Source organism: Nocardioides flavescens (assembly GCF_009823805.1).
Taxonomy (GTDB): domain Bacteria; phylum Actinomycetota; class Actinomycetes; order Propionibacteriales; family Nocardioidaceae; genus Nocardioides; species Nocardioides flavescens.
Genome location: NZ_WUEK01000001.1, coordinates 479904 through 537574, shown reverse-complemented (window position 1 = coordinate 537574; position 57671 = coordinate 479904). Strand labels below are relative to the sequence as shown.

51 protein-coding genes and 1 pseudogene (2 of these 52 cut by a window edge) are annotated in these 57671 nt (G+C 67.0%); 30 read left to right on the top strand and 22 right to left on the bottom strand.

What is annotated here, in order from left to right:
* Positions 1 to 57, top strand: the 3' end of a protein-coding gene (locus GRQ65_RS02595) for a hypothetical protein (protein WP_160874811.1). It extends 168 nt beyond the left edge of the window; 57 of the gene's 225 nt are visible here — the last part of the coding sequence; its start codon lies beyond the left edge, outside the window; the stop codon is at positions 55 to 57.
* Positions 58 to 349: 292 nt separating this feature from the next.
* Here GRQ65_RS02595 and GRQ65_RS02590 read toward each other — a convergent pair whose 3' ends face one another.
* The 6 genes from GRQ65_RS02590 to GRQ65_RS02565 all read right to left on the bottom strand — a co-directional run bounded on the left by GRQ65_RS02590 (position 350) and on the right by GRQ65_RS02565 (position 6585).
* Positions 350 to 1231 carry a replication-relaxation family protein gene (locus tag GRQ65_RS02590; protein ID WP_160874809.1) on the bottom strand — a complete coding sequence of 294 codons (882 nt, stop codon included), beginning with the start codon at positions 1229 to 1231 and terminating at the stop codon, positions 350 to 352.
* Positions 1232 to 1475: 244 nt separating this feature from the next.
* Positions 1476 to 3632 (bottom strand): type IV secretory system conjugative DNA transfer family protein, encoded by a 2157-nt coding sequence (locus GRQ65_RS02585; protein ID WP_160874807.1) that lies wholly within the window; start codon positions 3630 to 3632, stop codon positions 1476 to 1478.
* A gap of 323 nt (positions 3633 to 3955) precedes the next feature.
* Positions 3956 to 4585 carry an MT-A70 family methyltransferase gene (locus GRQ65_RS02580; RefSeq protein ID WP_160874805.1) on the bottom strand — a complete coding sequence of 210 codons (630 nt, stop codon included), beginning with the start codon at positions 4583 to 4585 and terminating at the stop codon, positions 3956 to 3958.
* 555 nt (positions 4586 to 5140) lie between these two features.
* A complete protein-coding gene (locus tag GRQ65_RS02575; RefSeq protein WP_160874803.1) occupies positions 5141 to 5539 on the bottom strand; it encodes a hypothetical protein in 399 nt (132 codons plus the stop codon).
* Positions 5540 to 5789: 250 nt separating this feature from the next.
* Complete coding sequence (locus tag GRQ65_RS02570) at positions 5790 to 5966, bottom strand: hypothetical protein (RefSeq protein WP_160874801.1); 177 nt, start codon at positions 5964 to 5966, stop codon at positions 5790 to 5792.
* Positions 5967 to 6282: 316 nt separating this feature from the next.
* A complete protein-coding gene (locus GRQ65_RS02565; RefSeq protein WP_160874799.1) occupies positions 6283 to 6585 on the bottom strand; it encodes a hypothetical protein in 303 nt (100 codons plus the stop codon).
* Between the two features lie 182 nt (positions 6586 to 6767).
* Here GRQ65_RS02565 and GRQ65_RS02560 point away from each other — a divergent pair, with 182 nt between their 5' ends.
* From GRQ65_RS02560 to GRQ65_RS02550, 3 genes are all read left to right on the top strand, one after another.
* Entirely contained in the window at positions 6768 to 7667 is a 900-nt protein-coding gene (locus GRQ65_RS02560) for a hypothetical protein (RefSeq protein WP_160874797.1), read from the top strand.
* 78 nt (positions 7668 to 7745) lie between these two features.
* Complete coding sequence (locus GRQ65_RS02555; RefSeq protein WP_160874795.1) at positions 7746 to 8891, top strand: hypothetical protein; 1146 nt, start codon at positions 7746 to 7748, stop codon at positions 8889 to 8891.
* Positions 8892 to 9029: 138 nt separating this feature from the next.
* Complete coding sequence (locus GRQ65_RS02550) at positions 9030 to 9272, top strand: helix-turn-helix domain-containing protein (protein ID WP_160874793.1); 243 nt, start codon at positions 9030 to 9032, stop codon at positions 9270 to 9272.
* Positions 9273 to 9641: 369 nt separating this feature from the next.
* On the opposite strand, the gene GRQ65_RS02545 is transcribed toward GRQ65_RS02550, so the two are convergent.
* From GRQ65_RS02545 to GRQ65_RS02535, 3 genes are read right to left on the bottom strand one after another with little or no spacing between them, the layout of a single operon-like run.
* Complete coding sequence (locus GRQ65_RS02545) at positions 9642 to 10490, bottom strand: DUF4186 family protein (protein WP_160874791.1); 849 nt, start codon at positions 10488 to 10490, stop codon at positions 9642 to 9644.
* Positions 10487 to 11869, bottom strand: a complete 1383-nt coding sequence (locus GRQ65_RS02540) for a helix-turn-helix domain-containing protein (RefSeq protein ID WP_160874789.1) — start codon at positions 11867 to 11869, stop codon at positions 10487 to 10489. Before GRQ65_RS02540 ends, GRQ65_RS02545 begins: the two co-directional genes overlap by 4 nt.
* Positions 11866 to 12297: a DUF6932 family protein gene (locus GRQ65_RS02535; protein WP_160874787.1), complete on the bottom strand. Its 432-nt coding sequence runs from the start codon at positions 12295 to 12297 to the stop codon at positions 11866 to 11868. The genes GRQ65_RS02540 and GRQ65_RS02535 overlap by 4 nt, the downstream gene beginning before the upstream one ends.
* 486 nt (positions 12298 to 12783) lie before the next feature.
* Between GRQ65_RS02535 and GRQ65_RS02530 the strand changes: the two genes are divergently transcribed.
* Both GRQ65_RS02530 and GRQ65_RS22425 read left to right on the top strand, forming a co-directional pair.
* Positions 12784 to 13368 carry a hypothetical protein gene (locus tag GRQ65_RS02530; protein ID WP_160874785.1) on the top strand — a complete coding sequence of 195 codons (585 nt, stop codon included), beginning with the start codon at positions 12784 to 12786 and terminating at the stop codon, positions 13366 to 13368.
* 1095 nt (positions 13369 to 14463) lie between these two features.
* Positions 14464 to 14835 (top strand): annotated as a pseudogene (locus GRQ65_RS22425) (leucine zipper domain-containing protein); the annotation flags it as partial.
* A 47-nt stretch (positions 14836 to 14882) separates the two neighbouring features.
* Here the strand turns inward: GRQ65_RS22425 and GRQ65_RS02520 are convergent.
* Positions 14883 to 15410: an AAA family ATPase gene (locus GRQ65_RS02520; RefSeq protein WP_160874781.1), complete on the bottom strand. Its 528-nt coding sequence runs from the start codon at positions 15408 to 15410 to the stop codon at positions 14883 to 14885.
* A gap of 22 nt (positions 15411 to 15432) precedes the next feature.
* Positions 15433 to 15969, bottom strand: a complete 537-nt coding sequence (locus GRQ65_RS02515; RefSeq protein WP_160874779.1) for an ASCH domain-containing protein — start codon at positions 15967 to 15969, stop codon at positions 15433 to 15435.
* 244 nt (positions 15970 to 16213) lie between these two features.
* Between GRQ65_RS02515 and GRQ65_RS02510 the strand changes: the two genes are divergently transcribed.
* Together GRQ65_RS02510 and GRQ65_RS02505 are read left to right on the top strand one after the other, a co-directional pair.
* Positions 16214 to 16624, top strand: a complete 411-nt coding sequence (locus GRQ65_RS02510; protein ID WP_160874777.1) for a hypothetical protein — start codon at positions 16214 to 16216, stop codon at positions 16622 to 16624.
* A 251-nt stretch (positions 16625 to 16875) separates the two neighbouring features.
* Positions 16876 to 17817, top strand: a complete 942-nt coding sequence (locus tag GRQ65_RS02505; protein ID WP_160874775.1) for a hypothetical protein — start codon at positions 16876 to 16878, stop codon at positions 17815 to 17817.
* Here GRQ65_RS02505 and GRQ65_RS02500 read toward each other — a convergent pair.
* Positions 17814 to 18767, bottom strand: coding sequence for a hypothetical protein (locus GRQ65_RS02500; protein WP_160874773.1), 954 nt, complete (start codon positions 18765 to 18767; stop codon positions 17814 to 17816). The genes GRQ65_RS02505 and GRQ65_RS02500 overlap by 4 nt on opposite strands.
* Before the next feature lie 105 nt (positions 18768 to 18872).
* Between GRQ65_RS02500 and GRQ65_RS02495 the strand changes: the two genes are divergently transcribed.
* The 5 genes from GRQ65_RS02495 to GRQ65_RS02475 all read left to right on the top strand — a co-directional run bounded on the left by GRQ65_RS02495 (position 18873) and on the right by GRQ65_RS02475 (position 31705).
* Positions 18873 to 19835, top strand: coding sequence for a hypothetical protein (locus GRQ65_RS02495; protein ID WP_160874771.1), 963 nt, complete (start codon positions 18873 to 18875; stop codon positions 19833 to 19835).
* Between the two features lie 10 nt (positions 19836 to 19845).
* Positions 19846 to 20514: an RES family NAD+ phosphorylase gene (locus GRQ65_RS02490; protein ID WP_160874769.1), complete on the top strand. Its 669-nt coding sequence runs from the start codon at positions 19846 to 19848 to the stop codon at positions 20512 to 20514.
* Between the two features lie 201 nt (positions 20515 to 20715).
* Positions 20716 to 21063: an Lsr2 dimerization domain-containing protein gene (locus GRQ65_RS02485; RefSeq protein WP_160874767.1), complete on the top strand. Its 348-nt coding sequence runs from the start codon at positions 20716 to 20718 to the stop codon at positions 21061 to 21063.
* Between the two features lie 1426 nt (positions 21064 to 22489).
* Positions 22490 to 31201 carry a DNRLRE domain-containing protein gene (locus tag GRQ65_RS02480; RefSeq protein ID WP_160874765.1) on the top strand — a complete coding sequence of 2904 codons (8712 nt, stop codon included), beginning with the start codon at positions 22490 to 22492 and terminating at the stop codon, positions 31199 to 31201.
* Between the two features lie 21 nt (positions 31202 to 31222).
* The gene (locus tag GRQ65_RS02475; protein WP_202387044.1) at positions 31223 to 31705 is read left to right on the top strand and encodes an Imm26 family immunity protein; all 483 of its coding nucleotides are present in this window, start codon (positions 31223 to 31225) and stop codon (positions 31703 to 31705) included.
* Between the two features lie 607 nt (positions 31706 to 32312).
* On the opposite strand, the gene GRQ65_RS02465 is transcribed toward GRQ65_RS02475, so the two are convergent.
* Together GRQ65_RS02465 and GRQ65_RS02460 are read right to left on the bottom strand one after the other, a co-directional pair.
* Entirely contained in the window at positions 32313 to 35267 is a 2955-nt protein-coding gene (locus tag GRQ65_RS02465; RefSeq protein WP_160874761.1) for an NACHT domain-containing protein, read from the bottom strand.
* 305 nt (positions 35268 to 35572) lie between these two features.
* Positions 35573 to 35788, bottom strand: coding sequence for a hypothetical protein (locus tag GRQ65_RS02460; RefSeq protein ID WP_160874759.1), 216 nt, complete (start codon positions 35786 to 35788; stop codon positions 35573 to 35575).
* 314 nt (positions 35789 to 36102) lie between these two features.
* Between GRQ65_RS02460 and GRQ65_RS02455 the strand changes: the two genes are divergently transcribed.
* The 4 genes from GRQ65_RS02455 to GRQ65_RS02440 all read left to right on the top strand — a co-directional run bounded on the left by GRQ65_RS02455 (position 36103) and on the right by GRQ65_RS02440 (position 40834).
* On the top strand, positions 36103 to 36891 hold the full coding sequence (locus GRQ65_RS02455; RefSeq protein ID WP_160874757.1) for an ATP-grasp domain-containing protein: 789 nt from the start codon (positions 36103 to 36105) through the stop codon (positions 36889 to 36891).
* A gap of 28 nt (positions 36892 to 36919) precedes the next feature.
* On the top strand, positions 36920 to 37129 hold the full coding sequence (locus GRQ65_RS02450; protein ID WP_160874755.1) for a hypothetical protein: 210 nt from the start codon (positions 36920 to 36922) through the stop codon (positions 37127 to 37129).
* 236 nt (positions 37130 to 37365) lie between these two features.
* Positions 37366 to 40461: a M14 family zinc carboxypeptidase gene (locus tag GRQ65_RS02445; protein WP_160874753.1), complete on the top strand. Its 3096-nt coding sequence runs from the start codon at positions 37366 to 37368 to the stop codon at positions 40459 to 40461.
* A 106-nt stretch (positions 40462 to 40567) separates the two neighbouring features.
* Positions 40568 to 40834, top strand: coding sequence for a hypothetical protein (locus GRQ65_RS02440; protein ID WP_160874751.1), 267 nt, complete (start codon positions 40568 to 40570; stop codon positions 40832 to 40834).
* Between the two features lie 4 nt (positions 40835 to 40838).
* Here the strand turns inward: GRQ65_RS02440 and GRQ65_RS23725 are convergent, their stop codons facing one another.
* Together GRQ65_RS23725 and GRQ65_RS02430 are read right to left on the bottom strand one after the other, a co-directional pair.
* A complete protein-coding gene (locus GRQ65_RS23725; RefSeq protein WP_160874749.1) occupies positions 40839 to 41891 on the bottom strand; it encodes a phosphatase domain-containing protein in 1053 nt (350 codons plus the stop codon).
* Positions 41892 to 41910: 19 nt separating this feature from the next.
* Positions 41911 to 42084: a hypothetical protein gene (locus GRQ65_RS02430; protein ID WP_160874747.1), complete on the bottom strand. Its 174-nt coding sequence runs from the start codon at positions 42082 to 42084 to the stop codon at positions 41911 to 41913.
* Between the two features lie 134 nt (positions 42085 to 42218).
* On the opposite strand from GRQ65_RS02430, the gene GRQ65_RS02425 reads away from it, so the two are divergent.
* The 4 genes from GRQ65_RS02425 to GRQ65_RS02410 all read left to right on the top strand — a co-directional run bounded on the left by GRQ65_RS02425 (position 42219) and on the right by GRQ65_RS02410 (position 44911).
* Entirely contained in the window at positions 42219 to 42551 is a 333-nt protein-coding gene (locus GRQ65_RS02425) for a metalloregulator ArsR/SmtB family transcription factor (protein ID WP_160874745.1), read from the top strand.
* A 40-nt stretch (positions 42552 to 42591) separates the two neighbouring features.
* Positions 42592 to 43008, top strand: coding sequence for an HIT domain-containing protein (locus GRQ65_RS02420; protein ID WP_160874743.1), 417 nt, complete (start codon positions 42592 to 42594; stop codon positions 43006 to 43008).
* A 17-nt stretch (positions 43009 to 43025) separates the two neighbouring features.
* On the top strand, positions 43026 to 43790 hold the full coding sequence (locus GRQ65_RS02415; RefSeq protein ID WP_160874741.1) for an SDR family NAD(P)-dependent oxidoreductase: 765 nt from the start codon (positions 43026 to 43028) through the stop codon (positions 43788 to 43790).
* A 95-nt stretch (positions 43791 to 43885) separates the two neighbouring features.
* A complete protein-coding gene (locus GRQ65_RS02410) occupies positions 43886 to 44911 on the top strand; it encodes a DUF3048 domain-containing protein (protein WP_160874739.1) in 1026 nt (341 codons plus the stop codon).
* Here the strand turns inward: GRQ65_RS02410 and GRQ65_RS02405 are convergent, their stop codons facing one another.
* Positions 44912 to 45598, bottom strand: a complete 687-nt coding sequence (locus tag GRQ65_RS02405; RefSeq protein WP_160874737.1) for a TetR/AcrR family transcriptional regulator — start codon at positions 45596 to 45598, stop codon at positions 44912 to 44914.
* Between the two features lie 158 nt (positions 45599 to 45756).
* Between GRQ65_RS02405 and GRQ65_RS02400 the strand changes: the two genes are divergently transcribed.
* The 4 genes from GRQ65_RS02400 (at position 45757) to GRQ65_RS02385 (ending at position 49169) form a co-directional block, all read left to right on the top strand.
* Positions 45757 to 46287: a hypothetical protein gene (locus GRQ65_RS02400; RefSeq protein WP_160874735.1), complete on the top strand. Its 531-nt coding sequence runs from the start codon at positions 45757 to 45759 to the stop codon at positions 46285 to 46287.
* A 65-nt stretch (positions 46288 to 46352) separates the two neighbouring features.
* Positions 46353 to 46919: a YqgE/AlgH family protein gene (locus GRQ65_RS02395; protein ID WP_160874733.1), complete on the top strand. Its 567-nt coding sequence runs from the start codon at positions 46353 to 46355 to the stop codon at positions 46917 to 46919.
* 157 nt (positions 46920 to 47076) lie between these two features.
* On the top strand, positions 47077 to 47355 hold the full coding sequence (locus GRQ65_RS02390; protein WP_439331840.1) for a DUF3039 domain-containing protein: 279 nt from the start codon (positions 47077 to 47079) through the stop codon (positions 47353 to 47355).
* A gap of 116 nt (positions 47356 to 47471) precedes the next feature.
* A complete protein-coding gene (locus GRQ65_RS02385) occupies positions 47472 to 49169 on the top strand; it encodes a DEAD/DEAH box helicase (RefSeq protein WP_237447637.1) in 1698 nt (565 codons plus the stop codon).
* 7 nt (positions 49170 to 49176) lie between these two features.
* Here GRQ65_RS02385 and GRQ65_RS02380 read toward each other — a convergent pair whose 3' ends face one another.
* Positions 49177 to 49647, bottom strand: coding sequence for a winged helix-turn-helix transcriptional regulator (locus tag GRQ65_RS02380; RefSeq protein ID WP_337191435.1), 471 nt, complete (start codon positions 49645 to 49647; stop codon positions 49177 to 49179).
* 54 nt (positions 49648 to 49701) lie between these two features.
* Here GRQ65_RS02380 and GRQ65_RS02375 point away from each other — a divergent pair, with 54 nt between their 5' ends.
* On the top strand, positions 49702 to 50154 hold the full coding sequence (locus GRQ65_RS02375; RefSeq protein ID WP_202387042.1) for a hotdog fold thioesterase: 453 nt from the start codon (positions 49702 to 49704) through the stop codon (positions 50152 to 50154).
* On the opposite strand, the gene GRQ65_RS02370 is transcribed toward GRQ65_RS02375, so the two are convergent.
* Positions 50147 to 50620, bottom strand: coding sequence for an Lrp/AsnC family transcriptional regulator (locus tag GRQ65_RS02370; protein WP_160874729.1), 474 nt, complete (start codon positions 50618 to 50620; stop codon positions 50147 to 50149). The genes GRQ65_RS02375 and GRQ65_RS02370 overlap by 8 nt on opposite strands.
* Before the next feature lie 82 nt (positions 50621 to 50702).
* Here GRQ65_RS02370 and hppD point away from each other — a divergent pair, with 82 nt between their 5' ends.
* Together hppD and GRQ65_RS23720 are read left to right on the top strand one after the other, a co-directional pair.
* Positions 50703 to 51926, top strand: a complete 1224-nt coding sequence (gene hppD, locus GRQ65_RS02365; protein WP_160874727.1) for a 4-hydroxyphenylpyruvate dioxygenase — start codon at positions 50703 to 50705, stop codon at positions 51924 to 51926.
* Between the two features lie 19 nt (positions 51927 to 51945).
* Positions 51946 to 52770: an RDD family protein gene (locus GRQ65_RS23720; RefSeq protein ID WP_160874725.1), complete on the top strand. Its 825-nt coding sequence runs from the start codon at positions 51946 to 51948 to the stop codon at positions 52768 to 52770.
* A gap of 23 nt (positions 52771 to 52793) precedes the next feature.
* Here GRQ65_RS23720 and GRQ65_RS02355 read toward each other — a convergent pair whose 3' ends face one another.
* The 3 genes from GRQ65_RS02355 to GRQ65_RS02345 form a co-directional block, all read right to left on the bottom strand.
* Positions 52794 to 53459 carry a slipin family protein gene (locus GRQ65_RS02355; RefSeq protein ID WP_160874723.1) on the bottom strand — a complete coding sequence of 222 codons (666 nt, stop codon included), beginning with the start codon at positions 53457 to 53459 and terminating at the stop codon, positions 52794 to 52796.
* A 311-nt stretch (positions 53460 to 53770) separates the two neighbouring features.
* Complete coding sequence (locus GRQ65_RS23715) at positions 53771 to 54982, bottom strand: MFS transporter (protein WP_337191434.1); 1212 nt, start codon at positions 54980 to 54982, stop codon at positions 53771 to 53773.
* Positions 54979 to 55428, bottom strand: coding sequence for a MarR family winged helix-turn-helix transcriptional regulator (locus tag GRQ65_RS02345; RefSeq protein ID WP_160874721.1), 450 nt, complete (start codon positions 55426 to 55428; stop codon positions 54979 to 54981). The genes GRQ65_RS23715 and GRQ65_RS02345 overlap by 4 nt, the downstream gene beginning before the upstream one ends.
* A 91-nt stretch (positions 55429 to 55519) precedes the next feature.
* Between GRQ65_RS02345 and GRQ65_RS02340 the strand changes: the two genes are divergently transcribed.
* Both GRQ65_RS02340 and GRQ65_RS02335 read left to right on the top strand, forming a co-directional pair.
* A complete protein-coding gene (locus tag GRQ65_RS02340) occupies positions 55520 to 56065 on the top strand; it encodes a DUF1697 domain-containing protein (RefSeq protein WP_202387041.1) in 546 nt (181 codons plus the stop codon).
* Positions 56066 to 56116: 51 nt separating this feature from the next.
* Positions 56117 to 57671, top strand: the 5' portion of a protein-coding gene (locus GRQ65_RS02335) for a bifunctional metallophosphatase/5'-nucleotidase (protein ID WP_160874717.1). It continues 353 nt past the right edge of the window; the window shows 1555 of its 1908 coding nt (coding positions 1-1555); it begins with the start codon at positions 56117 to 56119; its stop codon lies off the right edge, out of view.

The following is a 57671-nucleotide window of genomic DNA, read 5'->3' as shown; positions in this document are numbered from 1 at the left end:
CGCGTTCCGGTCGGCATAGCGGCCGTGGTAGCTGCCGGTGAAGTCGCGTTCGATTGACGAGGATCGGCCGGCTGATGACCTGGTCCGTAGTCGTGGACGTACTTGTCGACGCCGTCGAGGGTCAGATAGATCGCAAAGGCGGTGCCGTGACGTTGGTAGGCCCGGCTGATCGCATCGGCTGCCTCCGGACTGGGCGCGTTCTCAATGACCTCGGCGACGAAGGCGTCGGCCTTTGGGTCGGTGATGACCTCGCCGGTGGCAGCGGACTGGCCGTAGTCGAGCAGGGCTGGCCCAGTCTCGGCGCGGTGCTTCGGAGCGGGATGGTTCCGGGTGGACGGGTGTTCGTGGTTCATGGGGCTTCTCCTTCCTGCCCACCCGGCGGATTGATTGGTAGGTGGTCGCCGCGGATGACCGCGGCGTACTCATCGGCGGTGCAGACCGTGAACAGCTGCGGGTCGAGCCGGCGCTCAGAGCTCTGGGGGAGGCCCCTGCCCGGCTTGGCCCTTGTTCGGCGAACAGCGGCCCGGAGTGCGGCGGCACGGGCCTCTGTGGGGACAACCCACAGCACCGCTGGAAAGAGGCCGTGAGCGGCCTGGTAGCGGCCGCTGGCGCGGAAGGCCTCGTAGGCCTCGCACTGGCGCACGATGACCGGCAGATGCTCGCTGGCAAGGTCTGACTCGATGAAGTAATGGAACTCCTCCTCGGCCGTGACGGTCACTAAGCGAAGGTCGGGTTTGAGCCATGCCCTGGTGCCGTGCGGTGACAGCGACTGCTGCCAGCTGGCCGGCTCGGTCTCGATGTTGAGCACCTCCATTGCGCCGGTGCGTCCGGCCTCGATGGCTTGGACGGCGAGCTCGGTGACGGCCAGGGTGTGGTCGACGAAGTGTCGGGACGGCTCGCGGTAGTTTCGGCGTCTGCCGCTCGCCTCGTCGTGCAGTGCGGTCAGGAGGCGGTCTCCAGCTGGGCCGAGGAACCAGACGAAGCCAGCGGACCCGGCGCGTACGCCACCGATGCGACGGTCGAGTGACCTGAGCACCCCGAGGTCTTTGAGTCGCACCAGGCTGCGACTGCAGGCTCGAGCAGCTGCCAGCGGCGTTGGATGCGCCGCATCGAAGTGCAGTCGCTGCAGGTGCTTAGTGGTGAGCAGGCGGTACTGGTCGACGCTTCTCAGGAGGTCGTAGTCCCGCTCCAGTAGCTGGCCCTTGAGGGTGTTCACATCGAGGCGACTCACGAGCCACCTCCGTGCAGGAGGCCGCGCGCCTGTTTGCAGCCTCGATCGCCCCGCTCAGCACCCCGCGACGCGGGGTCAGTCCCCTCCCGCTGCAGGCGGGAAGTTGGTGCTGACGTGGGGAAACGGATGGGGGTTGAGGGTCGCGGTAAGACGGGCGGACGGACTGCCGTTGACCCTTGATCTTCGAGTAGATGCTCGGGGCGCATTGCTGGTGACGTGGCGGTCCGTGGCCTGTTGGTGTCGCTCATCGCTGCCTCCGCTTCCGCCCGAGCGGCGCGTCTTCGCCGCGGTCTCTCGCGCTGCCACTCGGGGCATCTGCGGTCTGTAGGCCCGGGCGCTTGGGGGGCGACGTGACGGGGTTGGCGTAGTTGGTGCGGCTGTGTTCGCGCACACGGCTGCCGAGGCCGGTCGGTGCCGGCGGCGGCAAGGTCCTGACGAGGGCCCATCCGGCGGGGGTGCCGTCGACAGTCAGATTGGCGTAGGCCTGGTACCTGCCCAGCGACATGAAGTCGAGCGCATCGAGGTCCGGGGCGCGCCTTGCGATGGCGTTCGCGTCGTCGGGGTCGAGGGGCTGGAAGACGATCTTCGACTTGGCATTGGAGTCGGCCGCTGCCCGGGTCGAAGGTGGCAACTGCGCTCGGTGCTGGTGTGCGATGTGCCAGCCAACTCCGTAGGAGCGCGAGCGGCTGAGCGCGTCGTCGATCGAGACTGGCAGGTGAAGGTACTGCTGGACCTCGTCGATGACCACCGTCGCCGGTCGGGCGCTGGGGTCGTCCTCACGAGCGCGTTCCATGGTGGCGGACCAGGTCTCGGCCACGACGAGGCTGCCAAGCAGCTGGGCGGTCTTGGGCCCGATGAGTGCTTCGTTGAGCGGCACCAGCACGATCTTGTTGCTCGTGAAGACGTCCCGCAGTCGGAACGTTGGTTGGGCTTGTCCGAGGATCGCCCGCAGCGACGGCCGTAGTAGGTACTGGCGCAGCTTGTTGAGCGGTGCGGCGATGGCCTGGGCCTGTGCCGCCGGTGACATGGCTAGGTAACTGGCCCAGAATGAGCCGAGGCCCGGATCATCCAGAACCTCCCCGATGACGGAAGCTCGGAACCGGTCGTCGGTCAGCAGCCGAGGCAGGTCCAGCAGAGTGAAGGGCGCACCGCCGTCCTCGACCCGGCCCTGGCCGACGCGGGCCAGCGTGAGGAGCGCCGAGTGGATTATGTCCTCGGTTCGTGGTCCCCAGCCGTCGTGAAACACCGCTGCCAGTACGGCGACGAGGCCGTCGACGACGACGTCGGGATCGCGGTCGCCAATGACGAGCGGGTTGAACCCCACCACCTGACCCGTCGCTGCGGCGTCGGCTGGGTCGAGGATGACCACGTCGTCGATCCGGTCCTCCGGGATAGCCCGCTCGACGATGTCCCGGATGAGCTGCCACTTCGGATCAATGACCAGCACAGCCCGCCCGGCAGCGGCGTCGGCAGCCACTAGCGAGAGCAACACCGTCGACTTCCCAACACCGGTCGGCCCGGTGGCCAGAAAATGTGCCGTGATGTCGCGGGCAGCGATCCCGACGGGCGCACCGCCGTCGCCACGACCCGGGACAGCGAACAGGCGCTCGGTTCGGCTGACACCCGTCGGTATGGGCAGTGGCTTCGGGTGGAGCGGCGCGACTCCGGGCAGATCCCGTTCGCCCAGCGGCCAGCCGAGGATGCCTGTCAGCTCGGTCGCTCCGACCCTCATGGGCAGCCAGGTCCACCACGGGGGCATCCGCGGGTCGTTCAAGCGAGCGACCGGCTCGAAGGTCAGGTCGATGTAGGTGCCGCGATCTACGGCGGTCGACAGCGCGCCCAGCACACCGCTGACCAGCCGCTGGCGTCGTTCGGGCGTGGTGGCGCTGACGCCGATTCGGATGGTCGTCTCGAACCCGTGCTGCCCGACTCGGGCATCGATCTGACTCCGTACCGGCTTCCCGGCGTTGACCTCGCCCTGCAGCACGACCTGCCAGGTCGGTTGCGTCGGGTCCGGGATGTCCTTCGGCAGGTGCTTCGGCAGCGCCCGCCGGCCGAGCACGACCTGCACGACCAGCCGTTCACCGACCTCCAGCCGCGCATCCAATGCCGAGAGCAGCGCGAGGCTCGTAACCTCGGGCCGGTCGGTCGCGAGCCCGAGCGCTCGTGGCCGGATCCGCAGGCGTACCGAGCGCTGCGCGGGTGCCCGAGAAGCACCCGCCTGCGCCGTCGACAGACCGTCGACCTCGAGGCCGGGGAGCAGATCGCGCAGCGTGCGCTGCACCCAGGTGACGTGCTCGGCCGGGGTGCCGACGAAGTGCTGGACGAGCTGCCCGGCTTCGGCGCGGGTCTCGAAAACCAGCGGCGGTGCGGCTCGATCAGCTGCCAGTCGCAGCAGCATGACGTCAACCTGCTCGGGCTTGAGCGGCCGTGGGAGGTGCAGCTGCGAGAACACCCAGCCCGATCCAGGATCGGTGGCCCGGCGCCGAGCGAGCGGTTTAGGACCGGTCATGTCGCGGCTCCGGGGGAGTGGCGTGGGCCTTGGACGTGTCTGGTGCACCTTCCGCGGACACGTCCGCTTGGGCTGCTGCCTCGGCCTGAGCGCGTGCCAGCGCCAAACCGATGTAGGCCCGCGAGAGCTTCTTGGTGTCGGGGACTTCGCGCCGCTCGCCTCGAACGCGGAGTCGACGGTCCTCTTGCCGGACGCGGTCGGTGGTGCGCTTCCTACGCCGAGGCACGAGAACCTCCTGCGCTCGTGTCACCGGTGATGTGACGCTGGTCGGACGGCACCGGGTAGCCCGGAAGGACGACGTCGGCGTCGACCTCGTTGCCCCACACCGACCAGTCGGCCCGCGACGGCGGCTGGCGCCGCGCAAACAGCTCTAGGTAGGGACCCTCGGAGATCCGCTCGATGACGGCGTACTGCTCCTCGGGCTTGTGCGAATGGTCCTGCAGTGGCGCGAACATCCACGTCGGCTGCGCCTTGAACTGCACCGGGGCGTTACCTCGGGTGCCGAGAAGCAAGTGCTCCGTGGCGTTCCGCAGGTAGTTGCCGAGTCCCAGTCGCGGCTTGATCCACGTCAGCGGCGAGCGTGGCGTGAATCCCCACGCCTCCATGACGTCGTACGCGGCCCGGAGCGTGGCGTTGGTGGCCCACAGCCACAGATGTGCATCCGGTTCCGACAGATCGGCCACCGGCATCTTCTTGATCCGGTTGAGCGACATCAGCTTGTAGTGCGCCGAAGCGCCGAGCTGACCCTTCTGCTGGATATCCCACGGCGGGTCCGCAAGGATCGTTCGAAAGGTACGACGAGCCCCCGGCTCCTCGTCGGCAGTAGCAATTTGTGTTAACATGCAGAAGCTCCTTCCTGCCGCACATAGTCGTTACAGCCGACAATCGGTGCGGTCTTCAGAATTAGGTTGATTTGATGACCAGCCAAGAACGAGGGGAGCGTTCCTGGGGTGCTATCACTTAAAAAGCATCCCGGGCTTAATTGCAATACCTGGGGTTAGCGACGCGTCGACCGACGTGACAACCGACGCGACAATCCCTCCACCTGATGAAACTGCTTGATTCCGCGCGCTTCGGTAGCGGCGAGAATCTGTTGTGAAATAGACATGTCCCACTGAGGTTGGGCTGTCGGCCAGGCGTTCTCTCGAAAACTCCCGGCTTGGCGGACCACCTGCGCCAAGGGCCTTCAGTTGCCGTCGAGCCGCCCCGGACCCAGGTCCGCCAGCGCCGCCATTCCAATGCGATGCCGGCGGACCGCGGAGCATTAGCGTGCCCGCACAGCGCGCCACCGCGAAGCAGCTCTGCGGCAACGACAGTGGTGGCCCCGAGCGTCCGAGACCCGCTGAAACCAGTAGCCGCACTCTCGCTCGAACGCCGCGATCTCAGACAGCTCCTCGTCACCCTCTCCCGCGTCTTTTGCGTTGCAGTGCTTCAGCGACCTCGGTGAGGATTCGTTCGTCGATGCCGTGCACCTGGGCGGCGCCCAGCAGCTTTGGACTGTCGAGCGGGTACTCCGACAATGCTTCGAGCGCCCGGGAGCTTTGCAGCTCGGATACCGCGACCTCGAACGGTGAGACGGTCAGGAGCGTGCGGACCGGCTCACGTGCTTGATGGAGCGAGCGCTCGAGATCGCTGTCATCGACAGGTGAAAGCAACCGGCCGACGTGCGCTCGGTCGGCTCTCGGGAGCCCCAGTTTCGGCCCTTCGCTGAGCAGCCGCTCGAATGCCGCCTGCTCGCGTTGCGCTTCTAGCAGCGCACCCATGATAAAGCTCATCCGCTGGTTCTCGCAGACCATGGCGTCACCACCTGCTTCGGCGAACCAAGATGGCTGCGACGTAGCCGACGGCCACAATTACCGCGCCTCCGGCCGCGTATGGCCAGAGCGGCAGCACGTGCACCCGCAGCAAGTGCGCCGCGACGGACGCCGCGACCGCGAGCAGCACAAGCGACCAGGCCCACGGCAGGAACCCGCCGCCGCTAGCCATGGAGGCGGCTTCCCAGCGCGCGCACCAGCTGGCTTGGGCAGGCGGTGACCTCCGGCCGCGTCAGTCGACGATGTTGCGCCACGACTGTCCCACCGCGTCGTTCATCTGGCGCCGAGCCACCCGGGCTGCAGCCTCGAGCTGCGTGAAGGGATTGCGAGCGATGCGGGCACGACGCCGCCCCTGAACCGCGAGCAGCAACGCCGCCGGGCCGAGAACCCCGAGCACCACGATGACCACCCCGACCACTGTCATGACCACCATCCGAGCGGCCCGTTGCCCTCCAGGAGCCGGAGGCGCTCGCGCAGCGCGACGTCCCCGCCAGCCAGTTCATCGGCGAGAGTCGCCACCTGGCGGGCGGCAGCGGCCGCGTGGACCCGCAACTCTGAGGCCAACGCCTCTCGGTCTGCTTCCTTCATATCCCGCAAGCGCGAGGGCTCTTCGTCGGCAACCTCTGCAGGGCGCGACCGCGTCCAGGCAGTAGCGAGCGAGCCGGCGAATGCCCCCACCAGTGCGCCGGCGGTCGGGCCTGCCGCCCAGACCAGCAGCTCCGGAGTCACAGGTCGAAGGCCGATCCGCTACCGCGCTGGATCTGCTCGGCCTTGGCGATGAAGCCCAGTTCGATCCGGGTCAAGACCGCGTTCAGCGTCTCGTCATTGGCCGCGAGCGCGCGGCGGTACCCGTCGATGTCGACGACTCGTTCCATGATGCGACCGGTCAGCGCGGCCTCGGCATCGACGCGTGTGGCCGTCAGTCGCGTACCCAGCACGATGCCGGCCTGGGCGCGGGCGAACTCCCGCTCCTGCTTCGTTGGGAGCAGACCCGGACGGACCGCCTGGTCCCGTACAACCTCGTTCATCTCAAATTTCCCTTCTCTGTTCCCGCCGGACTGGCGGGTGCGAGATGGACGCTAGGAGCGAACGCCGTCCGTAGGGTGCATGCAGACGGAGTTGGAGTTCGGAGGTGGGCAAGTTGGAGTCACGCACGCCGAGAGCGGCTCCAGTACCCTCCGGGCGCAGCCGAGCGTACGAACCCGAAGACGTGCTCTACGACCTGCTGCTCCTGCGGAAGGGACCCGGCTACACCGCCGCTCGGCTGGCCAAGCGAACCGATCTCGTCGCCTGCTTGGGTGGCGCTCATGAGCCCTCGAACGTGCTTCGAGAGCGTCTGGAGTCAGCGATCTACTCTCTGCGTGTCGCCGACGCAGACCTCCTGCTCGACATCTTTGCGCTCACCCCGCGAATGGAGGGGGTTACCCAACTCGGTCTCCGTCGCGATGCAGTCGCGCAGCGCCTCGGGATCACCAGGGAGGCTGTGGCCGACCGAGACGCCGCCGCAACAACGCGGCTGCAAACGCAACTCCTGACGGGTTGGTATCCAAAGTCGCCGACGGGCCTGCGGATAACCGAATCCCACAACGGCTTCTTGCATCACTCGGTGCGCATCACCACCGTTGTCCGCGACCGAAAACACCTCGAGACCCGGCATCACTACCGGCTACTCGCCCTGTTCGACGGGATCGAGTACCTCGCGATCTCCGCTGCAGGCTGGGATCCGCCCGTGGCGCTGAGCCCTAACTTCCGGCTAAGCACAATCGAGACAGCGGGCGGACAATCACACCAGTTCTGGCACGCAGCACCAATGCAACGGGGTTACGTGTACGACCTCAGCTTTCGGGTGCCGAATGCAGATCAGAACGACCCCTACTGGTTGACCGAGGAAAGTCTGGCCTTCCACGAGCCGACACGGTTCGCCGAGTTCGAAGTGATGTTCATCGGGCAAGCGCCAGCGGCCGTGTGGAAGGTCGACGGTATGACTGCCCTGGAGCGACCAGGCGAACCGTCGAAGGCAACCTTCCTGCCAACTGGATCGTCGACAGTGCATGCGCGGTTTCGAGATGCCTACGGGGGTCTTTTCTACGGCATCGCTTGGGATTGGTAAGCGATGCGGCCATAACCTTCTAATGGCAAACGGGAGCCTTCCAAAGCGCGCATTAATTGTGCATAATGTAGTTTATTCATGCGAAAGCGATCACTGTTCGACCAGATCTACAAACTCCGGCTTCTGCTAGTCGGTCTGACTCTTTTTGGCTCCGGATTGCTACTGGCAGCACTGGGGGAGTGGCTCGACCGCGGTGATTTCAACCACCTGCTGGTAGCGGTCGTGAACGGGCTCGCCGACGTCTTGGTCGTTACCGGTGCGCTTGGCCTAGCCTTAGACTTTTTCGTTGGGCAAGCAAAGGACGAAGCCGACCTCGAACGGAACCGGGCCGTCGTTCGCGAACTCGTCCCTGACTTCACCGACGCCGTCGTCAAGGGGTTCGCCGGCGCCCCAGAGGACCTCGAGCGAGTCGCCACACCTGAGCTCCTCGATCAACTGGCAACGAACGCGCTCGCCCTACGACTCGGCGACACCCAGTTCGCAAGCGAGCTGTACGCCGATCTCCGCGACCAAGCGATTCGAGCGCCCGAACGGTGGCACGACGCTCAGGTCCGCGTCTGGCTGCACAGTTCGGACGAGCCGTCTTCGACTGGTGCCGAACTCTTTGACGTACTTGTCGAGTGGGAGTACACGACGATCCCTACCCACCCGGTGCAGCGCTTCGCCTGCGTCTCAGACCGCGAGGAGTTCCACGAGCTGGTCAGCGACGTTCCCGCGACGCTCACCTGGTTCATGACCGCGCGCGACGGCCTGATCGCCGCCGAGCAACGCAACTACGAACTGCTCACCTTCTCCGTCGACGGAGCTGAACGCCCGATCCGCCGCTCTCAGCGTGCACAGGGCCAGACCTACAGTGCCGCGATCGGGGAGGACATAGTTGCCGCCTGCAGGCCCGTCCGCATTCGTCAGCTCTACCGAACCGTCACACCGAAGCACGGACACCGCCTCTACTTCGAGGTCGGGCAACCTACGAGACAGTTCTCGCTCGAGGTCGACTACACCGACACCGATATCGCGCAGATGAGCGTCACTGAACTGGTAAGCAGTAGCCACCGTTCGCGGGTCAGCCAGATGCCACAGCAGGTCGACGCCCGCGTTCTGGGTGTCGACCTGCCGGGATGGCTCCTCCCAAAGTCGGGATTCGCCTTCGTCTGGACGCTCGTCAGCGAGCAGCCAGCCACGAGCGCAGACGGTATGCCGTCCGCTCGATCCAAGACTGCTTGACGAGGTGCTGGGTGAAGTCGCCGCCGCTCATGACCGGTCTCCTAAAGGTCTCCTGATTGCCGCCCGGGCCGCCCGGGCGCGCCCATGCTACTTATAAGTATGTAGACCCTCAAGTAGCAGGCCGGAACGGTTGCAGATGTGGCCGAGGGGGATCTGCAACGGGCGGTGGGAGAGAACCTCCGGCGTATCCGCCTCGAGCTGGGTCTCTCGCAGGAGGCTTTCGCTGAGGTGCTGGGTTTTCACCGGACTTATATGGGCGGACTGGAGCGCGGGGAGCGGAACCTGTCGCTGCGGAGCGTGGAGCGGCTCGCGCATTCCGTGGGGGTGAACCCCTTGTCATTACTAACGACTCAAGCAAGACACGGCACTACTGGTATGTAGCGCTATAGTCGCGCGACGAGCACGTTGCTGAGGCCCATGTCGGCAGGCGCGCGAGATCGGGCCGCGCCCGGGTCTTAGGTTTTGTCGCGACCACCCGAAATCAGCAGCGGTACTACTGATAAGCTGCGCATGTTTGGTTTGTTAAGAGGTGCGGGGGCCCGTGGAATGATGACGTATCTACGATCGTCGGTCGGTATCTTCAGCGCAGTTATCGGCGCCATGATGCTGACCGGCGCGGATTGGGCGGCCATTCGACCGCTCGTCGGCGCTGGCCTGATGGTGATGGGGTTCGGCTTGGTCTCTAGTCCGTGGCTCGATAAGAACCAAAACTAGTCAGTTTCCTCGACCACCTCGACATTGGACGTGGCGCTAGACCGCCGGATCGAGGTGGCGCTCCACTATCAATCCTCGGCGGACAGCCGAGACCTGGATGCTGCTGCTCAACGGCACGAGCAGGCCCGCGGGATCGATGCCGTCTGCAAGCGCCGAAAAGGCGTGGTCGTCATAGCGCTCCTTGTCTCCTCCTGCGAAGAGGAGCGAGCGGCGGATGCTCGGCACCGCGTCTGCCGGCTCCAGCGGCAGATCGGGCAGCCGGATTGCGATGAACGCCTGGGCGGCCTTGATGACATGGGCAAGTTGCGCCTCGGAAAGCGGCGTGACCTTGTCGCGCGGCGTGCCGTGCCAGTACGCGGCACAGTTGCGACAGCAGGTGGCAGTTGCGTGCTGGGCGTAGGCCACCATGTTGCCCGCGTATGCCGCGCCCCGGCCGCTGTAGATGTTGGTCGGGTCCATGGCGCGGCTGACCTGAGCGGCAACGCGGTCGCGGAGCTCCCTCGAGCCTGCGCGCAGCGCCTGGTTGAACGCCCACTGATCGATGGGGACCTGCCAGTAGTGAGCGCGAATGAGCTCGGACTGCTGCAACCGACAGGTTGCTATGAGGCCCGCATCATCGGGCGACTGCCCAAGCGACCCGGCGGCACTCGCAACCACCACGCCGCAGTCACGGCACGCTCCCGGCGACGGCCGCTGCTCGCCGCGGTACGCCGGCCGCAGATGGTCGAGACAATGCCGTCCGTGTCGACACGACGTCATCGTGCACTTAATCCGCAGCGGGACTAGCCCGCGCCCGGCGGGCTCCCCCGCGATGGTCTGCTGCATGTCTGCTATTTCTTGGCGGATCGCCGCGAGGACGTCCGGGGCGAGGTCGTGCTGGTTCATAAGCCAATCCCGTCAATAAGAATGTCCCGGTCTAGGGAGTCCAATCTGGTTAAATCGACGTAGTCAAACAAACAATTGCGAACAATGAGCCAGGCGTCTTCGGTGCCGGAGTGCAATTGAGTCGCCGTCGGCCACCAATTGACGCCAGATTGGCCGGTGCGAGCGGCGACGTGATCCGCGAACAGGCCGAGCGAGACATTGCCCGCCGCCGCGACCGCAGGCACCTCGTCAACCAATCGCGCCGCCTGGCCACCTGCGCGTTGCACCGCAACCCGCACCATTGCCTCCGCGGTCGGTCCAAGGAGCAGCTCGGCGGCGAAGTCGTCCGCGGCGCGCTCGGCCGGCTGCTCGCGCCATTCGGCAACTGGCAGGTCAGCCTCGAGCACTGCCCCCTCCGACGGATTGTCCGCGTGGTGCAACTCGTGAGCCAGCAGGAACGCCCAGCGGTCGGGACTGCGGAAGGTGTTCTTGAGTCCAATCACGGGGCGGCCCTCGATGCGCCAGCAAGCGCCGTGGAACGCCCCGCGGTCACGAAGCGGCAAGACCGGCACGCCGTGTTCCCAGGCCACCCGCGTGAGCGACTCCAGTGGGCGTTCGACGAGGTCATCCCCTAGCCGTGTCCGGAGTTCGGCCGCACTCGGCAGCGGCCGGTACTCCTGCGTGCAGACACGCAGCAACAACCGCGCCAAGTACTCGGCGAAGACGGCGTAGCCGTTCAGCGCCTCTCGATTCGCTGTTCGCGTCGCGCGGAACGCGGCCAGACTCGTCCGCGGCGGGATGTCACCGGTGATGGCGCGGGCGATGTCCAGATCGAAGATGCGAGCGGCGCGGGCAGCAGCAATCATCCATCCATGCGTTGGGGCGTCATCGCTTCCCTGTCCAAAGAAGCGTCGACTCAATGTCTCGCTGCTGAGTCCAATACCTCGTAGCCCTCGTCGGAGAGCAGCGCCATTGTTTGCCGCAGCGGGCAACCCGACTTCACCGTCGAAGGTCACGTCCAGTGCGGTCATTACCTCCTGCAATCGCCCCACACTGGCCCCCGCGTAGTCGCTGGCCTCGTAGCGCTGCACCTGCTGCTCACGGAGTCCAAGTCGCTCCGCGAGCTCGCGCTGCGTGAGGCCAAGGGCGATGCGTGCTCGCACGAGCGAACGTGGCAGGTCCGCGAGGTTTGCTACCGCTGTGACTGAGGCGGTCGAGGCCTGCAGGGCAGCGTAATCGGCCAGCTCGAGGTCAAGGTCCATGATCTGGGTGTTCAGGGATGCAGCACTGGCTTGCTTCTGCCAGTCGGGCGCCGACGACGCATCAATCTCGTCCAGTGCCTGTCTGAGTCGCATTCGCTGCGTACGTGTCACCCGCCGTTGCCGTTCATTGCGGATCACGACACCTCCCCGGGGTTGAAGCGGATGATGCCTTTGGCGGTGCCGTCTCGACAAACCTGGAAAAAATCGACAAACGCCATACCCGAGCCTCCCTCGACGCCGTTGATGAAGATGTCACCCAAGTATTTCGCCTTCGCGGCAGCTCGCGTCCGCGGGTAGTTCAAGAGCAGCGGATCGACCAGTCCGCCGTCGACGCCGGTCGGGTCCCAGCAGGCGTCATAGTCACCTGGTCGGCCCTTATCGGTGACGAAGCTGCCATCGAGCCAAATAGCTCGACAGCCCGCTCGGGCGAGTCCGAGCGAAAGCTGGCGAAGACCCGCGAGCTGAACCTGACGGGTGGCGTTGTAGCCGAAGGTCTCAACCACATCGGACCAAGACCCGTCGTACACACCTGGCGGCAGCATGCCGTCGGTCAAGTCTGGGAACACGACACAACACTATCATTGTGTTGAGCAAGACGGTGGTCCGCGTCGAAGGTGTGTTCGACCAACCTGCTGCCGGGACGGAGCAAAGGGCGGCCCCCTGTGACAGCCCGGGTGGGCGGCCCTCGATCGTTCGCGGGGCCGTTCCAACCTTGAAGTAGGGCCGTCGGCAGCTCGCTGTTCGCTACCCAGAGATAAGTGCGAACAGCACTGGGGTTCACCTCGCGACCCGATCGGCCACTCCTCCTGGACTAGGTTGTCGCGGCGGCGGTGGACATGGAGCTAGCGGAGGCGCGGCTACGTGAGGCTGTCGTCCAGACACATGGCGGTGGCGCCTCTTATCGCATGGTCGCCGACGTGTTGGGTGTCAGTCGACAAGCTGCGTGGGAGCGGTTCGGCAGAGCCCGGACCGACAAGCCCTGGCCGAGGGGTTCTCGGAACCAACGTGGCAAGAGTGTTGGCGCTGGTCGATTGGCTAGGCAGCATTGCCTCATGATCGTCTCAGCCGCCGCGGTCGGCGCACCTGCTTCGCTACCTGCCGCCCCCATCTACGCAGCCCTCATTGCCGGTGCGCTTGCGCTGCTCGTGCAAGTCGTGATCAAGCTTTGGGAAGCGCGAAGCAAACTAGCTGACCGGAAGTACGAGGTACTCATTCAGTACTTGGTTACCGCCGACGACTTCGAGGCGGTGGTTGCTCGAATGAATGCGCTCAAGGTCCAAGCACAGCAGACAGTAGGCGACCCGGCCACTTCTGTCGTCAAGGTCCTGCAGAAGGAACTTCAACTAGTCACGACCAGAGCTGCACGCCTGCAGGACAAACGCGTTGAGGTCGAGGCAGGACTCCTGCTCACCTTCAGCGACCGCACGACGGAACTCGCGCAGGCTTGGCGCAGCACCGCCTCGCTGTACGCATCGAAGCAAAAGACTTACGACGAGTACGAGATGGCGCGGTCTGGCTTCCTCGACGCCGCTCGGGACGAGGTTCGCGCGACTCGTAGTGTCGGGCCCACGGCCTTGAGGTACCTGTGGCGGCGCCGCGCAGGTAACCGGGAAGGGTTACCGCCGACGAGCCACTGACTCTCGAATCCGCCTCAAGAGTCCCGGTGCTACCGGAGCCGGCTGTCGCAGGGCCTCGAGAATCAGCTTGCGGGGCGGGCGCGCGACGGACTGTCGGAGGTACGCCTGGAGCTCGAAGTCCAGCGAAACGCTGATCTGCGCTACTTTCGTAGCGTTCGCGGGCTCCGCAAGTTGCTGCTCGATCTCCTCGGTGAGCTGACGAGTCTCCTCGAGGTTTCGCTGATTGCTGTTCTTTGCCACTTCGCGGAGTCACCTTCAGGTCGGACCGGGATCTCTACCCGGATGCTGCGACGGAGTCGATCATGTTCAGCAGGCAAAGTGCAGGTTGCCACACCGTCGGCAAAATTGACAAAGGTTGACTTCGCCTGCTAAGGCGCGCAGACTGAAACGAATGAATGGACTGTACTCATCGGCTTTGGAACTTGCCCAATGACGATGAGACATGCCGTCGTTCAAAGTCTACTTGTCCCGAGTCGGCAAGCTACGCTCACCGCAAGCGCGACTCGCCGAGGAGACTCTGATGCATGGAACGTTGACGACGGCGAGAATCGGGCGAGCATTCTCGGTGAGTAAAGAGTCGCGCCGACTTCGGCTGGTACAGAGCGAGGGCAGCCCCTTCGAGGACCTCGCCGGTTCATGGGCACCCGACCTTACGATCTCGTTTCCCCGGACTGTCTGGTTAGCAACCATTCGACGGAGCGCCCGCTTCTCCATTGACGTCTCATGTAGCAACACTCCTCCCGATACATGCTTCGACGACCTAGTGCGACAGAAATTGCGGGGACGTCAGCCAGCGATCGGACGCTATCAGCACGCCTACGGTATGCAATTCCTGGCAAACGGGTCGGATGACCAAGAGCGAGCTGCGGTTGTCCACTTCTTCGAAGGTGTTCTTGGAGCGCTGGCGCTAGATGATTCCGATGTGCTCGACCTGGGTTTCGTGGCAGTACCGCGCGAAGCTGACCAGCCGTCCCCTGGCCTCTAGGTGTACTGACCACGGCCGCTAGGTACGGCGTGGCTGTTGTGCGATGACGAAGACCTCCGGGTGAGGTGCGAAGCGACCAAGCATTCGCATCTCGCAAACCGGAGGTCTTCGTGTCCCACGCTAACGCTCAGTTGACACCTGCGGGTCGTCTGCGCCTGGCCCAGCTCGTGGTGGACAAGGGCTGGGCGCCGTGCCGCCGTGCCGCCAAACGGCGGAATTGCTCGGTGACAACCGCGAAGCGGTGGGTCGACCGCTACCGTGCCGAGGGCCGGGCGGGGATGGTCGACCGGTCCTCGCGTCCTAGGACCTCTCCACGGCGCACACCGTCGCGGGTCGAACGGCGGGTGCTCGGGCTGCGGGTCGCTCGCCGCTGGGGACCCGCACGGATCGCCGACCGCCTGTGGACGGCGGTCTCGATGGTGCAGAAAGTTCTGCGCCGCTTCGATTGCCCGCCGCTGTCGCGGACCCGATCCCGCGACCGGCTGGCCAACTCCGATACGTGCGGCAGGACCATCGAGGTCTGCCGCGATCAGCCGAGGGTCGTCACAGGTCCTGTGATGTCCCGTTTGGCCGCATTAGCGATGCGAGCGGCGACGAGCGACACAGAGGAATGATCGGTGTTTATCACCACATCTGCCGTTCGCTCGAGGGCATAAAGACCCCGCTCAACCTCATGCGCCCGCTGTTGCGTGACCTCGCCACTACGCAAACGGAGCCGTTGCGCAGCCACCGCGGGCGACACCCGCAGGAACACGGACACAGCACCGGGCAGCCGCTGCTTGAGGGCTTCCTGCACGCTGACATGGCGAACACCGTCGACGACCAGGGGTTCGGCTCTACCCGTCACAAGCCGGGCGACCCAACCCGCGGGACCGTGCACAGCCAGAAGTTCCTGTCCGAGGTCCTGTAGAACCGTCCGACTGGCACTGTCGAGCTGTCGCGCCGTTGCTTCTGCTCTTACTAGGTCGCCGAAGGAGCAGGTCGAGAAGAGATAGTCGTCTTGCAGGACATGCGCCACGCTCGACTTGCCGCTGCCCATCGTTCCGCTGAGGAGCACCGACCACCGTGACGGTTGCTGACTAAAATAGCGCTGCATCGGCGCGCGTACGTGCGGTGGGTTCGAAGGTTAGCCACGCCTGACGTCCGCGCTTCTGGATGAGCAACGGCGCGATTGGTTTAACATCGCGCAACCAGAGCAGCGAGGCGTAGCGCGCCTCGCACTTAGTTGCGGCGTATCCAGACTCGTAGCTCAGGCCTTCTTGATGTTGTGCTACCAACTGATTGAGCGCTCCTGGACGGCTCAACTGCTGAAACGCAACCGTAGCCACTTCAGCAATCGCAACGACCGCACCGCCTGATCGTTTAAAGAGAATGACGTCACCTGAACGTGCTCGGTCGAACGGGACAATGTTCACTTTCGTCAAGCGGGATTCAATATACTTATCACCACGCTGAATCTTCGCCAGATAGGGCTCGACCATCACCGCCACATGCACGCGTACCAAGACGTGGTCAGACCAGGCTTGTAGCTCCTCGAGCTTCAGCGCACCTGCCTCTGGTGATTGGCGCTCCTCGATCAATGCCTGGATGCGTGTTAGGGCGCTCATGGTCATCATTATGTCCCTTCTTGTCCTGCGGCGGAAGGTGGGGCCAGTCCGCCGCGGGCCAGACGATGATTCCGACGGTAGCGCCGTTCCGATCGCCGGCATCGACGACACGCTTCACAGTTGGACGCTTCGACGGCGAGCGTCAGCCCTATGTAACAAGACGGATCCGGAAGCTCCTTCCCAACGACGAATTGATACACTTACTGCGCATGTGTTGTCAATTACACAATTGACTATAAACACCCGCAGGACCATGCTTAAGAATATTGAAGCGCTAGCACCACAATACGAAGACGGTCTAACTCGCGAGGAAAAGCACGAGCTACTTGGCGTGCTGTCTGAATATTTCACTATTCATGAGAGTCCGCTAACCGCGTTGGACGTAATCACGCCATGCACGCCGAAGCAATCCAGCGCTCTTGAGCTCGAGCTCGACGACGTCCGCTACAGCGCGACCCTCGACGAGACCACGACGGCAATCGGAACGTCGCATACCCGCTACGCACAGTGGGCGCTGCGTCATCTTATGACTCGATGGGAGTTCGCTGGCTGGCTCGTATCAGCCAATGGCTACTTGGATGCTCTCGAACCAGTGCGGGCGACTTCAGCGCGAGACTTCATGCGTGCTGTATGGGCTGAGCGCCACGCAGCAGACATGGCGTGATCTGCTGCTGCTAGCACGCCGCGGCCGCTACGGTGGCTACCGAGGCAAGGCCCATCGGTGAAGGCAGCGTGATGAGCTCCGATAGAAGTTACGAGACTCGTGTCGTTACGGCACTAACCGACGCACAGGGCCGCACTTGGACGGAACTGTTGCACCGCGTCCCCGGCGCGCCCCCGGAGGTAGTTGCCCGGTGTCTGGACCTGATGGGACGGCGTCCGCCAGTGGGTCGGGTTCGGGAGCACTCTCCTCCGGTGCTGCCCGAACTCCATCCCCTGTTGTACGAGTGGTACTTCACCGGCCACGGTGCTGAGGTTGTCGCCGAGCACGCCCGAGGGGCGGGGTCGCGCTGGTTGACCGTCGGGACCCCCAGTGTGGCCAGCGCTTTGGTGGGCACGCCGGGCTCACTCGCCCTCATCGATGCGAACGACGCGGTGACACTGCGGTTCCCCAACCTCGTGGGCGCAGCGCAGGTTCTGATAGGTGAGGTCGCGGCAGTCATCGGGCGAGCCCTGCCCTCGGACGTTGTCATCGTCGACCCGCCGTGGTATCTGGCTGATGTGCAGCGCTGGCTCTCATTGGCCTCGCAGCAGGTCGACAGCGGCGGCACAATCATCACCACCTTGTTTCCCGAACTCACTCGCCCGAGCGCAGGTCGTGAACGCGACAACCTATTAGCCGCGTGCCAGCGACTAGGGCGCGTTGAGCTGCGGACAGCGGCCGTGACGTACCGCACGCCTCGTTTTGAGCTCGAGGCACTAAAAGCGCTGCAATTGCCGGACCCAGGTGATTGGCGCGTCGCCGATTTGCTCATTATCCGAGACGTGCAACGGCCAGCAGCAGCCGTGGCGCCGGATTCGGCGTCTTTTCACCGTGGACTCGTGGGGTGGGAACGGTTCGTTATCGGTCCCCAGGTGGTCTTCCTCAGTCAACGTCACAGTGCCGCAGACGCACCTGCTTCGGTTGTGCCGATTGTAAGTTGCCCCGGGCATGTGCTTACGAGTGTCAGCGAGCGTGATAGCCGGCGAGCACTGGTCAGCGTCTGGACATCACGCAACCGCGTTGCGACCGTGCTGGACCCGCTGCAAGTTCGCGGCTGGCTGCAAGCGCTGGCGCGCGGCGAACCAGCCGCCGTGACGGCTGCGGCGCAGAAGCGGGCAGATGCTCAGCTGCTGCTCGATCTCATCGCGGACTAGGCCCGCTGTCCAGCCTCCTCAGTCCAAAGCGTCACGAGCTGTTCCTGAACCTCCAGTGCGGCCTGATGGTCGGTGCGCATGCGCGGCCGCGTGGGCGAGAACGGAAACACGCGGAGCGGCACTGTTCGTGCAACAATCCCGGGGGAGCGACGCTCAAGCTCGTCCTGCAAGCGTCCAATTACCGTTGCTGGCTGCAGCGGTACCTCAGGAGCGGTCAGCGTGATGTACAGCCAGAGCGAGGGAAACCGTTCGGCGATACGGGTGAGCAGGTCCAGTTGGCGTTGAAATAGCTCAGGATGAGCGCCGGTGTTGAATGCGAATGACTCGCCGTCAAACCCCTTGAGACACCCAACGCGGCCGTACCCGGGGTGCCCGGCAAGGAAGTCGATGTCGTCGTCGCTGAGAAAGCGGAACAGGTAGTCGTTGGATAGGTTGTCGTCCGACCACAGAAAGGTAGTGCTGTCGGCCCCGCGGCGTTTGAGGTGTCGAAGGGTCCACAGCGGCCATTCCGGTGCAAGGTCTGGTTGGCCACCGGAGAGATCGAGGATTGCCGGACGGTCAGGCACAGCGAGATACTGGTCGACGAGGGACTCGGCGCTGACCCATGTCGATCGGTTCTCGTCGGCCCGTAACAGATTGAACGGCACGAAGCAGTACCAGCATCGCCAATTGCATGCCGCATTCTGGAAAACTTGGGCAAAGACCGAGTCGGCGAGCGGCACGTTGAGATGGACGCTTGCGGGCATGCTGGGTAGCGGGTTCGAGGGCCAACCGCCGCCTTGATCTTGGGCAAACCGGTGCACCCGGCCAAGACCGCCACAGTTCGCTGGCAGGGTGATATCCGCCGCCTGATCCGATACATCGAGCCGGCTGATGAGCAGTTCGTGACTCTCGACGCGAACTGACGCGCTTCGAAGCGTCTGACTGGCTGCGTCGGTGTCGATCACCATGTGTCACTCCAGCGAACCTGAATGGGGAGAGCGGCTGGGCTGATGCAAGCTTGAGGCAAGTAGGCGCTCCATGTCAGTCTAGCGGCCAGCGGCTATCGTGAGCGTGTGAATGCAGCTGTCACGCCTCTGCCCGATGTCACGCGGCGGCGACGAGGCCGGTCGCACAGCGAACGTCTGGTGGTCACGATCGCTGGCGAGGTGGACGCCGGCAAGCGGGCGCTAGCAGATCTCCTCGACGATGACTTCCCCGGCGCGCAGACGGTTAGTTTCGCCGAAGCCGTACACAATCGAGCCGGTGGCGATGCCCCAGCGGATATCTTGCGGGTAACGGGGCAATCGTGGGTCGAGTCCGACCCCGACGGCCTCATCGACACGGTGCTGCGGCAGGTCCGCGACGACGCCCAGCTGTTGATCATCAACAGCGTTCACCACTATGAGATTCAAGAGCGCCTGCGTCAGCGATTCTCCGACCGCAATAATCTCTTGGTACTGCTCAAGAAAAGTGTACACGATGGAATGGCGAAAATTCGTGACTTGAGTGAAGTTAACATGAACCTCGACGCTGACGTCAATCGCCAATTGCTATCGCACGCCGACCTCATTCTTGATGCGTCACGCTCAGTCGCCGAGAACGCCTTGCACATCCAGCAACTGGCACGCAGTGCCGGTCGTCGGGATCAGGTGGGACCCTTGTTTGTCGACGGGTACACGCTCGCCGAAAAGCGAGACATCTTGAACGAAGTAACTGCTGAGTTCGAGTTGTTGTTGCCGTCTGATATCGCCCGGTTGACGGGCCGGGACCAAGAGTGGGTTAAGCAGATCCTGGGCGACGGGCGTCTCCTTTCGCTTGCCTTTGCTGGCATGCCGCTTGTGCCACGGTTCGCGCTCGACGCCTCGGGTATTCGGCCTGCAGTGGCTGAGGGGTGGTCTGCGCTGCGGCCGGTGATGTCAAGTTGGGAGTTTGTCGGCTGGTTGCTGAGCGAAAACGGCGAGCTTGATGCACGTCGGCCAGTTGACGTAGATGGAAACGAGTTCCGTCGGGCAGTGCAGGCGGAGCTGATCCAGTAGTCTTGCGCCGATGTCGTTCCTCGTGCCGCCGCCGCCAGCCAACTTGGCAGATCTCGCACAGTGCCAGTTGCTGCCGGCGGAGTCGGTCCTCTATCGGACGCACAGCCGGCTTGTGCCAGCCCTCGGGTTCAACGACCGGTACGGGGCCGGTGGGCGCTTTCACTTCTTCGACAACGACCGGGGTGCGACTGTCGGTGTCTTGTATGCTGGCGAAACGCCAGCATGCGCGATCTTTGAGTCTGTGTTTCACGATGTACCAGTTACGCCGAGTAAGAAGCGGTTCCGCGGCTCGCGGCTCATCGGCCGAGACCTCTCAATGCTGACGACCGCGGCGGCTCTCGATCTCGTTTTGGTCGAGTTCCACGATCCCGGCTTGCAAGCGCTTGGCCTACGCCCGGAGCGGATCACCGCCACCACCAGTCGCCACTATTGGCGCACCGTAGCGTGGGCAAAGGCCGTTCACGCGCAGGTGGACTGGGCCCAAGGCTTGGTGTGGATGAGTGCCCGCTCGAACACGGCAAAGTCCTACGTCCTATTCGAGGACCGCTTAGCAGCGAGTCCGTTCGCGGACAGTGACCGCTTGCATAAGCTGGACCAGCTGGACGGGTGGACCCTGGTCCGTGACCTTGGCGCGGCCGCCAATATTGTCGTAAGTTGTCCATCAACCGTCGTGCTCTAGCGCAGGTTGTGCGCCCCGGTGGTGCCTTGAGGGCGGTTCCTCGAAGCATTCTGGCCTGCGCTGGCCCGAGCTAGCGACGTAGATTTCGATCTGCTTTGACGTTCGCGACTGGCTCAAAGCGTGGCGACCCTAGCTGGTGGCACGTCCGAGAACTGGGTAAGCGCGAACTCCTTCGGGCCTAGAAGTGGTATAAACTCTTCCGTGGCCCAACGCGTAATCACCCAGCTCGTAGACGACATCACCGGCGAGGACATTGCCGACGGTAAGGGAGAGACTGTCACCTACTCCCTCGACGGTCAGCAGTACTCCATCGACCTCACCACCAAGAACGCCGACAAGTTCCGTGGCCTCTTCCAGGACTACATCGCCGTGTCCCAGAAGCAAGGCCGCAAGTCCTCAACGCGCAGCTCATCCCGCACCCAGGCAGCAGCAACCGACGGCCCCTCCGCCAAGGATCTCCGTGACTGGGCAAAGAGCAATGGTCTCGACGTCCCCGAGCGCGGCCGCATCCCGCAAGCCGTCCGCGACGCCTTCGACTCCGCGAACTAACGCCCCAGGCGAGTTGCGCCCAGCGGTCCATAACGACGACGCTGGGCGCAGCCCGCTGCTGTGGGCCGCTTTGACATTTAAGTCGACGCGCTCTGCATATCGCTTTGGGGTCATTGCTAGTTTCGTCTCCGCGCGCTTCCTGCCGCGCCCACGTCCCCTACTGCTGTTCTTTGCGCCAGGGTCTGGGTGTCCTCCGAGCTGTCGGTCTCGGTCGCGCGGCAGCTCGAGTCCGGTCGGCGGCTCGCCGAGGCGCGTCGGTGGACCGTTGTCGGCGAGTTCGTCGACGACAGAGTGTCCGCCACCAAGCGCTTCCCCAGCCAGCGCGTAGGCTCGTCGCGGCGCGAGAGTGGTGCGACGCGGTAGTTATCTGGAGATTGACCGGCTTCCGCGGCGAACCCCCATGGACCCGGGGTCGTGCTGGACCAAGATCGAGCCCGCATCGACTGGGTGCGGGGCACGGCGTCCCGTGCCCTCGCTGGCGACTCAATGGCCTCGATTGCCCGCTGGCTCGACGGCGAATGCACGCCGCTGCCCAGACAGGGCAGGAAGCTGATGGAACAGCGCAGATGGTGTTGCAGTAGCGATGAGCAGCGACGGACTGTATTCGCTGTTCAACTTAAGCGCCTGGTCATCCACCGCGGCGCGGGAAGGCGGTACATCTATCCCGACCGGGTCGAGCTGACCTGGCGTACGGGCGCCGAGCTGGTGCACCCGAGCGAGTGGTTCAGCAAGGGTCTAGCGTCCCCCCGCCGCCGCAGGACGTCTCAACCATCGAGGCCGCCCACCTCACCGGGCTGACTGTGACCGACATTCTTCGGGCGGCACCGGCAGGCCGGATCAAGCAACGGTAGCATACCAACGGGGGAGGCCGTCGTTGCGTCGCTTGGTCGTGAGCGTGCACTGGTCGCGGAGGATTAGTTCGGCCGCTGGGCAGCAACAGCTCAGGCCAGTCGCCCTTTGCTGACCCGACTGCGCCCGATCGAGCCGAACGGCGGGACGCATATCCCTATGTACAGCCGCATGCGATCGGCGCGTTTTCTCGGGAACTGAGACCACGGCGCCTGCCGCCCCGTGACCCATCGCATCGTTTCGGCCAAGTAACGAAAAGTTTGGCTCTGCCCAATCCAAGACCGCGGTTCGATAGTCACAATGGGCCATTGACGGATCGTGCGTCTAGTCCAATTGGCGGATTGCCAGTGGATCGTCTTGTAAGCGTTCTCAGGTTCCTCTTAGCGTGCGCACAGCCAGCGTTTGCCGGCAGCGAGTGGTCGGAGGACCCGCCGTGCCTGTCCGAAATTTCATTCAACGCGCTGTGGTACCCGTGCTGCTCGCGCTTGTGGCCCAGCTTTTCGGCGTTACGGCGGTTGCGTCGCCGGGGGAGCAGGACTCGGAACTCGGCCCACCTGCACCGCCTAATGTAGAGCCGGTGCTCGTGCCGTCTTTGTCGACGGAGACGTCCAACAGCTTCTTGCTGCCAGATGGTTCGATACGAGTTGAGAACGCGCTAGAGGCCATCAACTACGAAACGGCCGCTGGCGACTGGGCCCCGGTCGATAACAGCCTGGTCGACGCGGCGGGTTCGACGTATGCAGTCGAAAACGCTGAAGCCGCCTATCGCGTGCAGATCCCAGAGGATGCGGGTCGTCATCCTATCAAGTTCTCCACGGACGGTGTATGGGTCACCCTGAAGATGCGGGGGCTCGATGGCACTCCGGACGTCAGTGATGCAACTGCGACCTTCGATGACGTCGAGGGCGCCTCGTCGGTGGAACTCGAGGCACAGGGAGACAGCGTCAAAGAGTCAATTACTCTAGATGTCCCACCGGTCAACGCCCCAGTCTTCACGTACGACATCTCTGCAAGTGCCGGACTCACCCCGAACCTGAGCAATTCAGGCGCGATCGAGTTCACAGACTCGAGCAGTGTGGTTAAGGCCGTGATCCCGGCAGGGTTCATGTACGACTCCGCCACGCCGGCGCCCGCCCTCTCGCAGTCGGTGGGCTACGAGCTGAGCCGCGTTGGAACGGGATGGATCCTCGAGGTCCGGCCAAGCATGGAATGGCTCACGGCGTCTGAGCGCATCTATCCCGTCGTCGTAGACCCGACTATCGGACGGCCCGATCTACCCCAGAGCATCGACTGCGTTCTGAAGAGTCAAGCACCGACGACGTCGTTCTGTGCCAACGGAAATGAGTTCATCCGTGTCGGCAAGGACGCTTCGGGTAACCGGTTCCGCGGTCTGCTCGACTTTAACACCAACGCGATCCCCGCAGGCTCGACAATCAACGACGCGTATGTTCGGATGTCCGTTGGCGCAAACAACTCGACAAATGGCAGCGCCCAGTCGTACGGACTTGGTCGGACTGCAAACGCCTTCACAAACGCAGCGACCTGGAATACTTACAACGGCAGCAATGGATGGGCTAGCGGAAATCCTGGTGCGCCGGTCGGCACACTTTCGTCCATTAACATCAATGCCAGCAGCGGCTTGGTAACGTTCCCGGGCCTGAGCTCCATCGTGCAGGGATGGATCGACACCCCATCGACACACACCGGGCTAGTGGTCGTGCCCCAACATAACGTCGCCCACCTGATCGCATTCAAGCCTCGCTTGGCCGACGTGCCGCCGGAGCTGATCGTCACCTACACGGCGCCGCCTCCAGCCTCGTCGCACAACCCGCCCGACATCTCAGCGTCGCAGACGCGGTGCAGTGACCCGGGTTACAACAACACCGGCCGCGTCGCCGTGTCGGCGAACAACCCCAACAACTATGCCGCGCCGCTTCAGCTGACCCTGAATGGCCAGTCGCAGTCCTGGGCCAGCGTCGCGGCTGGTGCGAGCGTCAGCACCGAGTTCACGGGGCTGCCGAAGGGCACGCTGAATGGAGTCGGATCGCTCGGCAGTCCGGTGGACGCCAGTCGCGGTTACTCGGTGACTGTCGCAGAGTGCCCGCTAATCCCTTACGAGCCGGACGCGCCCCAAGATACCTTCCCCGAAACGGCGGCCCGGGCGTTGCCCAGCGAGTTCGCGGGTTCGGGATCAGGACGCGTGGACTCGCTTTCGGCCTCTTCGCAGAGCCTTCCCGGCGGGTCCGGATATACGGCGTCTAGCGTGGGCAAGACATCGTGGCGGACTGCCACGACAGCGTCCGGAACGTCGGGCCCGATCGCGATGCGTGCTACCCCGGTTCTCCTTGGCGAGGACGAATGCACGGGTGGCTCGTGCGAAGAGGACACACGCCCAGCCGCCGGCGCCGACGCCGACGGGGACTCGTTCGCCGCGCGTCTGGTCGGACCTGCGACGTCGACGACGCCATCGTCGTCGGCCTTTCAGATCGGTTTGACGAGGACTGCTGACTCGGCAAATACGCCCGGGGGCTCCCACAACGATATCGACGTTCAGGTTTCGTACGCGAGCTTCGAGAAGGCGTACGGCGGGAATTGGTCTGACCGGTTGATCGTGGAGGCGTTCCCAGCCTGCCGCGAGACGACCCCACAGGTTGCCGCATGTCGCGTAAGCGTTCCCGTGCCGTCGGTCAACGACCCAACGACCAAGTCACTCGCGTTCACCGCAACTCCGCCATTGAACAGTGGCGAGGCGGTGCCGACAGGTCAGACGCAGGCGGCGATGCAAAACTGCTTCTCCCCAGCGCGGTACTACGGAGCTAGCAGCGCTCCTACCCCGGATGCGACTGAGTGGGACGGAGATGACGATAGTCAAGATGAGGAGGCGCTAGGCAAGTACAGCGCCAACGAGAGGGACGAGAGCTCAGGTTACGACGACGGCGACGGTGCCGACGACACCTACCTCGACACCAAAGACCCGAATGCACCCCAGCCCGCTCAGTCGCGGGCAGCGTGGGAGTTGTCGACCAACGGTTCTGACGGTGCCCTGTGTCGCGGGCTGGTGTATCAGGTCCGCGCCGGCGCCGGGGGCTATGCGATGGCTGCTGCGTCGAACGGGTCGAACGGAGGCGGAACGAGCGGCGGCGGGTCAGCCTCAAGCGCTCCGTCCGCGCTCGAGACATCTGCGGGCTGGCAGGTCGGAGATGGCTCGGGTGACTTCCGCTGGTCCTATCCCTTCACAATGCCCACGGGACAGGCCGGCGAGGCGCCGCAGATGTCTATGGGCTACTCGTCCGCGGTCGTCGATGGCCTCGTAGGCGACTCCCCGGCGCAGGCGTCCCAGCTGGGGCTGGGGTGGAGCATGGAACCCGGCCACATCAGCCGCACCTACGCCTCCTGTTACGACGACAGCAGCCCCACCAACCGTGACTTGTCGGGCAACCTGTGCTGGCGCACCCAGGGCGGGACCGTCGTCAATGATCTCAACCTTGTCTTGGAGGGCCGTTCGACCCGCATCATCAAGGATGGGACTTCGGGCGCCTACCGCCTGCAGGACGACGCGGGATGGAAGGTCGAGGTCGGGTCGGGCGGCTCGAACGGTTTTGTGGCTGACCAGGGCGCCCCACTGCCCGACAACGCCGACGGCAACGACGAGTTCTTCAAGCTCACGAGTCCCGACGGAACTCGCTACTTCTTCGGCTACGGCACCACCTCGGTGTGGACGGTCCCGGTTAGGGGCAACAACTCTGGCGAGCCGTGCAACGGCCAGAGCATCACCGCGACCGCCTGCATCCAGGGTTGGCAGTGGAACCTCGACCGGGTCGTCGACGCCGACGGCAACAGGGTGAAGTACACATACGCCTCGCAGCAGAACAAGTACAAGACCAACGGCAGCCTCGTCAGTTACACCGCTGCTGGCCAGCTCGCCACCATTCAGTACGGCTTCCCGCGGCCCACCCCTGCTCCGGAGAACGAATCTATGAGCCCGCAGGTCGTGGTGCAGGTCGAGACGGTGGACCGATGCGTCGCGGCAATCAACTGGACGAAGAACCAGGATGGCTTCAACACCGATCGGCCGGACTGTGGTCAGGCGGACGCTGGCGGCAGCCAACGGCAATGGCCCGATGTCCCCACGGACCTGCTCTGCATGAACAAGACCGCCGCGAACTGCGACAACACCTCGCCAGCGTTCTTCTCCACCAAGCTCTACGCCAACCTCAAGACCTACCGCGGTCCGAACCTGCAGACGCCGGGCGGCACCCAGAACACCCCGCCCACCGACATCTACGTCTTCAAGTACTCGATGCCCGACCCAGACGGCACACCTGGCGCAGGTGACCAAAAGCCCGACGAGGCCGACCTGCTGCTGCAAGCCGTCCAGCACGTTCCCCGCGACAACAGCACCACCAAGCCCACGAGCTATGCCCTCCCAGGAGTGCTCTTCGACTACAAACCACTCGCAAACCGCGTCGTCGCCGAGGGCAACAGCGACAAGCTGCTCAAGAAGTACCGCTTGGACAAGGTCACCAACGAACTCGGCGGCACCACCGAAGTCACCTACGGCCAACAAAACCGCTGCACCAAGGCGATGGTCGACAACTTCAGCGCCTTCAACAGCACCGGCGACTGCTTCACACCGCGACGGCCCGGTGAAAACGGCGGAAGGCTGGCTTGGTACCACAAGTACCTGGTCACCCGCCTGCAGCTCGGCGACCGCGCGCTACGCCTCGACGGCGCCACCAACGAGCCGAGCCTCGGCAAGATGCGGCAGTACCGATACACCTATCGCGGCGAGCCGGGATGGCGCTTTGACGGCGAATCCAAGAACACCCCGCTCAAGTACCGCTCCTGGTCCGACTGGCGCGGCTACCAGACCACGCTCATCCGCACCATGAAGGTCAACCGCACCAACCCCAGCACCCCCACTAATACGGCCAAGTCGTTGCGCCGCGTCGTTGTCTTCAGAGGCTTCTACGGATCACGAGTCAATAACAGCGGCCAAAAGTACGTCACCGGATACACCAGCAACGACGCCACCACTGGATACCGTCGTGGCTACGTCTCAACCGTTGAGCAGGGGCCCGCAGGGGACCGCAATCTCCGGGACCGCAACTCTCTACGCGGGAAAATCGCCGAGGAGACCGTGCTTGAGCCGCCGGAAGAGGCGTTCTGCACCTCGGGCCAGCAGAGCCCTTGCAAGGCGAAGTGGATCACCCGGACCTATCACGGATTCGAGATCTACCGCAGCGCGCTCAGCAGCCACGGCCTGGCCGCAAACTTCACGGGCGAGCGCATGACCCGCATGCACACCCGAGTAACCCGCGGCAACGCGCAGAACGGCACCAGCAACGACCGACGGCACACCATCGAGCGGACCTTCCACGAAGGTGGCACCAGTCACCGGGGACTCCTCCTCGGCGTTGTCACCGAATTGACCGACAAGGGTGCGAGCACCACGGCCAAGCCCGGCGGCGACCGAAACATCTGCACCCTCACGACCTGGGCAGGTAACACCACCAACGACAAGTGGATCCGCGTTCCCACCCGCGTCCGGGTCCTTGACCAGCAGACCGGAGACACCTGCACACAGCCTGTCTCAGACATCACGAATAAGTACGACGGCTACAGCTCCGCCGCCGCGCAGCCCGATACCAGCATCACCCGCGGTCAACTAACCCGCGTCGAGACCGCCGCCTCGAGCGCTGCACAGCCGAACCTGCCGGCCATTGTCACAAGCACCCGCTACGACAACTACGGGCGCATTATCGGCACCACCGACGGTAAGAACTTCGACACCACTACGTCCTACCTGTCCTCGTCCAACACGACCGGGTGCGGCTTCGACGACCTACCGTGTCAGGTCACTGTCACCACCAACCGAAGCCAGGTCGTTTCAAAGCTCGAACCCCGCCGGGGCCTCCCAGAAGAGGTCACCGACTTTGGCAACCCAGCCGCGTCTGCAAACGATGACGCTAAGACCACCACAACCTACGACGGCTACGGACGCGTCCTGACGGTCACCTCTCCCAAGCTCCAGGGGACTGGCAAGACGTCAATTTCCTACGACTACGCCGTCTATGGCAGCAACACCGTCAACGGTTACCAGCCTGCTCAGATCAAGACCACATCGCAGCGGGCGGGCGCAGGCGCGGGCGCCACCACTGACGTCAGCTATGCGTACATGGACGGATGGGGCCGCACCATCGAAGCTCAGAGCCTTCAGGCCGACGGTAGCGGCCGTGTCGCATCAGCGACGGGTTACGACGAGCTCGGCACGCCATACCTCAGCGTGCCGGTCATCGCGAACGCCGACCAGCCCGGCAGCGGCCTCATCAACGCTAACCCCGCCAACGCGGTGCGCTGGAACCAGACCCTGACTGACGCTGCTGGCCGCGTAACGGAGGTCGAGCACCGTAACGGCGCTAACAGCATCCGTTACACCGATCGAGCCACCCAACAGGGCGACCGCACGATCACCACCGCGCGAGCCGGCGGCAACGATGTCACCGGCACCACAGTCACCACGGTTGACGGATGGGGCCGCACCTCCCGCGTTGAACAACATCTCACCGCCGCAACCGTCGACCAACCCCCAACCGCCCAAGCGCCTGCTACAGCCGCCAGCTACACCTATGACGGCAACAACAATCTGACCGACATCAGTGCCGACATCTCAGGAACACGCCTGTGGCATTACGAATACGACCTCGCCGGCCGACGCGTCGCAACCTCTGACCCCGACACCGGCACCACGTCAGCGACCTTCGATGCCAACAGCAATCAAGTCACCACCCGCAACCCCGTCGACGGCATCCTGAAGACCATCTACGACGACCAAGACCGCCCGACTAAGCAGTTCAAGCTGCTGAACGGCACCGGCCCAGAGCCTGGCGACTGCGTAGACCCGCCCGCCACGCAGACAGACTGCTCCCCGATCGCCAAGTGGACCTACGACGCAGCGACCAACGGCGACGGGCGTCCCGCAGTGTCGACGAGCTACACCCACCTGGGGACCTTCACGGAATCCGTCGATGGCTACGACCTCAACGGCAACCCACTACAACAGACCTACGACTACTACCCGACAGATAGCGGGCGCGTCACCTTCTCCAACAGCCAGACCTATAACGATGCCGACATGGTCACCTCGACCACCTACGGGGCGGTTGCGAACCTTGCAGCCATGACTGTCTCAACCTCGTTTGGGCCAGACGCCGCAGTCGCCACCATGACCGCAACACAGACGGGTCAGCCATCAACTAACCTCTTGACCGCAACTTACGACAAAGCCGGGCGCCCGCTCCGCGCACTTTCAGAAGGCGCCGACGCCAGTCGGCACCTGAACCGCGAATATGCCTGGGACAACGCCACGGGTCGCCTGACCCGTGTCGGTGGGTCAGCTTTCGGCACACTCGACTACTCCTACGACACCATCGGCAACGTCGGGTCCGTCTTGGCCTCCAACCTTTACAAGAACGCCCCGCCCAATTATGTGAATTCAGCCTGGTGCTATGGATACGACGGCCTGAACCGAATCTCGTATGCCATGACTGGGCGCGCGGGGGAGTGTCTTGTTGCGCCCGACACGACCCAACTTGTTGGCGCGTCGGAGACACGCTTCTACGGTTACAGCAAAGACCGACTGTCGAGTGTCAACACTTATGTCCCTGACACTGCCGGAGACGCGGCAGTTTCTAATTACGCATATCAAGGCGCCGGGCCTCACCACGCCACACAGATCACGACGGACGTTGAGCTCGAGGCCACACCGCGTAACACCGCCCTGCACTACGATCCTGTGGGACGAGCCGATCAGATAAGCACGGACGCTGGTGTCGCAACCTATTCTTACAACCCAACCGGAACACTAAAGTCGGTTACCGGACCTGACCTGAACAGTGATTCGGACATCACGGTTCTTGATTCTGACTACGCCTACGACACGGCTGGCATGCGTGTCGGTCTGCGGGAGCGATACAAGCTGGTACGGGGGTTTACAACTAACCTCACCTATTACGCAGGCGGAACCGAGGTGTCCATCGCGAACGGAGGCGCTGCTCAGGCCCGACGTGTCTTTACCTCACCGGGCGGCAAGCCTCTCGCAACAGTCTTCGGGCAGGGGACGTCGACTACGCCGTCGGCCCCAACTTGGACCTTCAGCCTCGGCGACGCACAGAACTCCGTTCGCTTCGTACGGGGCGCCACGACAGACACAAGGCCCACCTACCGGCCGTTCGGCGAGCAGATCGCGAACGGCGGCAACGATCGACGCGGATACCTAAACAAGCCCGTTGATCGGACCGGCGACGTGCGGCTCGACCAGCGCAACTACCCCGCCAGACTGAATGTTCTAACGTCCCCAGACGCCTTGTTCAACGTCGATGACCCGGATTCGTTGAACCCCTACGCCTACGCGCGCAACAACCCTGTCTCGTTGATGGACCCCTCCGGTCTCGAGCCTCGCCCGTGGCATAACCCCGACTACAACGAGGAAACGGACGGACCCGCAAACCCATACGGCGACACAGGCCTTGGCGAGAGCACCCTCATGGGCTCTTCCTACGGCGTGCCAATCAACTACAACACCGATACACCCGCACAGATCGCAGCTGCCGAGCGGATCTATGACATCCTCGGCACCCAATATCAGTCAACTGCTCCCGACCTGCCTCCGCGCTCGACACGGGATTGGATTGGTCTTGGCGTTGGCCTTGGGATCACGGTGGTCGGGGGGGCGGCTTGCACGGCGGGTACGGCGGGCTTCGGTCTGGCTGTATGTTTTGGGGCGACCGGCGCTGCCGGAAGCCTGGCCGAGAATGCCATCAGTGACAGCGGTGATCATTCGGCGTCCGGGTACGTTAAGGCGGCCGTTCTTGGCGGAGCGCTGGGAGCCGGCACTGCCGGCCTCGGTTCGGCCGGACGAGGGCTACTTGCAACCACGGGACGCGGGGCCGGCGGTAGTATTGCTCGCGCGCTTCCGTCTTTCCCCAGGGCCTTGGCGGGCGGAGCCGCCGATACTCATGTTTACTTTGGGCTCGTCAACGGCAAGCCTGTATATGCAGGGATCACGAACAACTTCGCTAGGAGGCAGGCTCAGCACGGGTCAAGATTTGTTCTCGACCAGATTACGACCGCCCCTGTGACGCGCGGGCAAGCTCGGGCAATCGAGCAAGCGCTCATTGTGCGCAACCCGGGTTTCCAGAATAAAATAAATAGCATCTCGCCAAAGCACCCCTATTACCAAGAAGCTGTCGGTTGGGGCGAGGCGTGGCTTGTTCAGAACGGACTCTAGGTGAATACTAGTATGACGAACATGCTGGCCCTCAAGCCGTCTAGGAAGAAACCAAAGACAGGCGATTTTTTCGCGGCCCAACCTGCCGAGGACATGTTCGTCTTTGGTCGCGTGGTCTCGACTGAGGCGCGGTGGTCACTCGCTGACGATGCCGCACCGGCTAATTTGATCTACATCTATCAGGTTACTTCAGGTGAGAAGGTGTTGCCGGATAGGAGTTTGTTGCGCCCCGAGAATTTGTTGATTTCTCCAGTTATGACGAACTCGCTACCGTGGTCCCGCGGTTATTTCGAGACCCTTGCCAATACGCCACTAGCTGCGGACGATGTGCTTTCTAAGCACTGCTTTGTAAGTGCGTGGCGAGGAAAGTATTTCGATGAACATGGGGCTGAGATGTCGGGCCCCATCGAACCTGTGGGTGATTTTGGTCTGCACAGCTACCGTACTATTGACGATGAACTTAGTGACGCGTTGGGCATCCCTCGCGTTCCGGAGGATCAATAAACCGCATGGTCGCTGGTGTTTCGGCGTGGTAGATCGAGCGGCCCTGCTGATAGACCTGCCAGGTCACCTCGACCTCACCGTTCGGGGTCGGCGACTGAGACGTAGGTCCGCAGCCGCTGGTGCTGTCCCTCAGTGAGGTACTCGACGCCAGGTAGGAGAGTGCGGCGGACCTTGTAGAGCGGGTCGTCCTTTTGCCCGCGTCGACCGATGAGCGACCTTGGCGACCGTGAGTCCACTGGCGTGCAGCCCGGGGCAGCCTCGGCAATCTCTCCTGCCGTCAACGGGCTGCCATACATCCGTACACCCATGCCTCGTAGTTTCCGCTGCACCATCCGCCGGTTGACGCCGAAATCACGGCCCAGCTCAGCGGTCGTGACCCCGCCAGCTACGTTACCGTTCACGCATCCGCTCCGGCTCGCTGGCGTTGAGGGTTTTGGGCCCGCTTGGGCTGGACGACCGCAGGTCTCGCTGGGGGAGTACTGGCCAAACATCGGAGCGGACTGGTCACGAAGACGTGTAATGAGTCGACGCGCGGAAATTGGCGGCCGCCTTTGGGGAATCGCTCCGGGCTGCATCCAGGCATAGAGGAGGTCGCAGGCGAGCGGTCTTACTGATCGTCGAGGTCGAAGCGGGTCGCTAGGGGTAGGACCCAGTCGCGCAGCCTCTTGGTTGCCTCTGGGTCATGGAAAGACATGTCCGCGAGCGCTGCTTCCAGCTGCTGTGCTGCTTGTGCATCCTCAAGCGCCTGAATTACCGGTTCGATCACGACAAGGTCGAACAACACGTCCTCCAACCCTTCTCCGATCGATAAGCCCAACGACCTGGCGCCGGACTCCCACTCTCGTATCGACCTAGCGCCGGGCGCGACCTCCCCTCGCAGCATGTGCAGCGCCTCGATCGCTCGTGCGACAGTCGCGCCGCCGGGATGGCCCGCGGCAGTGCGCTCGGCCTCGGCCCGTACCCGTTGCCACCAAGTCTCGGGGTCCGGCACATCACGGCGCCCGAATGGTCCGGCTGGCTTCACCGATGCCAACATCCGAACGTCGTCGCTGGCGTCGATGTCGGCTAGGACCGAAGGGATGAAGTACATAATCTTGGTCGCAGTGTCACGTGCGGTTGGCGTTCCGCCGAGGGCGCGGCGCAGCGACGCCGAGACCTGCGACCTTGCTTCCGGCGAGGCGCCAGCTGCCCGGGCGAGCAGGCGGGCGGTCGCTCGAACGTCCCGGGTTGCGGGCTCCTTGAGGAGTTTCAGGGCGCACTCGAGCAGCGGCTGACGAACGACGGGGTGGCGACGCGCTCCGCCGTCGACCGCGAGGTCTAGCGCAAGTCCCGGACCGACGGGCACGACGCGACCGAGCCGCCACGAGGCTCCTTCGTCGACGAACTCGACAATCCTCACGACCTGCGCCCGCCGGTGTGGCTGGGTTTCGGCGAATATGCGACCTGCGGCGAAGATCCAGGGCACTCTCCAGTGGGCGGCCGCGGCGAGCTCGCGAAGTGTCGCCTCGACCACATCGTCACGGCCGGTGGTTAAGTGGCGACCCGCCATCAGTTCTTGGAGCGCGCGGACATCGAAGCCGACCGCGCCGTCTTTATGGGCTCGGATCAGCACGAGTCGTTGCAGGCATGCCTTCTTGATCTCCTCGACAAGATGGGCGTCGGCCCCGTCCGGCTTGTGGCCATCGTCGGCAAGCACCGCCGCGATGAGATCACGCAGCTCCTCACTGGTCATGGTTGCGGTCGCGTGCTGGGAGTTCTGGGCCCGGCGGTGTAGTTCATAGCCAAGACGCTCATGAAGAATCGTGATGTTAGGCAGGTGCTCCTCAATTAGCCGCCTAATAGTTCCGGGCTTGAGCTGCTCGCGTTTCGCGACCGTGCCGTAGTACCCCCAAAAAAGCGCGAACCTGTCTGGCGGAACGGGCCCGGCTCCCTCAATGATTAGGGCCAGGATGAGCACTTGCAGAGGGGTCACCATCAACTCGCGCGTCGTCTCGCGGGCCGCAGCCCGGTCAAGCTCGCGATGGATTCGGGGGATGTCCTCGTGCCCGGCGCCCAGTCGGGCGGCTGAAACGTCCTTCCCGTACCTGAGGGCAAGGTCGATCGGCAAGGGGGCGAGGTCAACGCGTTCAAACAGCGCCGGTTCGACCTCTTCGGTGTACCCCAAGGGCCGGGTGGTGAGCACAACGAATAGATCGAGGTTCCGGTCGTCGGCGTCGGCGACCAGTTCGACAACCCGCCTAATCACCGACTGCCGCACGCTCGGTTCGGTGACCTCATCTAGGCCGTCGAGCGCGAGGAACCACGGCCAGCGCATCATCCAGGAGTCCATGCTGCCCCCCGTGATCTGCTTCGCCGTCTTCACCGAGACGAGCTTGGCGATGTGTCGAACGAGCGAGGTTTCAGTTTGACCCTCTTCCTCAGCGAAGGTGGCGAGGTCGACGCGCATGGGCCAGCGTCGATGCTCGGGCAGGCCCTGGCGACCGAGTTTCCGCAGCCTTGCATCGATGCCGTTGGCTGCGGCGGTCGCCGGCGCTCCTAGGTTCCCCGCGCCCTGCAGGAGCGAGGCACGGTACGCCTGGACCAGCAACTTTGAGATGGTGGTTTTGCCGTTGCCCATCGGTCCCGCCACGACGAGATGGCGCGGTCCTGAGTGCAGTGTGGTGCTGGGTCGAAGGACACGATCACCTCGGTCCAAAGCGTAGTGGAACAGCGTCCGGTCGCCGTCCTCGGCCGTGTGGAGCGGCAGGTCAATGGCAACGTCGTCCAAGGGAAGCAGCGGACCGCCGGCCGCTCCTGCCTCATTGAATGTGATCCCGCGGTCACCTGCGAGAGTGATCCGCGCGTGTCGGAGGAGTGTCTCGGAGAGGTCGTGCTCGTTGACGGCGTTCAGCGCGACCGCGATCTCGGCGAAGGCGTCCCCGGCGGTTAGAAGTCCGTTGAAGTTCCTGCGCACGCCCGGGTGGATAGCGATCAGGGTCTCGATCGTCCGCGAGTCCAGCACCCTGATGTGCTTGACCCCGTTCAGGCGGGAAAGCTTCTCTAGTCGCTCGCGGCCGTCGCCAACATCACGACTGCTGTTCTCTAACTCCTCGCGATACCCCGCCAGACCTTTCTCAATGTGGGCAAGGCCGCCGGTCGTTGGAACAGGGGAGAGCGCGACGTTGGTGACAAAGATCAGATGATCGGGGGTCCGCGTTCGACCCGGAGCCGGTTTCGTCCAGTTCTCCAGCTCCTTGCGCATCTCGGCCCACAGCCAGCGCGCATTGTCGATCGGTTGAGCCGCGAGCGGTGCATGATGCTTCACCTGGAAGACCGTGTAGCCCTCCCAGATGTCGGCCGAGCCAATCGGCACCGCCGGCTCGGGCTGGGCGTCGAACGGACTCAGCCCGTCGCCAGTGCGCGACCGGCCGGTCCAGTCAAGCGCCCCGTCGTACACCATGTCGCGGCCACCGTCTGGCCCGGCGCCAAGTGGACGGATTCGAGCCCCGAATTCGGCCATGAGAAGTGCGACCGCGAGATCCTGGAAGCCGTTGCCGCCCAAGCTCTCGAGGGACTGCTCCACTCTCCGAATCCAACCAGACGTGTCGGGGATTCGGGGTGAACCGTCACCGAGCCTGCCTCACCAAGCCAGGCCGGACGCTCGAGAAGTTCTGGACCCTGAGCGCCAACCTCGCCGTCGGGCGCGTTCACGCTGCCAAGGCGCCCGCTCCACAAAGCCCGTGCGCGCTGAGGACCGCGAGATCTCAATTAAAGCAGCTGCCCGCCCCGAGATCGATCGCCATAAACTCGCCCAATCCCTGACCTACCTTTCTCGGGACTGGACCAAGAAGGAGCCCGAGGCCGATCAGAAAGGAAGTGCGCGAGCGATCAGGGCGACTCCCGCGCCCGCCCGTGAGTAGTGCGCAGCTGTACGCCGGCTCGGATGAGCGCGTTGCGCACCGCGTTGTCGCCCCGCCCCAGCTTCGAAGCGACCTTGGCGACCGTGAGACCGCTGGCGTACAACCGCGCAGCCTCGACAATCTCCTCTGCACTGAGCGAGCTGCCGTACATCCGCACGCCCATGGCTCGCAACTTCCGCTGCACCGTCTGCCGGTCGACGCCGAACTCGCGGCCAAGTTCAGCCGTGGTGACCCCGCCAGCTACGTACCGTTCCCGGATCCGATCCAGCTCACTGCCGTTGAGGGTCTTGGCTCGTTTGGGCTGAACGACCGCAGGTCTCGCTGGGGGAGTGCCGGCCAGATCGAGGTCTCGATAGGCCCGGAGGACCCGTAGTAACGGGGGTGGGGACGAGTTCGACAACCATCCCCCGAGGACCACCAGCTCCAGCCCTCTTGTGAGAGCCGCACCGACCTCGTCGGTGCGGCTCTCGTGCTGTGCGCCGCGCCAGACTGTCGACCATGACCGTCTGGCTGCTCGAGCGTGAGGTGTTCGCCGACGAGCACGAGCGGCTCGCGACGGCAGCGGAGGCGGCCGGTGACCGTGTCGTGCGGTGGCGCGACGAGTGGTGGAGCGACGGGCGGTGGCCCGAGCTCGGGGCGGGCCCGGTGGTCTTCCACGGTGCGCTGGAGAACGCCGACCGGGTGCACCGCGAGCGACCGTGGTCGCCGGGGGCGTTCTGCGCGACCGAGCGGTTCGCGTGCAGCGCGTGGTGGCCCCAGGTCGCCGATCTGCTCGTCGCCGAACGGCACGCGGTGACGACCGTGGCCCAGCTCGTCGCCGAGGGTCCGCCGGAGGAGTTCGGCCCGCGGGTGTTCGTGCGACCGGACAGCGCGCTCAAGCCGTTCAGCGGTCGGGTGCTCGACCGCGACGCCGTCAACGCGGCGGCGCTCGACCACGGCTTCTACTACGACGACGAGCGGTTGCCGGTCGTCGTGACCCCGGTGGTCGACGTGGGGGAGGAATGGCGGTTCGTCGTCGCCGGCGGCGAGGTCGTGGCGGGCAGTGGGTACGTCGCCGACGGGCGTGAGCAGGCAGGATCGCTGGGGGCCGGCCACCCGGCCTGGGCGTACGCCGAGACCGTCGTGGCCCGATTGTCGGCGCCCGAGCCCGTCTTCGTCGTCGACGTCTGCGAGACGCCCCGCGGGCTGCGGCTGCTGGAGCTCAACCCCTTCAGCGGCGCCGACCTCTACGACTGCGACCGCGGCGCGGTGGTGGCGGCCGTGGACCGTGTGGTGGAGTCCGCTTGAGACCCGGCCCGATGGCTACCGCACCAGCATGAGCGATGCAGCGAACGAGAACCTCGGCCACCTCGACGACGCCGCCGAGGAGCAGGAGACCTCCTCGACGACCGACGGCCCGGCCGCCGAGGGGGAGTACGACCCCGCCCAGGGCTCGCCCGACTCCGGGGCGCACCCGGTCGGCGCGGAGTTCCCCGACGAGGTCGACAAGACCGGTCAGCCGATCACGGACGCCGACCAGAGCTGAGCCAGCCCGGCACCGCGCACGACCCGGGAAGCCCCCTCGCCACGGCGAGGGGGCTTCGTCGCGTCTGCGACAAGGGAATCCTGACCCCATGTAAATCTCAGGTTAAAGAACAGGCTCAGGTAGTAATCACACCTGATTGTCAGGCAATCTGACGCCCACTCGGTCCAGACCACTCGGGTCCCGAGGTCGTCGCACAGCCCTGTCGTCAGCACGCCACCACAGAAACGAGCCTCTTCGTGAGAAAGCCCCGCGCACTCGTCGGCGCGACCAGTCTGGCGCTCGCCGCCACCTCGGTGCTCGCGAGCACCGCCGCTCCTGCCACCGCCGACGAGGTCACCCCGGCCCCGACCGCGAGCGTGCAGGAGGACCGCGGCACCAGCACGTCGTCGAGCGCCCCGCCGCAGACCACCAAGGCGGAGATCGTCCGCCAGGCGATGACCGCCGTGGCCTCGGGCGACCCGGTCGTGATGCCGTCGTCGTACCCGTACCAGCCCAAGCTGCGCTTCTACCGCGACAACCCCTCGGACGCCTCGAAGGCCGCACAGCTGCTCGGTCACCCGGACCTCGCGCCGAAGCTGCAGGAGCTGATGGCCAAGAGCGACCGCATCTCGGTGCAGGTCGTGGGGCAGTCGACGCTCGGCCGCGACCTCTACCTCGTCACCCTGACCGCGCCGGAGGACACGGACGAGACCGCGCGCCAGACCGCGTGGAAGAACCAGATCAAGAACGACCCGACCGCGGCGGCGAAGGACGCGACGCTGCAGGCGCAGTACAAGACCCCCGTGTGGATCAGCAACAACATCCACGGCAACGAGTGGGAGGGGACGGATGCTGCGATGCAGTACATCGAGTACCTCGCCACCGCGCCGCTCAGCGAGGTCGGCAGCATCCTGCGCAACAACCGCCTCTACTTCTCGCCGTCGCTGAACCCCGACGGTCGCACCGCCGCCACCCGCGCGACCTCGCTCGGGCTCGACCCCAACCGCGACATGATCACCAACGCCACCGCGGAGACGAAGTCCTACGTCCGCTCGGTGCAGGCGATCCAGCCGATCTACACCGCCGACTTCCACGGCTACACCGGCGTGCTCCAGATCGAGCCCTGCGGCCCGCCGCACGGCACCAACTACGAGTACGACCTGTCGATCCCGCACAACTACGCCCTCGCCCTCAAGGTCGAGAAGGACGTCGTCGCCGCGGCCATCCCGGGCAACCCGCTCACCTCGGTGGGCGGCATCGCCATCCCCTACCGCGACGACCAGGAGGGCGGCTGGGACGACTTCCCGCCGGTCTTCAGCGCGCAGTACTCCGCGTTCTTCGGCGCGGCGACGTCGACCGTCGAGCTGCCGCTGTCGCGCCAGGGCGCCGGCGGCACGCAGACCCCCGAGCGGGCCAAGGTCAACACCGCGGTCGCGCTGCAGACGATGAAGAGCATCGTCGGCTACATGAACGACCCGACCGCCGCGAAGGAGATGCTCTCGAACCAGATCGAGACGTTCCGTCGCGCGCAGTCGGAGGAGCCGAAGAAGCAGCTAACGGTGGCGGACGTCAACACAGTGCCGGGGCCGACGCAGTGGCGCCCGCTCTGGGACGCCCTCGACGACCAGGAGCCGCTGGTCCTGCCCAACGCCTACGTCATCCCGCGCGGTGCCGGCCAGCGCTCGGAGAGCGACGCCGCCGCGCTGGTCAAGCAGCTGGTGTTCCACGGCATCGAGGTCGACAAGCTGACCTCGGCCACGACCGTGGAGGGCAAGACCTACCCCGCGGGCTCGTACGTCGTGGACCTCGACCAGCCGATGCGGGGCCTCGCCAACTCGCTGCTCGACCTCGGCGACGACATCTCCGACAACGTGCCGCAGCTGTACGCCGACGGAGCGTGGAGCTACTCCTACCTGTGGGGCGCGACCGTCGACAAGGTCGGCGTCGTCACCGACGGCCCGATCGGCGCCTCCACGCCGGTCACCGCGCCGAGCTCCAACTTCTCGGCGCCGGCGACCCCGGCGTACACGACCTTCGACGTCGCAGGCGTCGCGGACTTCACCGCGCTCAACGCGCTGCTCGAGGAGGGCGTGCCGGTCTCGATGCTGAAGGACGGCTCCGCCGTCGTCGGCTCGGCGTCGGCTTCGAAGGCCGAGCAGGTCGCCAAGACCTACGACATCGACCTCGAGCCCGCCACCGAGGCGGACCTCGACGCCCTCGACGACGCCGACACCAAGCCGTTGCGCGACCTCAAGGTCGCCTACGTCGGCACCGCCGACGACCGCATCGCGCTGACCACCCTCGGCTTCGACGACCTGACCCAGGTCACCGTCACGGGCGAGACCACGGGCATCCAGAACAACCCGAGCCTGCTCGACGGTGTCGACGTGCTGTGGATCGGCTCGACCTTCGCCACGTCGAGCGCCCCGGTCGCCCGGGCAGCCGTGCAGGCGCTGCTCGACCGCGGCGGCGCGCTCACCGGCCGCGGCGCCGCGGCCTTCAACGCCGCGAAGGACTACGGCCTGATGACCGGCAACGCCCTCACCAGCGCCAACTCGGCGACCGCGCTCGTCTCGGTCGACACGCCGAAGGGCAGCGTGCTCGAGCCCTACCGCCAGGACACGGCCTACATCTACCCGGCCACCTGGTTCACCGAGCTCGGCGCCGGCACCAACGTCCAGCAGCGCTACAGCAGCAAGCCGCTGCTGGCTGGCCACTGGCGTCCGTCGGTGCCGGCGGGGTCGCCCGCGGGCACGGTGCCGACCAACGGCCCGGCGTACGCCGCGAACAACGCCTCGGTCGTCTCGTCCGAGACCCAGCGCCCCGTCGTCGGCGTGAAGACCCGCTCGATCGTCTTCGGCACCTCGGTGTTCTTCCGCACCAACCCGAAGAGCCTGTTCAGCGAGGCCGCCCGCGGCATCTTCTGGGCCGCACCGGCTGCCGGCTCGCGGCTCGTGGCGCCGACCGCCGGCACGACGAGCCCCGCTCAGCCCTCGACCCCGACGCAGACCACGAGCCCGACGCAGACGACGACCCAGTCGACCGCCACGGCTCCCGCGGTCAAGGCTCCGTCCTCGCTCGACCTGAGCGCCAAGGTCAAGCGGGCGAAGGGCAAGGGCGCGAAGAAGACGGTCAAGCTCAGCATCGCGCTGAGCGCCGCCGGCCTCACCCCCGGCAGCACCGTGACCCTGACCAAGGGCGGCAAGACCCTCGCGGTCGTCCAGGTCGCGGCCGACGGCACCGCGGTGGTGAAGGTCAAGCTCCGCAAGGGTCGCCAGACCCTCGTGGCGACGTACGCCGGCAGCACGACGATCGCCGGCAGCAGCGACACGGTGCGGCTGCGGGTGCGCTGACGCGTTCCTCACCGACACGTACGACCCGCGACCGGCGCTCCCCTCACGGGGGCGCCGGTCGTGGCGTTGTCGGTGCTCGCGCCTAGGGTCGTGACGTGATCGATCGATGAGCAAGGAAGCAGCCCTGCGGGCGATGCGCGAGGCGAAGTTCAACGCCCGTGCGGCCGCCGGGGCGAAGGCCCCGACCCGGACCACCGCGCGCCCACCCGTCGCCCCCGAGCCAGCCACGAAACCGGCTGCCGGCAAGGCCCCGAAGAAGGCCGCGCCCGCGCCGGAGGCCGAGGGCGACGCGTTGTGCGGCCACACGTCGATGAACGGGCGCACCTGCACCCGCGAGAAGGGGCACGCGGCCAAGTCGCACCGCTACAGCTGAGCGGCTACGCCGGCGTCCCGTGGGGCAGCAGCCCGATCGACGCCGCGTGGCGGCGTACGGCGGCACTGTCGGCGGCCAGGACGAAGGGCACCTGCGGGTGGGGCCACCGGTCGCTGACCGTCTCCACCCGCCCGTCGCCGGGGTCGAGGCGCACCTCGCGGATGTAGACCGCGAGGACGCGGTCGGGGTGCTCGGCGACCACGTCGGCGTAGATCTGCGGGTCGTGCTCGCCGGAGTCGCCGATGAGCACGAACGGCAGCTGCGGGTGGGTGGCGAGCACCTCGCGGATGCGGCCGTGCTTCTGCTCGCGCCCGGCCCGGGTCCCGAGCAGGTCGCGCAGCAGCACCGGCCCGGCCGGGAAGCCCCGGTGGCGCAGGAACGCCACGAGGAACGCGTGCAGGTTCCACGGGCTCGAGGAGACGTAGAAGACCGGGTTGGTCTCGGCGCCGTCGCGGCCCGCGGCGAGGTCGCGGTAGAGCTCGGCAGCACCGGGGAACGCCGTCCGCGTGAGCGCCGAGCCCGTCAGAGTGCGTCGCAGCATCGCCCCGAGCCGCTGCACCCCGGTCTCGATGACCGTGTCGTCGACGTCGGAGAGCACGCCGAAGCGAGCCCCCGGTCCCGGCACCCGCACCCGCACCGGGGTGGTGTGGGGCGCCGTGACGCCGCGGTAAGGGCGGTCGAGCTCGAGGACGCCCTCGGTCCACGGGGAGGTGAGCCCTGCGGCGGGCAGATGGCAGAAGACGTAGCCGTCGCCGTCGCTCACCGTCGAGACCTCGGCGTCGCCCACGCGCACCCGCAGTCGTACGCCGGGCAGCTCGTCGGTCACGAAGTGGCGCAGCGTGCGGCGCAGCGCGGCCACCGGGCCCTCACCCTCGACGGCCTCGGTGGGCAGCGGGTCGTCGACCACCCGGGCGCGCACGACCACGGTCTCCGCGCCGCCGTGGGCGACGTAGGCCTCGATCCGGAAGTCCGCCGGCGGCCGGTCGCGGGTGCGACGCAGCCGCGCGGCGTCGCACAGGCGCTCGAGGCCGACGGTCCACCGGCCTGCTGACGACACGGGTGCGACCGTACGCGCGTCAGGTGGCGTAGCGCAGCACGGTCAGGACGACGAGCACCACCGCGATCGCGGCGAAGAGCCCGAGCACCGCCAGCAGTGCCGGGGTCTGGCGGCGGGGCCCGCTGTGCAGCGGGCGCCGGGCGGTCGGCTCGCTCCGCTCCTCGTCGGGGACCTGGTCGTCGGCTGAGGTCATGGGCCCCGGTAGCCCCAGGGTGTGCTCTCACACGGGTCCGCAGCGAGCTGTGATGTGTCAGGATCGGCGCCATCCGGCCTCGGAACGGCGACGAACACGGGGAAGAACGCGGGGGAAGCGAGAAGGAGGGCACGGTGGCCGTACCGCTGTACCAGGCGAAGGCCGAGCTTTTCCGGACGCTCGGGCACCCGGCTCGGATCCGGATCCTGGAGCTGCTCTGCGAGCGACCCCACGCCGTGCACGAGCTCAAGGACGAGGTCGTCATCGAGGCCAGCAACCTCTCCCAGCAGCTCAGCGTGCTCCGTCGCGCCCAGATGGTCGTCTCCGAGCGCCGCGAGGGCGAGGTCGTCTACTCCATCTCCGCCCCCGAGGTGCGCGACCTGCTCCTCGCCGGGCGGCGCATCCTCGCGCTGCTGGGGCCCGACAAGGTCGACCTCGACTGGAAGCCCTCCCAGCGGCGCCCCTGAAGAGGTCCGAGCCGAGATCCGCGCTGAGTAGGTTCGAGGGGTGCGCGACCCCGACTGCGTCTTCTGCTCGATCATCGCGGGCGAGCTGCCCGCCGACCTCGTCGTCGAGACCGAGGATCTCGTCGGGTTCCTCGACCAGCGGCCGGTCTTCAAGGGCCACGTGCTGCTCGTGCCCCGTCAGCACGTCGTGACGCTGCCCGACCTGCCCGCGGCCCTGCGCGACCCGTTCCTGGCGACCGCGCAGCGGCTCGCGACCGCGGTCGTCGACGCCCTCGGCGCCCAGGGCAGCTTCGTCGCGATCAACAACGTGGTCAGCCAGTCGGTGCCCCACCTGCACCTGCACGTCGTTCCGCGCACCAAGGGCGACGGCCTGCGCGGGTTCTTCTGGCCGCGCACGAAGTACGACGACGGCGAGCGCGCGGCGTACGCCGCCCGGCTGCGCGAGGCGCTCGGCTGAGGCTTATCGTGCCCTCCATGGGTCGTTACGACGGACGCGTCGCAGTCATCACGGGCGCTGCCCGTGGCATCGGTCTCGGCATCGCCACCCGGCTCGCGGAGGAGGGCGCCTCGATCGCGGTCATCGACCTCGACGAGTCGGCCGCCGCGGAGTCCGCGGGTCGGCTGCCGCTGCAGGGTGAGGCGAAGGCGGTCGGCATCGGCGCGGACGTCAGCGACACCGACTCCGGCGAGGCCGCCGTCACCCGTGCGGTCGAGGAGCTCGGCGGCATCCACGTGCTGGTCAACAACGCCGGCATCACCCGCGACAACCTGCTGTTCAAGATGACCGACGCCGACTGGGACTCCGTGATGGGGGTCCACCTGCGCGGCGCGTTCGTGATGACCCGGGCCGCCCAGAAGCACTTCGTGGCCCAGAAGTACGGCAAGATCCTCAACCTCTCGAGCACCTCCGCGCTCGGCAACCGCGGCCAGGCCAACTACTCGGCCGCCAAGATGGGCGTGCAGGGCCTGACCCGCACCCTCGGCCTCGAGCTCGGCCCCTACGGCGTCAACGTCAACGCGGTCGCCCCCGGCTTCATCGCCACCGAGATGACCGACGCCACCGCGGCTCGCCTCAAGATGGACGTCGACGAGTTCCGCCGCCTCAGCGCCGAGGCCAACCCGGTCAAGCGCGTCGGCCAGCCCGAGGACATCGCGGCCGCCGTGGCGTTCCTGTGCAGCGACGAGGCGTCGTACATCACCGGCCAGACGCTGTACGTCGACGGCGGCGGCAAGCTCTGACCCGCTCGCACCTCCCGGGCGCGCCTCCCGGCGCACCGGGACCCCCGGTCGCACAATCGAAGTCGACCGGATCGCTACAGATCGGAGCCGCACCCGTGCGCCGACACACCCGGGCCGCCACGGCCGCCACGCTCGCCCTCGCCTGCTCCCTCGCGCTGGCGGCGTGCGGCGGCGGTGACGACTCCGACGACGAGTTGGGTCCCGACGCCCAGGCGGTCGCGGCGGGCGCCCGGCTCGCCTCGACCTGGCCGCTGACCGGTCTGCCGGTCACCGGCAAGCAGGAGGCCGCTCAGACGCACCCGGTGATGGTGCTGAAGATGGACAACACCTACGCCAGCTCGCCCCAGATGGGGCTGGGCGAGGCGGACATGGTGGTCGAGGAGCTCGTCGAGGGCGGGATGACCCGGCTCGCGGTCTTCTACTACTCCCAGGTCCCCGGCGACGTCGGGCCGGTGCGCTCGATGCGCGCCAGCGACATCGGCATCGTCTCGCCCGTCGACGCCGACGTCGTGACCTCGGGTGCCGCCCAGGTGACGCTCAACCGGATCGGCAACGCCGGCATCACCTACTTCACCGAGGGCGACAAGGGCTTCTACCGCGACTCGAGCCGCAGCGCGCCGTACAACCTGTTCACCGACATGGCCCAGACCGCGTCGCTGGCCAAGACCGACGAGGCCGCCCGCCCGGCCGACTACCTGCCGTGGGGCGACGACGCCGCGCTCGCCACTGCGAAGCCGGCGTCGACCATCTCGGCGAGCTTCTCCGGGGGCCACACCACGAACTGGACCTTCGCCGACGGCCGCTACACCAACGAGAACACCTACGCCGCCCAGGGCGACGAGTTCCCGGCCGACTCGGTGCTGGTGCTGCGGGTCAAGGTCGGCGACGCCGGCTACACCGACCCGGCGGGCAACCCTGTGCCGGAGACGAAGTTCACCGGCAAGGGCCAGGCGCTGCTGTTCCACGACGGCAAGGTGCTGCGGGGTCAGTGGACCAAGAACTCTCTCGAGGGCGCCCTGCAGCTCACCGGCGAGGGTGGGGAGACCATGACCGTCCCGGCCGGCCACACCTGGATCGAGCTCGTGCCGGCCACCGGCGGGTCGGTGCGGTTCCAGAAGTAGTCAGTCGTCCTCGGCGAGCCAGGGCGGCACGACCTCGGCGTCGGCCATCGCCTGGAAGCCGCTGATGATGAAACCGATCGCGGCCTCGACGCGCCAGGCGGCGACGTCGGGCTCGGCGGCCGTGGCCACCGAGGCGCCGGCGGCGGACATGGCGCCGAAGAAGATCCGCGCAAAGGTGTGCAGCATCTCCTCGTCGAGGTCCCACTCGCCGACGCCGGCCACCGCGCGCACGATCTCGACGACCGTGCCGAACGTCGAGCGCTCCTCCTGCTCGCGGTAGCGCTCGTAGCCGAGGACGGCGGGACCGTCCTGGATCACGATGCGGCGGTAGCGCGGCTCCTGCACGACCTCCAGGAACTGCCGCAGCCCCGCCTGCGCCTTCTCCCACGGGTCCTTGCGGCCCTTGAGCGCCTGGCTGATGGACCGCGTGGCGTCCTGCTCGACCCGCTCGAAGACGGCCTCGAACAGCGCGGCCTTGCCGTTGAAGTGGTGGTAGAGCGCGCCCTTGGTCACCTCGGCGCCGGCGACGACCGCGTCGAGCGAGGTGGCGGCGTACCCGTGCTCGGTGAAGAGCCCCTCGGCCACGTCGAGCAGCGTGCGCTTGGTGGAGGCGGAGAACTGCTGACGGCGCCCGGCGCCCGGCACGGCCGGCACCTTGGGCACCAGGCGGGAGACCGAGCGGGGCATGGCCCGAGCCTATTGCCCACGTCACACCAGTCACAGCGGTGGCCAGCATCACCCGTTGAAAACTGGCATACCGCGAGTACGCCACCGTACCGTGGGTACGTACTCAGAGTATGCGAGTGCCGGTTCCCGCCGGATCCACCCATGAGAGGACCAGCCCCGTGACCTGGACGACCTACCACCGCCGAGGCGACGTGCTCCGCGCCGTCATCGAGACCGCCGACCGTCGACGCGACGGCGTGCTGCCGACCGACGTGCCCGGCGTGAGCGAGACCTTCGCCGACGCCGACGAGCTGCTCGGTGCGCTGCAGCTGAAGTGGCACACCCGGCTGGCCGGTCGCATCGAGCGCGAGCAGCTGAGCCAGCCGATGGACCTGCGCGGCGCGGTCGTGCGGGCCTGGCGGGCCACCGCCGACGAGCTGCCCGGCATCCGGGCCGTCATCGACGCCCACCGGGCCGAGCCCGGCTCGGAGCGCACGGCGCTGATCATGCGCAAGTCCACCGCCAAGGAGCAGGCGCTCCTGGCCGTCTCCGCCGGCCTCGCCAGCGCCCAGGACCGGCGCGCCGCCGCCGTCGGTGAGCGCATCGAGGAGGAGGCCCGCGCTGGCTGGCGTCCGGCCCCCTTCGCTCCCCGGGGGTCGAGCGAGAGCACCTCGTTGCTGCGCCGGCTGCGGGCGGCCCTGGCCGCCTGAGTCCTGGCCGCCTGAGGTCGCCACGACCTCTCCCACGCGCTCGGGCCGTGGGGGAGGATGGACCCATGAGCGAGCAGGGCGAGCTGCGCGCCGGTCAGCTGCTGGTCGCGACCCCGCTGCTGCGCGACCCCAACTTCGTCGACGCCGTCGTGCTGCTCCTCGACGCGGACCGCGACGGGGCGCTCGGGGTCGTGCTGAACCGGCCCTCCGGCGTACCCGTCGTCTCGGTGCTGGAGCCGTGGAGCGAGGTGGCCTCCGAGCCCGAGGTGCTGTTCCGCGGCGGTCCGGTCTCGCCCGAGGGCGCGCTGGCCGTCGGCCTGCTGCGCGACGCCGACGACGTCCCGGTCGGGTTCCGCGCGGTCGAGGGGCGGCTCGGCCTGGTCGACCTCGACACCCCCGTCGAGCTCCTCGACGGGAGCCTCAGCGACCTGCGGGTCTTCGCCGGGTACGCCGGGTGGGGCGCCGGTCAGCTCGAGGACGAGGTCGACGAGGGCAGCTGGTACGTCGTGCCCGGGGAGCCGGTCGACGTCTTCCGGCCCGAGGTCGAGGAGCTGCGTCGCGACGTCCTGCGCCGCCAGCCCGGCGAGCTGGCCTGGGTCTCGACCCGCCCGGTGGATCCCGAGCTGAACTGACATCTGCAGCCGAGTGGTTTCGAGACAGGACTTCGTCCTTCCTCAACCACCGGGACTCGACCGGCGGGACTCGACCACCGCTGGTTGAGGAGGCGCGCCAGCGCCGTCTCGAAACCACCGTCGGGAGCAGGGCCGCGCGGGCCGTAGACTGGCGCGAGTGAGCATCGGATTCGGGACAGGCACCGCCACCGAGATCCGCCACGAGGAGCGGGTCGTCCCCACCGACGAGGGAGACCACGAGCGGTTCTCGCACTTCGTCGACAAGGACAAGCTCACCGAGGCGATGGTGATGGGCACCCCGGTGGTCGCCCTGTGCGGCAAGGTGTGGGTGCCGAGCCGGGCGCCGGAGAAGTTCCCCGTGTGCCCGGAGTGCAAGGAAGTGTGGGAGTCGCTCAACGACGACTCCGGCAAGGGCGACTCGGGCTCCGACGCGTGAGCCGCGGCGACGACGCCGCGTCCGCCCCCGAGCTGGCCCACGGCCTCGGGCCGGCGTGGCCCGAGCGTGCGGCGTGGGGCACGGCCACCCCGCTGCGCGCGTGGCAGTCCGCGGCGATGACGCGCTACTTCGACACCCAGCCGCGCGACTTCCTCGCCGTGGCGACGCCGGGTGCCGGCAAGACGACGTTCGCCCTCTCGGTGGCCGCCGAGCTGCTCGCCCGCCGCCAGATCGAGCGGGTCACGATCGTGGCGCCGACCGAGCACCTCAAGATGCAGTGGGCCGAGGCCGCCGGGCGCGCCGGCATCCCCATCGACCCGACGTACGCCGCGGGGCAGGGCAAAGCCGCCAAGGACTACCTCGGCATCGCCGTGACCTACGCCGGCGTGGGGGTGAACCCCAACGCCCTGCGGGTGCGCACCGAGCGGTTCAAGACCCTGGTCATCCTCGACGAGATCCACCACGCGGGTGACGCGCTGACCTGGGGTGAGGGGGTGCGCGAGGCGTTCGAGCCGGCGCGGCGCCGGCTGGCGCTCACCGGCACGCCGTTCCGCTCCGACGTCAACCCGATCCCGTTCGTGACCTACGCGCCCGGTGGCGACGGGGTGCCGCGCTCGGTCGCGGACTACACCTACGGCTACGCCGACGCGCTCGCCGACCGCGTCGTGCGGCCGGTGATGTTCATGGCCTACTCCGGCGAGATGCAGTGGCGCACCCGCGCCGGCGACGAGATCGCCGCGCGGCTCGGCGAGCCGCTCACCAAGGACCTCACCGCCCAGGCGCTGCGCACCGCGCTCGACCCGCAGGGCTCGTGGATCCCGTCGGTGCTGTCTGCGGCTGACAAGCGGCTCTCGGAGGTGCGGCGGCACGTGCCGGACGCCGGCGGGCTGGTGATCTGCTCCGACCAGGAGTCGGCGCGCGCCTACGCCAAGACGCTGAAGGCGGTGTCGGGGGAGAGCCCCGTGGTCGTGCTGTCGGACGAGAAGGGGTCGTCGAAGAAGATCGCCGACTTCTCCTCGAGCGACGCGCGCTGGATGGTCGCGGTCCGCATGGTCTCCGAGGGGGTCGACGTGCCGCGGCTCGCTGTGGGCGTCTACGCGACGACGATCTCGACGCCGCTGTTCTTCGCCCAGGCCGTCGGGCGCTTCGTGCGCGCCCGGGCCCGCGGTGAGTCGGCGTCGGTCTTCCTGCCGTCGGTGCCGGCGCTGCTCGGCTTCGCCGCCGAGCTGGAGATGACCCGCGACCACGTGCTGGGTCGCAAGGTCACCGACGAGGGGGACCTGTTCTCCCCGGAGGACGCCCTGGTCGCGCAGGCCAACGCCGGCGACAAGGCCTCTGACGAGCTCGCGATGGGGACCTTCGAGGCGATGGGCTCCGAGGCCCACTTCGACCGGGTGCTCTTCGACGGCGCGGAGTTCGGCCACGAGGGCGAGGTGCACGTCGGCTCCGAGGAGGAGATGGACTTCCTCGGCATCCCCGGCCTGCTCGAGCCCGACCAGATGCGCCAGCTGCTCGCCCAGCGCCAGAGCGACCGTCGTACGACGCGCGCCGCGGCGGCGGCCGCACCGGCGAAGCCCGCCGACAAGCCGGACGTGCCCGAGCTCGCGACCCACGAGCAGCTCGCCATCCTTCGCCGCGAGCTCAACGGGCTCGTCGGCGCCTGGCACCACCGCACCCAGCAGCCGCACGGCGTCATCCACGCCGCCCTGCGCAAGGAGTGCGGCGGCCCGGCCGCGGCGGTCGCGGGAGCCGACGCGCTGCGCAAGCGGATCGACACGATCCGCGAGTGGGCCGCGACCCGCAAGACCTCCTGAGCCGACGTCAGCGCACCGCGATCGCGCCCGGTCCCGGCGCCGGCACGACCTCGCGCGGGTCGTCGAGGCGGTGTCCGGCCCCGCACTCGAGCGCGACGTGGACGGGCTCGCCGCAGTCGCGGTGCCGCATCTCGACGGCCGGGCCCTCGGGGTCGGCGACGTACCTCGCGCCCCACTCGGCGAGCGCGGTGAGCACGGGGTAGAGGTCGAGACCCTTGGCGGTGGGGCGGTACTCGTGGCGCTCGCGACCGCCCTCGGGGCGGTAGGGCACCCGCCGCAGGATGCCCTCGTCGACGAGCATCGCCAGCCGGTTGCTGAGCACCTGGCGGGGCACGCCGCTGTGGCGCTGCATGTCGTCGAAGCGCCGCACGCCGTTGAACACCTCGCGCAGCACGACGACCGTCGACCGCTCGCCGAGGATCGCCATGGTGCGCGCGACCTGACAGTTGTCGGTGGAGAAGTCGAGGGCGGAGGTCACCGGCTCATCCTAGGTCTGTTTGACAGACTCAGCCACCCCGGCGATGCTGGGTCCGTGACACAGACCCAGGGTGTGGACCCCTCGACCATGACCGGCATGGAGCAGCTGATGGCGATGGTCGACGGCCGGCTGCCGGCGGCCCCGATCTCGGAGACGGTCGGCCTGGTCGACTTCGGCGGCGAGGAGGGCGCGATCCACGTCTCGCTCGACCCCGAGCACCGGCACTACAACCCGCTCGGCACGGTCCACGGCGGCGTGCTCGCGACGATGCTCGACACCGTGGCCGGGTGCTCGGTCCACTCCACCCTGGCGGTGGGCGAGGGCTACACCAGCCTCGACCTGACCGTGAAGTTCCTGCGCGCCGTCACCGTCGACTCCGGCCGCATCACCGCCACGGGTCGGGTGCTCCAGCGCGGTCGACGTACGGCGCTCGCCGAGGCGCAGGTGCACGACGCGGCCGGTCGCCTCGTCGCCCACGCGACCTCGAGCTGCATGATCTTCAGCTGACCCCGGTCGCCGAGGTGAGCGGCAGCACGCGGTAGGGCACCTGGGTCGCGAGCGCGATCACGGTCGAGCACCGCACGATCGCCGGCTCGGAGAGCACTGCGTCGATGACACGCTGCAGGTCGGTGTTGGACGCCGCCACGACGCGCACCAGCAGGTCGCCCGCGCCGGTGGTCGTGTGGGCCTCGAGCACCTCGGGGATGGCGGCGAGGTGGGCGCCGACGCCCTCGTGGCCGCCGCTGTCGCCGCCCTGGCGGATCTCCAGGGTCAGGAACGCCGTCACCGGGTAGCCGAGCGCGGCGGGGGAGAGGTCGGGCCCCCAGCCCGTGACGACCCCCCGACTCTCGAGCCGGTCGAGCCGGGCCTGCACGGTGCCGCGGGCGACGCCGAGGCGGCGCGACGCCTCGAGCACCCCCACCCGCGGCTCGGCGGCGAACAGAGCGATCACCCTGCGGTCGAGGTCGTCCATGCGCGCGGACTCTAGTGGACAGATTGTCCAACGTGCCGGGGAGCAGTTGAGCAGGTTGCCGGACCTGCTCCAGAGTCGGTCCATGACGACGCCCTCCACCCTGCAGTCGACCCAGCACTCGACGCTGACCGCGCTCACCGACGAGGAGCAGCAGGCCGGGCTCACGCTCGAGCAGCTTCGCCAGCTCGTCGGGCTGGTGGAGTACGACGCCAGCGCCGACCCGTTCCCCGTCGTCGCCCAGGACGCCGTCTGCTTCGTGGTCGGCAACGCGACCCAGGCCGCGGCCTACTACCAGCTCGTGTGGGGGATGGAGCTCGAGGCCTACCGCGGCCCGGAGACCGGCCACCGCGCCGAGAAGTCGTTCGTGCTGCGCAGCGGCAGCGGGCGGTTCGTGCTCACCGGGGGCGTCGCGCCCGACAGTGCCGTGCTCGACCACCACCGCCGGCACGGCGACGGCGTCGTCGACCTGGCCATCGAGGTGGTCGAGGTCGACCGCTGCGTCGAGCACGCCCGCGCCACCGGCGCGACGGTCCTGGTCGAGCCCCACGACGAGAGCGACGAGCACGGCACGGTGCGCCTGGCCGCCATCGCGACGTACGGCGAGACGCGCCACACGCTCGTCGACCGCAGCCGCTACGCCGGTCCCTACCTGCCCGGCTACGTCGCCCGCCGCTCCCAGGTGCGCGCGGAGCGGGTCTTCGAGGCCGTCGACCACTGCGTCGGCAACGTCGAGCTCGGCCGGATGGACGAGTGGGTGCGGTTCTACAACGAGGTGCTGGGCTTCACGAACATGGCGGAGTTCGTCGGCGACGACATCGCCACCGACTACTCCGCCCTGATGAGCAAGGTCGTCGCCAGCGGCAACCACCGGGTGAAGTTCCCGCTCAACGAGCCCGCCATAGCCCAGAAGCGCTCGCAGATCGACGAGTACCTCGAGTTCTACGACGGCGCCGGCTGCCAGCACGTCGCCCTCGCCACGACCGACATCCTGCGCAGCGTCGACCTGCTGAGCGAGCGCGGCGTGGAGTTCCTCTCGACGCCCGACTCCTACTACGACGACCCCGAGCTGCGGGCCCGGATCGGCGAGGTGCGGGTGCCGATCGAGGAGCTCAAGTCGCGCGGCATCCTCGTCGACCGCGACGAGGACGGCTACCTCCTGCAGATCTTCACCCAGCCCGTCGGCGACCGCCCGACCGTCTTCTACGAGCTGATCGAGCGGCACGGGTCGCTGGGCTTCGGCAAGGGCAACTTCAAGGCGCTCTTCGAGGCCATCGAGCGAGAGCAGGAGCGCCGCGGCAACTTCTGAGACCCCCTACGCTCGGGGCGTGAGCACGCAGCCCGGCTGGCACCCCGACCCCGCACCTCAGCAGCCCGGGCAGCCGCCCCAGCTGCGCTGGTGGGACGGCACCCGCTGGACCGAGCACACCGCGCCGGCCCAGCAACCGGCCCAGCAATCGGCCCAGCAGCAGGACCAGCAGCCGGCGGTCGAGCCCACCCAGCCGCCGGCGTACGGCGGGAGCTACGGCGCGGCGTACGGCTCCCCGGCGTACGGCGGCACCCCGACCCACGGCACCCCGGCGTACGGCGCCCCCGCGGGCCCGGCGACGACGCCCGACGGCGTGCCCCTGGCGGGGTGGTGGCAGCGCGTCGGCGCCTACGTCATCGACGCGGTGCTGCTCGGCGTGGTGAGCACGCTGCTCACGCTGCCGTGGTGGCGTGAGGTGGTCGACGTCTACCGCGACTGGTTCGACGACGTCGTGCGTGCGGCGGAGGCGGGTCGGGAGTCGACCGTCGACGCCGGGTCGCTGCAGCGCCAGATCGCCGGACCCCTGGCGATCATCACCGCGATCAGCCTGGCGGTGTCGTTCCTCTACCAGGTCGGCTTCCTGATGTGGCGCCAGGCGACGCCGGGCAAGCTCGCCCTCGGCCTGCGGGTGCGGCTGCGCGAGCGGCCGGGGCGGATGGGGTTCGGCACGGTGGCGCTGCGCTGGCTCGCGCAGTTCGGCGTCGGGATCGTCAACCTCGTGCCGCTCGTCGGCACCCTGGTCGGGCTCTACTCGATCCTGGACCTGCTGTGGCCGCTGTGGGACTCCAAGAAGCAGGCCATCCACGACAAGGTCGCGAAGACCAACGTGGTGCGGACCCGCTGAGGGATCCGCACCACGCGCACGGCCTAGAGGCCGAGCTCGAGGGTCGCGCCCGGGGGCAGTGCCTCGACGAGGCGCTGCCGCGCGAGGGCCGGGTGGTCCTCGAGCAGCTTGGCGCCGTTGGCCAGCGACCGGAGCGCCGCGGTCTCGGCGCGTGCGGCCTCGAGACGCGCCTGGCCGCGGGTGCGGGCGGTCGCGCGCTCGGCGAAGGCCATCCGCAGCTCGTGCGGCAGCACGACGTCCTTGACCGCCGCGGCCTCGACCGCGATCCCGACGCCAGCACCGGCCGCCCGGGCCGCGTCGAGCAGTGCGGCCCCGGCCAGTCGACGCGCGTCGCTCACGAGCGCGTCGAGCTCCACGGCGACGAGGGCGTCGCGCAGCGCGAGCTGGACGGCGAGGTAGACCTCGGCGAACGGGTCGGACGACGTCTCGACGTAGGCCCGCGGGTCGGCGACGCGCCAGCGCACGGCGGCGGTGACCCGCACGGCGACACCGTCGGCGGTGAGGACCTCCTGGGTGCCGATGGTGTCGAGGCGGGTGCGGGCGTCGGTGGGGACGAGGACGGCGCGGGCCGGCACCCGGTGACGACCGGGCTCGAGGACGCGGGTGAAGGCGCCGTCGACGTACACGACGGCACGCTCGTGGCTGGCGACGGTGACGGTGTCGGTGAACAGGGTGCTGAACAGGCTCATGGTGGTCCTCCTCCCGGGAGGTCGGGTCGTGGGTGGGCCGGCCGGAGCGATGGATGCGGGCGGGACGCGGCACGACAGGACACGGGACGTCGACCGTCGTGCTGACCGGTCGGGTCGCTGGTGCTCCGCCGCTGGTGCCGCGGCCCGCCCGCACCCGAGGAGAGCGGGGAGTCGAACCCCAGCCTTGGCAGGCGGTACCGGGACATGCGAGGTACGACGCGCAGGACCGGCCCGGGCAGAGCCCGGGCCGGCTGCTGATCTCGCGTGGACGAGGCTAGGTGAGGCGGTCCACGCGGTGCGACAGGTTTTCCTCAGTCCAGATCGCCCACCGCGACGAGCTGCGCCTCCTCGACGCTGTGCTCCTCGGGGGTGTGCAGGTGGGCGAGGTAGCGGCGACCCGCGGCGAGCACGAGCGCGGCGACGATGACCGCAGCGGCGCCCATCCAGAACGGCGCGTGGACGCTGACGTCCTCACCGAGCCGGCCGGCGGCCCAGGGGGCGACGGCACCGCCCGAGAAGCGGACGAAGGAGTAGGCGGCCGAGGCGACCGGCCGCTCGACGGGCGCAGCGCCCATGACGGCCTCGGTGATGACGGTGTTGTTGACGCCCAGGAACGCACCGGCCACGACCACGCCGACGACGAGGACGGCCTTGTGGTCGGTCCAGATCGCCATCGCCACGAAGTCCAGGGCGAAGAGCGCGAGGCTGCCGAGGACGGTCGGCACCGAGCCGATCGTGCGCTGCAGGATCGGGGCCAGCCACACCGAGGTGACGGCGAGCAGGATGCCCCAGCCGAAGAAGACGAAGCCGACCTGGTGGGCGCTCATGTCGAGCGGGAACGGCGTGAAGGCCAGCAGGGTGAAGAAGCCCATGTTGTAGAAGAGCGCGGTCAGGGCGATGACCAGCAGGCCGGGGTGGCGCAGGGCCCTGATCGGGTCGGCGACCGACGTCTTGCGCGGGGCCGGGGGCGTGGAGGGCAGCAGGAACGCCGTCGCGACCAGCGCGACGACCATCAGCGCCGATACCCCGAGGAACGGCGCACGCCAGCTGATCGACCCCAACGCTCCACCCAGCAGCGGGCCGGCCGCGATGCCGAGACCCAGTGCGGCCTCGAACAGGATGATCGCCTGCGCCGTCGAGCCGCGCGCCGACATCACGATGGTGGCCAGCGCGGTGGCGATGAAGAGCGCGTTGCCGAGACCCCAGCCGGCGCGGAAGCCGACGATGGCGCCGATCGAGTCCGAGAGCCCGGCGAGCGCGGCGAAGACGATGATGAGGGTGAGCCCGAGCATGAGCGTGCGCTTGGCGCCGATCCGGCTCGAGACGACGCCGGTGATGAGCATCGCGACGCCCATGACGGCCATGTAGCTGGTGAAGAGCAGCGACACCTGGCTGGGCGTCGCGTCGAGCTGGTCGGCGATCGGCTTGAGGATCGGGTCGACGAGGCCGATGCCCATGAAGGCGATGACGCACGCGAAGGCGACCGCCCACACGGCGCGTGGCTGCTTGAAGAAGGTGTTCACGAGGAGGTGCTCCCTGTCTGAGTCTCGGGTGCAGGCACCAGCACGCGCAGGACCTCGACGGCGGTGCGCAGCTGTGCGGTGGTGAGGGTGGGGTGCTCGGCCAGGCGTGCGGCGACGTGCTCGCCGTTGAGCCGTCGTACGCGAGCGAGCTCGCTGTGCCCCGCGGGCGTGAGCGAGACGAGCGTCGAGCGGGTGTCGGTGGGGTGCGGTGACTTCTCGGTCCACCCCTGCTCGACGAGCTGGGCGACCAGCGCCGACATCGTCGGCTGGGTGCAGCCGTACGCCGAGGCGAGGCTCGTCACCCCGGAGGGCCCGTGCTCGTCGAGCACCGACAGGACCCGCGCGGACGCCGGGATGTCGAGCTCGCGGCGCAGCGTGCGCACGAAGCGCGCGGCCTGGGTGGCCAGCTCGCCACCGAGGACGCTGGGATCGGTGGCGGCTGGCATGAGCCCCACTTTACATAGGAATCCTATGTATCTCCACGGGATGTGACCCGGGAGACAGCACGGCTGGCTGGCGGGTCGGATGCCGGGCAGGATGACCAGGGTGGCGGTGCGCATCGGGTTCCTGCGGGCGATCAACCTCGGCGCCAAGAGGAAGTTCCCGAAGGACGCCGTCGCCCGGTCCACCGAGGCGGCCGGCTTCACCGGCGTGGCGACGCACCTCAACACGGGCAACGTCCGCTTCGAGACCTCGATGCGCTCGCGGACGCGGATCGAGGCGGCGCTCGAGGCGGCGTACGAGGCCGAGGCGGGGTTCGAGGTGCCGACGGTCGTCTTCACGCCCGACGAGCTGAGGGCGGTCGCCGAGGAGGCGGGGCGACTCGGCCGCGAGCTGGGAGGGGAGGGGCGCCACTACGTCTCGTTGCTCAAGGACGAGCCGAGCGCGGAGGCGGTGCGGGCGGTCGAGGCACGCAGCTCGGCGGGGGAGGTCGCGCGGGTCGGTGGCCGTGCCGTCCACCTGCTGCTCGGGGAGAACTACCACGAGGCGAGGCTCACCAACGCCGTCGTCGAGCGGCACCTCGGCGTCGCCACCAATCGCAACCTGACCGTGATCTGCGCGCTGGTGGACAAGTGGTGCTGACCTGACAGGATCGGCGGGTTCCATCCGTACGACCTCTCGGGAGATCGCCCCATGCACAGCGACACGCACAGCCACGACCTGCCCCACGAGCCCCACCCGGACGTGGAGGCCCACGGCTGGACCGCCGGACGCCGCGGCGTCCTCACCGGTGCCGCCGCCCTCGCCGCCGCCGGCATCGCCGCCCCCGCGCTCGCCGACGACGACGTCGAGCTCGACGACCTCGGCGCCGGCCGCCGCCGCCGCTCGCAGCTGCGCCTGACCGTCCTCGGCACGACCGACCTGCACGGCAACGTCTTCAACTGGGACTACTTCAAGAACGCCGAGTTCGACAACGCCACCCACGACGACATCGGCGCCGCCAAGGTCGCGACGCTCATCAAGGCCGCGCGCAAGAAGTTCCGCAAGCGCGGCCCGGTGATGCTCCTCGACGCCGGCGACACGATCCAGGGCACCCCGCTGGCCTACTACTACGCGCGCATCGCGCCGATCACCGCCGGCGGCACCCACCCGATGGCCGCGGCGATGAACGTCATGAAGTACGACGCCGCCGCGCTCGGCAACCACGAGTTCAACTACGGCATCGACACCCTGCGCACCTACCAGTCGCAGCTCGACTTCCCGCTGCTCGGCGCCAACGTCGTCGACCCGGCGACCAAGCTGCCCGTCTTCCCGCCGTACGTCATCAAGAAGTACCGGCTGAAGTCCGGTCGCCGCCTCAAGGTCGGCGTGCTCGGTCTGGTCACGCCCGGCGTGGCGATCTGGGACAAGGCCAACGTCGAGGGCCGCATGGAGTTCCCCGGCCTCGTCGAGCAGGCCGCGAAGTTCGTGCCCGAGATGAAGAAGAAGGGCTGCGACGTCGTCATCGTGTCAGCCCACTCGGGTGCCGACACGTCCTCGTCGTACGGCGACGCGCTGCCCTACCCCGAGAACGCCGCCTCGCTCGTGGCCGAGCAGGTGCCCGACATCGACGCCATCCTCGTGGGCCACGCCCACAAGGAGATCCCCGAGCGCTTCGTGAAGAACGCCAAGACCGGCAAGGACGTGCTGCTCGTCGAGCCGTACTACTGGGGCATGCGCCTCGCCGTCATGAACCTGCGCCTGGAGTGGCTCGGCCGCAAGAAGGAGTGGAAGCTGGTCAAGGCCCGCGGCCACCTGCTCAACTCCAACACCGCCAAGGAGAACGGCAAGGTCGTCAAGGCCGTCCGCGCTCAGCACGACAAGGTCGTCGCCTACGTCAACGCGCCCGTCGGCACCTCGACCCAGCGTCTCGAGGCGGCCCGCGCCGTCGTCGAGGACGTGCCGATCATCGACTTCGTCAACTACGTGCAGGCCCAGGCGGTCAAGGCCGGGCTCACCGGCGCCGACGCCGCGCTGCCGGTGCTGTCCATCGCGGCGCCGTTCAGCCGCTCGGCGGTCTTCCCGCAGGGTCAGGTCAGCGTGCGCGACGTCGCCGGGCTCTACATCTACGACAACACGCTGCTCGGCGTGAAGATCACCGGCGCCCAGCTCAAGGCCTACCTCGAGACGTCGGCGGCGTACTTCCAGAAGGTCACCGGCACCGGCCCGTTCACGCTGGCGCAGGTCACCAACGCCAAGACGACCACCG

Coding starts and splice junctions, on each gene's coding strand:
- GRQ65_RS02585 (WP_160874807.1), bottom strand. CDS start 3,632: ATGCTGCTGCGACTGGCAGCTGATCGAGCCGCACCGCCGCTGGTTTTC.
- GRQ65_RS02580 (WP_160874805.1), bottom strand. CDS start 4,585: ATGTTAACACAAATTGCTACTGCCGACGAGGAGCCGGGGGCTCGTCGT.
- GRQ65_RS02575 (WP_160874803.1), bottom strand. CDS start 5,539: ATGGTCTGCGAGAACCAGCGGATGAGCTTTATCATGGGTGCGCTGCTA.
- GRQ65_RS02565 (WP_160874799.1), bottom strand. CDS start 6,585: ATGAACGAGGTTGTACGGGACCAGGCGGTCCGTCCGGGTCTGCTCCCA.
- GRQ65_RS02555 (WP_160874795.1), top strand. CDS start 7,746: ATGCGAAAGCGATCACTGTTCGACCAGATCTACAAACTCCGGCTTCTG.
- GRQ65_RS02545 (WP_160874791.1), bottom strand. CDS start 10,490: ATGAACCAGCACGACCTCGCCCCGGACGTCCTCGCGGCGATCCGCCAA.
- GRQ65_RS02530 (WP_160874785.1), top strand. CDS start 12,784: ATGATCGTCTCAGCCGCCGCGGTCGGCGCACCTGCTTCGCTACCTGCC.
- GRQ65_RS02515 (WP_160874779.1), bottom strand. CDS start 15,969: ATGATGACCATGAGCGCCCTAACACGCATCCAGGCATTGATCGAGGAG.
- GRQ65_RS02510 (WP_160874777.1), top strand. CDS start 16,214: ATGCTTAAGAATATTGAAGCGCTAGCACCACAATACGAAGACGGTCTA.
- GRQ65_RS02500 (WP_160874773.1), bottom strand. CDS start 18,767: ATGGTGATCGACACCGACGCAGCCAGTCAGACGCTTCGAAGCGCGTCA.
- GRQ65_RS02490 (WP_160874769.1), top strand. CDS start 19,846: ATGTCGTTCCTCGTGCCGCCGCCGCCAGCCAACTTGGCAGATCTCGCA.
- GRQ65_RS02475 (WP_202387044.1), top strand. CDS start 31,223: ATGCTGGCCCTCAAGCCGTCTAGGAAGAAACCAAAGACAGGCGATTTT.
- GRQ65_RS02455 (WP_160874757.1), top strand. CDS start 36,103: ATGACCGTCTGGCTGCTCGAGCGTGAGGTGTTCGCCGACGAGCACGAG.
- GRQ65_RS02450 (WP_160874755.1), top strand. CDS start 36,920: ATGAGCGATGCAGCGAACGAGAACCTCGGCCACCTCGACGACGCCGCC.
- GRQ65_RS02440 (WP_160874751.1), top strand. CDS start 40,568: ATGAGCAAGGAAGCAGCCCTGCGGGCGATGCGCGAGGCGAAGTTCAAC.
- GRQ65_RS02430 (WP_160874747.1), bottom strand. CDS start 42,084: ATGACCTCAGCCGACGACCAGGTCCCCGACGAGGAGCGGAGCGAGCCG.
- GRQ65_RS02415 (WP_160874741.1), top strand. CDS start 43,026: ATGGGTCGTTACGACGGACGCGTCGCAGTCATCACGGGCGCTGCCCGT.
- GRQ65_RS02405 (WP_160874737.1), bottom strand. CDS start 45,598: ATGCCCCGCTCGGTCTCCCGCCTGGTGCCCAAGGTGCCGGCCGTGCCG.
- GRQ65_RS02395 (WP_160874733.1), top strand. CDS start 46,353: ATGAGCGAGCAGGGCGAGCTGCGCGCCGGTCAGCTGCTGGTCGCGACC.
- GRQ65_RS02385 (WP_237447637.1), top strand. CDS start 47,472: ATGACGCGCTACTTCGACACCCAGCCGCGCGACTTCCTCGCCGTGGCG.
- GRQ65_RS02370 (WP_160874729.1), bottom strand. CDS start 50,620: ATGGACGACCTCGACCGCAGGGTGATCGCTCTGTTCGCCGCCGAGCCG.
- hppD (WP_160874727.1), top strand. CDS start 50,703: ATGACGACGCCCTCCACCCTGCAGTCGACCCAGCACTCGACGCTGACC.
- GRQ65_RS02355 (WP_160874723.1), bottom strand. CDS start 53,459: ATGAGCCTGTTCAGCACCCTGTTCACCGACACCGTCACCGTCGCCAGC.
- GRQ65_RS02345 (WP_160874721.1), bottom strand. CDS start 55,428: ATGCCAGCCGCCACCGATCCCAGCGTCCTCGGTGGCGAGCTGGCCACC.
- GRQ65_RS02340 (WP_202387041.1), top strand. CDS start 55,520: ATGACCAGGGTGGCGGTGCGCATCGGGTTCCTGCGGGCGATCAACCTC.